Genomic DNA, 57,671 nt, shown 5'->3' on the forward strand with positions numbered 1-57,671 from the left:
GCGCCTATTTTAGAGCTGTGGCAACACATTCTGATGCAAATGAAAAGCCAGCTTAATCTATAAGCTGGCCCATTGAATCAAGATTGATTCAGCTCTCTTAGACTTTGCAGTGGCGGAATGTCACATAAATAACTGAGGCGATAACGCCCAATCAGGGCACAGACCACCATCATTGTGAGTGGTAAAATCAACCAGATTTCAGGATGCCACTGAACTGCAATGTTCATCTTGTAACTGGCAACTGCACTAATCACTTCTGCAAATAAACATGCCACAATCCCAGACAACAAACCCATTAATCCGACTTCAAGCATTAGCAATTGTTTGAGCTTGCTTTTGGCAATACCAAACGAACGTAACACAGCCACTTCCTGACGCCGCTCATCCATTAAAAGATTCAAACACGCAATTAACACCAATAAGCCCGAAATACCGACCAATACGGCAAGTACAGTAATAATTTTCACCAAAACACCGACCAGTCGTTTGACTTCTTCCAAGATCAAGCTGACATCGATAAAGACGGTATTGCTAAATTGCTGAATAAGCCCCACCAGTTTGGCTTTGTCTTGCGGGGGAACATAAAAACTCCCTAAATAACTGCCTGAATTCTCATCAATGGTCGATGGTGAGAAAATAAAGAAGAAATTCGGACTGAAACTTTCCCACTCCACGGTTCTTAGGTTAATCACTCGGGCAGACAACGGACCTTCAGGCAATTGAAAGGTCAGTTTATCGCCAATTTTAATCCCCAGCTCTTCGGCCAGTTTAGCCTCTACCGACACTTGATTGACTTGATTAAAGCGCGTTACCCCTGAAACGATTTTATTATCGTCTGGGAATGTGCGTGATTGAGTTAAATTCAGTTCACGGCGCAGTGCATTGTTTTGTTTGACTTGTTCGGGCGTAAAGGCGCGATCGTTTTTAGCCACCAGTCGACCACGAATATTCGGGTATAGCGGCGTGCTTTTCCAACCGTTATGGGTTAATTGCTGTTGTAGCTGCGGCATGTCGAATGGCGGTAAACCATAGACAAATTGATTAGGCGTCCCTTCAGGCAATTGTTCTTGCCAGCGCTCAAGCAAATCGACCCGTAAGACACTCAGCACCGTAATCAGACTGATTCCTAACGCCAAAGCCGTAATTTGGATTGCACTCTGATGCGGTAAGCGCACATAGGCTGAAAGTCCGTTTTTAAGGCCTTTGATGAACTTAAGTACACTCCAGACCACCCCATACAGCAACAAACTTAAGAGTAAAATTGCAGCAAGCATAAGTGCGCTCAGTTGAAGGTTATCACTCAACACCAGACTGAACACAATTAGACTAATGATACCGGCAAGAAACATCAGCGCCAGTGAGCGCTTAGACCGAACTTCCTGACGAATCACCCGAATTGGCGGCGTATTTAACAGCTCCCACACACTCGGTAAGATAAATCCGAACAAAACCACCACGCTGGTAAAGATGGCCGTTGGTAATGGGCCAATCCAGATATCCCAGACTGAAAAATTCAGTTGTAACTGCGGCATTAACTGGAGCATGAGTTGCAGTAGTCCAAAGCCTAAACCAACACCTATTGCACTGCCCAGTACAATTGAAATGAAGCTCACAATCGCGAGCAACCCCATATAAGCCCATAAAACCTGTGCCTTGCTGGCACCCAAGCATCGAATCAACGCGATGTGGTCTTGGTTTTGCTGTACATAGCGCTGACTGGTCAGGGCAATGGCAATCCCGCAGAGTAAAATGGTTAAAATATTTGCCAGTTGCAAAAAGGTGTCTAGATTTTCAATCGGTTTGACCAAACGAGTATTACCTTGCGTGGCATCACGTAGACGCAAGGTGGTTGCACTTTCAGAATCTGCTTGCTGTGCACTGCTGCTGTCCGTTTGTTGCAGATGCTTAAATTCATCTGCAAAGCGTTTGGTCTGATCTGGGCGGCCTGCAAGGAGCAACCGGTATTCGATCCGACTACCCACCTGAATGGCATTGGTTTTCGCGACATCATTCTGATTGATGATCACAGTCGGAGAAAAACCAGAAAAACCCAGCTCCTGATTGGAATCATGCGCAATGACGCCTGCCACACGGAATTGACCATCGGCAATATAAACCGTGTCGTTCAGCTTCACTTTCAGCAATTCCATAGCCCGTGTGCTCAGCCAGATCTCCCCTATTGCTGGCGTTTTTTGTGCCGGCTGAATACGCAGTTCACCTCGTAATGGAAAGGCCGAATCAATTGCTTTTACATTGACCATCACAAAGTTTTGCTCGGTGCGTGCCATTGAACTAAACAGCGTGACACGCGATTGTTTGAGTCCATCTTGTGTCGCACGCTGTGACCACTGGTTTGATAAAGGGTCTTGATCGGAAAGCACCAGATCGGCCGCCAGCATTTGCGCAGCTTGTAGATTGACGGCTTGTTTGACCTGATTGTTACTAAATTTTAAAGCAGTGGTTGCGCTGATCGCCAACGATAAGGCAATGATCAATAAATAAAGCCCGCCCGTTCGTAAACTTTGCAACAATAACGGTTTTAAAAGTGAACTCATACATGCTCCACCTTTGCCAGTTCTTCATTGATACGTCCATCGACCAGATTAAAATGCCGCTGACATTGACTGGCCAGTTTTTGATCGTGCGTCACCAACACCAATGTAGTCCCGAGCTCCTGATTCAGTTTAAACAATAAATGTTCAATCTCTTTTGCGGTTTGGCCATCTAGATTGCCTGTAGGTTCATCGGCAAATACCAGTTTTGGCTCGGCGATGAGTGCACGTGCAATGGCAACGCGCTGCTGTTCCCCGCCAGAAAGAACTTTAGGTGTTTGCTCAACTTGACGCTCAAGCCCCACGCGTGCAAGCCATTCTCGTGCTTTCATCTCGGCATCTTTAAAGTGAAATGATGCCTGTAAGCGTAGTGGTAGCATCACATTTTCAAGTGCGCTCAAATGCGGCAGAAGCTGAAAAGACTGAAAAACAAAGCCAATATGCTCTAATCTTAAAGTCGCACGCTGCTCTTCCGACATCCCATGTACTGCCTGACCACACACCCATAGCTCACCCGAAGAAGGTCTATCTAGGGTTGCCAGCACTCCCAATAAAGTAGATTTTCCAGAGCCAGAACGACCTGTAATTGCCACCTGTTCCCCAGCAAAAATTTCCAAATTGATCTGATCTAAAATCGTTAACTGATTGTTATTAAATTGCACAGATTGTGTCAGGTGATGGGCAGAAATTATTGGTTGTGGCATGATGGTCAGTATCCCCTCTGGTGAAAGCATCGACGACTTACTATGCAACTGTATAACATGTTTTTAAAAGGAAAATGGACAAAATGGTTAATTATTGGTTCATTTAGCATCATGCCATTTGCGGTTTCAGCTAAAACGATTTTAGTGGTCGGTGATAGTTTGAGTGCAGGTTATGGCATCAATCCTGAACAGGGCTGGGTTGCACTTTTACAAAAGCGTCTCGATCAGGATGATCCTAAACAGCATAAAGTCATTAACGCCAGTGTGAGTGGAGAAACCACCAGCGGCGCACTCGCACGACTACCCAAATTGCTGCAAACCTACAAACCGCAAGTTATGATTGTTGAGCTTGGTGGCAACGATGCACTTCGCGGCCAACCCCCTCAGTTGATTCGTGCGAATCTTGAAAAACTGGTTCAGCAAGGTCAAGCTGCTCAAGCCAAAGTTGTTTTATTTGGAATGAAAATTCCACCGAATTACGGCAGTGCATACAGTCAGGCGTTTGAAAATAATTATAAAGTGGTCAGTCAAAAGTATAAGGTCAAACTTTTGCCATTTTTTCTTGAAGGGGTTGCGGGCAATAAAACGTTAATGCAAAAAGATCAGATTCATCCAAATGCCAAAGCGCAGTCTATTTTACTCAAAACGGCATATCCATACGTAAAAGGCGCCTTATAAGACGCCTTTTGCCCAATCGTCTGCCGACGTATCAGGACTTAGAAATCAAAAAAATTAACTTCACCTGTCTCAAGTGAGTATTCTGCACCCACGACAATCATTTTGCCTTTAGCAATCAAGTTTTCAAGTACGGCAGAACCGTGTCTTAATTGATTGACTGATGCAAATACATTTGAACGAATGGCATGCATACAAAGTTTATTGTGATCGTGTTTTAAATCAGTTTGCAGCAAAATTTCAACTGATGGACGTACACGATTTACAATCGACATCAGGTTGTCAGAAGGTGGATTTTCTGGATTGAGCAAAGTATCTACAGTAGCTTGTATCGCACCGCAATGACTATGACCGAGTACCACAACCACTGCACAATCATATCGTTCAGCAGCAAATTCAACACTTCCTACTTGCGATGGTGCAACAACGTTGCCTGCCACACGAATCACGAACAAATCACCTAAGCCTTGGTCGAAAACCATTTCAGCCGGTACACGTGAATCTGAACAGCCTAAAATAATCGCAAAAGGGTTTTGGCCTTCTGCCATTTCTGCACGCTCTTGATGGCTCACGAGAGTATGATTGGTGGTTTCACCTTTCATAAATCTCTGATTTCCAGCTTTTAGACGATCCAATGCTTCTTGTGCGGTTAACATTTTGTTCTACCATCCAACTAAAAATTTAGATAAGTTTAATCAGCTCCTTATAGAAAGTCACTGACAAAATCTCAACTCTTACAACAAATTTATATATTGTTATTTTGCAATCAATATAGTTCTAAACAAATGAATTTAAATTACTTTTTATATGGTTGATATTTTAATTTGTGTATTTGAAATAGATAAATCATTTGCCATATTCCATAAAAAGGGTCATTTCAAATTGTGCGGATATCTTTTAGTATGAAGGCATTCTTTTCAAATTAAGCTGAACATGCAAAAACACCCAGTGATTGAACAATTGATCGACGCACATCTGGCATTTTTACAACACGAGTTTTCTGCACCCGAGACCATTCAAGCAGAGTTTTCAAGCTTCTATCATTGGTTCAAACAACAGCAGCTTCAGCACATCTGGTCATTTGAACAGATTCAGCAGTTGATTGAAAAACAAATTTTAAATACCCCTGCAACGGCGTTTTTGATTGATCAAATTGCAGAGCATATTCGTTTTGCTCTGATTCACCCGCTCAATGATCAAACGCTGATTCAAGATGTGATTCCAGTGCTCACCATCGATCGTATCGCACAATACATCGCCAGTAAAAGTGACCACCGCAAGGCATTAATCAAACGGGTCACCAACAATCCCGCGTTTTCAGCTATGGTGAGCCAGTTGATTCAACATGCGATACAAGATTACATGGATAATTCACTCATGGCCAAAAAAGTGCCGGGTGTAGGACGGTTCATGAAAATGGGCAAATCGGTACTTGAATCGGTCACTGATTCAAACCTAGATGCAACTGTCTCAAATTACTTGCACAAGAATATTTCCAAGCTGAGCCAGCTCAGTGAAAGTGTGCTCAATCAGCATTTTAGCGATGATAAGCTCTATCATTTTCAGGCCAATTTATGGCACAAGATCAAACTCCAACCGCTGAGTGTTTTACGCCACTATATTGAAGTTGAAGATTTACCCAACACCGTGTCGATGGGGCATGAAATCTGGCAACATCTTCGGCAGACCGATTACTTAAAACAGCAGGTGCATGATGGTATTTACGCGTGGTATGCACGTAATCAGGAACGTACCTTTGATCAATTGCTTCAAGATCTGAACATCCATGAACCGCTGATTGAACATGAGTTAAGTGCGCTCTTAAAACCTATTTTGAGTCAAATGCTCGAAACACAATACTTGGCGACACGAGCACGACATTACTTAGAAAAGTTTTACTACGCAGCTGAAACACAACAACTGTTAAAGCTATAAAAAAAGCCGCTAATGCGGCTTTTTTTATTAAAATTGATATTTCAAGCTGGCGTAGTACGCTCGTCCCGGCTCGTTATAACTTTGACTCACTGAAAGATCGCGAAGTTTTTCCTCATCAAATACATTACTGATCCCCACACGGCCACTGAACTGATCAGTAAATTTATAGCCCATGTTCATTCCGGCGATGCCATAACTTTTGATACTTTCGGTCACTAAACCAGCTGTATTATCAATATTGGTTTCGACATATTGACGGGGTTTCTGACGACCATATTGCGTATAGACAAAGTTAACATCGGCTTTATCGGTGATCTTATAATTAAAAATCGAGTTGATGGTGTAATTTGGAATCACCGACAGCGGATTGCCAGTTTCTTTGTTCACCGAATCCATCATGTAGGTAAAATTATTGGTCCAACTGATATCTCCCCAATCTAGCGTCACACTGCCTTCAAGCCCTTGAACCAATGCTTTAGGAATATTGGTCCACTGCAAAACATTGTACGTGGTAGCTCCAATGACAACCTGCTGTGACACTTCGGTTCCTGAAGAAATTTTATCTTTATAGTCGTTACGGAACCAAGCCAAGCTGGCATTGACGTTATCTTTTTGGAATTGAATGCCAATCTCTTTATTGACGGATGTTTCAGGTTTTAAATCGTCATTACCTTGAAGGACACATTGCGTTAATCCAATCGGACAGCCATTCCCCTTAGTTGCAAGCAAGTAACCTTCTGCATTTTGATACAAGTTTGGTGCTTTATAGGCACGGGCAATACCGCCTTTGAGCGTGAAGTAATCGCCTAAACGCTGTGTGACATTTAAGCTTGGGCTCCAGTTTGAGCCAGATTTATTGTGATCATCAAAGCGCAAGCCCAAAACAAAGTCGGTACTGTCGGTCATTTTAAGGTTATCTTCCACATATGCCGATGCAATACGTGAATTCATTTTACTGCGATCGCCAGTAGTCAATGAATTCGCATACTCACCCGTTCCTTGAGTGGTATTTCCTGGGTCTTTAAATCGATCTTCAACCCATTCTGTACCCACAGTTAAATTTTGAGGCACATAGAAGTCGAGTGGAATATTCACCTCACCATTTAAGCGCAGTGTATCTAATGTCGACGTGGTACGATTATCCAAACTGTTGATTCGACCCTCTGATGCACCCGCAGTCCCTTCCACAAAGCGCTTATTTTTGGTTCGATCAAACTGCGCAATAATACGGCTATCGCCCCAGTCCCACTTGCCTTCATGGGTCATGGCATAGCTGTCTTTCCACATGGTATTGGTTTCTTTACCAATCAGTTGCGAGAGAATTTCATTTGCGATCGGATCCACATTACTATTTTGTGAATCACCAGCAAATAAATTGCCCTGACGACTGGAAGCCAAATCCAATAACAGCGTTTGACGATCGGTTGCCTGCCATGCAAATCGAGCGCTCAGATCTTTATTTTCTACCCCTTCACGACCAGCAGCTCGCGTACCACTTGGGGTAAGTGGATTAATATCCGCTGCATCATTATCCGTTTTATTGAAGTTCCCATAAATACGATAAGACAGCACATCTTGGATAATCGGACCGCTTAAATTAACACTCACACGATTGGTTGCACCTTCTTTACTGTTTTCAGGCTGATTGCTGAACAGTTCGACAGAACCATGCGTTTCATTGGTAATTTTTTTGGTTTTAATATTGACCACGCCTCCCATCGCGCCATTGCCATAGCGTGCTGCGGCTGGCCCTCGAATTACTTCAATCGATTCAATTGCATCGGCAGGTACCCAGTTTGAATCACCGCGTGTATCGCGCTCGCCACGCCATCCATAACGCACTGAATTACGTGAAGTGACTGGTTTACCATCAATTAATATCAAGGTATTTTCAGGCCCCATTCCTCGAATATCGATCTGACGGTTATTGCCACGCTGACCCGTTGAACTATTTCCAGTCAGGTTTACCCCGGGCATTTTACGAATATATTCTGATACATCATTGACCACCGGCATACGTTCCAAATCGTCTGCGGTAATCACAGACACACCCAATGATTGCTTGATCTGCTCTTCTGCCGTTAAAACGATTTTCTCAAGTTTGGTTGCATCTGGGTTAGATTGATCATCTTGCTGCGTATCTTCTGCATAAGCCACTGAGAACATACTACTGAGTATGGCTGCGGATAAAACTGTACGAAATAACGGCTTACACATTGACATCCCCTTTGTTACAAATATTAAATCAAGCTTAAATTGCGTGACAATTCTAGCAAAAAGAAATCAAATTACAAACAATATTGATAATAATTCTCAATATTAAAAACTAAAAAACCCCTGAGCCGAAACTCAGGGGTTTTCATTACAGCGAATTTATCAAAAGTTATTTGAAGTAAGCGCCTTCTGCTTGGGTGTGGTCGGTTTGATCCACAACGCGCTGAAGCTCAGGAATATGCTGGCGTAAAGTCGTCTCGACACCTTGTTTCAAAGTTACATCAATTGCAGAACAACCTTGGCAGCCACCACCAAATTTAAGTACAGCTGTTAAGCCGTGCTCTGCATCGTCTTGTACTTCGACGAGTGCACAGTTACCACCATGACCTGCTAAGCCCGGATTGATCTCAGACTGGAGTACATAGGTAATACGTTCTTCAATCGATGCATCTGGTCCAACGCGTGGCACTTTAGAATTTGGCGCACGGAATGTTAACTGGCCACCAAAACGATCTTTGTTGTAATCAATCACAGCATCAAGCAGGTACGGAATAGATGGTCCGTCTACATATGCTGGAAAATCTGGATATTCTTGTTTGTAATCGGTGGCAACCACTTCATCCGGTGCACTATAGGCCATACAGCATTCTGCACGTGGCGTACCCGGGTTTTCAACAAAGATACGAACGCCAATACCCGGAGTGTTTTGCTTTTCCAATAAATCCTTTAAATACTCTTGTGCAGTCGGTGTAATTAAAAGATTTGGAATTTCATCTGCAACGGCAGTGTTGGTGTTCTCAGTCGACATATCAATCATCCTCAAGCTGAAGTGCTTATCTTAACTGAAGATGCGGGGGATTTAAAAAAAATCAACCAAATTTGTCGGATTTGTTTTACTTTTGGTATTTATTCATGCTCAAAAAATGGCATGATGGACATCAAATAAAACTTTTTTCTCATCTTATGCTGCATTTACCGTTTAATCATACGATTACCCTGATCATCATTACCGTGATCGTTTCACTGTTGGCTTTTTCCAACCAAAATGTCATGAATCGTCTGATTTTTTGGCCACCTGCTATGCAACGCGGTCAGATTGATCGTTTCATCACCCATGGTTTTGTGCATGCCGATGGCACGCATTTGCTTTTTAATATGATTACGCTGTTCTTTTTTGGCAGCATTATCGAAAGCTTCTATAGACAGTATTTCTTTGATTTAGGCTTTGTGTTGTTTTATTTGGGCGGATTAATTATTGCTATTTTGCCCAGCTATCTCAAACATAAAAACGATACGCATTGGGCCAGTTTAGGTGCATCAGGGGCTGTCTCAGCGGTATTGTTTGCCTATATTTTGTTTGAACCGTGGAAACTGATTTTTGTCTTTTTCATCCCGGTTCCAGCGATTATCTTTGCCATATTGTATGTCGCATATAGCATTTGGTCTGGCAAACGTGGCAATACCAACATCAATCACAGTGCACACCTTTGGGGAGCAGCCTATGGTGTGGTCATGACGATTATATTAGAACCACGTCTGATTCAGCACTTTTTAAACAAACTCACCCAACTGCCTTTCTAAACGCAATGTACTGATGAAGGGGTTTAACGCATTATCGCCTCACTATGAGGCGATAACGTAATAAAGCCAAGCGTTTTACAAAGCACGCATAAAGTCCAACTGACTTCACATGATCAAAATTAAATTTAACGATTCATTTCAAATTTGGTAGTTATTGCCACTCTTTGCAGGTATATACGGTAGATAATGGCAAAATGCTATTGATTAAAAATACATCGTGAGACTTTCTGCATGTCCAATTCACTAGACGGATTACAATTTCCCCTGCTCGAAACCACGCAAAAGCCGAGTACATCTCATACAGGCAAAGCGATCATTTCAGAAGCATTATCGATTGTCGATAACAAGCTCTCTCAGCAGGCGCTCAACGAAAAACAATGGCGCAAGCAGTATCCGGTGTATTTTCGAGCGTTGGTCGAGCATGGCATTCGTACCCGACATCAGAGCGTGAACATTGCCCAGCAAGGTTTACACAAAGCGCACCACAGCTTTGTATTTTACCGCGATGGCATTAAATACCTGCTCAAAGATGTCATGAATGTGGCAAACGTGTCTCCACTTCATAGCGTGACCATCAAAGGTGAAAGTCAGGATGATCCTGAATGGTACGTGCCTTATGGCGGTAAAAAGCTGACGGGACAAGCTTTACTTACTCAGATTCAAGATTGGGAAACGCGCGGCATTATTGAACCAAGCCATGCAAAAGCGTTAAGACTGGCCAGCAGCCACCCTGAATGGTTTGATTTATCTGACCGTACCATGGTGCTGTTTGGCGCAGCCTCAGAAGCTGGCCCGCTCACTTGGTTGTCAAAATGGCGAGCCAATATCGTGGCCGTCGATCTGCCCAATCCAAAAGTATGGGAAAAAATTCTGAATACCGTGCGTAAAGGCAATGCCAAGCTGATAGCACCTTGTGTAGAAAATCTGGATGCTGGCGTATCCTCTGCTGATTTAAAACATAAACTTGGCGCAAATCTACTTACCCAGTTACCCGAAGTGGTCACGTGGTTAAATCAATTTAAATCTTCACTCGATTTGGCTGCGATTGCCTATCTAGACGGCGAAAAACATGTGCGGGTGTCTATGGCCATGGACACGATCATGAGCCTAGTGAGTAAACACAAACCAGATAGCTCACTTATGTTTATGTGTACGCCAACCGACATCTATGCTGTTCCTAAAGAAGTGGTCGAAGCAGCACATCAAAAAGCAGAGCAACGCTCAAACTTACAAAAAGTCTTGACGGCAGGTATTAAGACCCTGACCTTGAAACACTTTTTTCAATCGAGTGAACAGGCACTGATTCGCTCTGACAATGGTAAACACTATGGTGTGGCAGACTGTCTAGTACTCGAGCAAGGCCCAAATTATGCACTGGCAAAACGTATTCAACAGTGGCGTGCTATCTGGGCTCACCAAAATGGTCAACGCGTGAGCATCAATATTGCACCCTCAACTACCACACACTCCGTCACCAAAAATCCAATCCTCAAAGCTGCGTTTAATGGTGCTTCATTGTTTGATGTTGAAGCCTTTGCACCTGAAACCACCAATGCCATTATGGCTGCGCTTTGGGTACACGATTTACGCAATGATGAATGTGCAGCGAATCCGCACACTTCCATTGATCATCCACTAGAGCTGATGATGGAAGGCGCTAACCATGGGGGTTTGTGGCGGGTTGCATATCTGGCACGTACTGCGCTACCTTTTGCGGCGCTTTATGGCTTTGCCTCGGATAAACTGCCTCTGCACTGGCTCAAAAAATAAAAAAAAGCCTGTCAAACTGACAGGCTTTTTCTTAGCTATGCATACTCAGGTACTTGGTCATTTCATCGGGAGGGACCATGCCACCGCCAGTGGCCCAGATGAGATGCGTGGCATTTTTCAACTGCGAGTCACTTAACTGTTGTACTCGCTGATAATCCTGATTTTGAAGTACATGTCCAATTCCGAGTAAGCCTGCTATCGCTGAAGGCTCAAGCTGAATATTCTCAGTTTGATTGAGCAATTGAATAAACTGAAATAATTGTGTATCCGAGACCGTCACATAGGCATCGATCAGATCTTGCATGGCACGACCAACAAAGCCAGAGGGGCGCCCTACCGCCAGTCCATCTGCCGCAGTATGATTATCTAGGCCAATATCTTGTACTGAAATTTGGTCATGTAATCCGGTATAAACACCCAAGAGCATACACGGAGAATGCGTCGGTTCTGCAAAAATACAATGCACATGCTCACCAAAAGCATGCTTTAAACCAAAACTGACGCCTCCTGGGCCACCGCCTACGCCGCAAGGCAAATAAACAAATAATGGATGCGCCGCATCGACCTTGATTTGATGATCGTTGAGTTGCTGTTTTAAACGCAAGCCTGCAACAGCGTAGCCCAGAAACAGGGTTTTCGAATTTTCATCATCTATAAAAAAACATAAAGGATCGTTTTCGGCGGCTTTTCGGCCTTGTTCGACCGCCACGCCGTAGTCACTGGCATATTCCACCACATTGACACCCAGCGAACGTAATTTGTCTTTTTTCCACTGCCGAGCATCGGCTGACATATGTACGCTCACACGAAAGCCAAGTTTGGCACTCATGATGCCTATCGATAAACCTAAATTTCCTGTAGATCCTACAGCAATTTGATGCTCCGCAAAAAATTGACGAAAAGGTGCTGAATCAAAGATTGTATAGTCATCATCTGGCTGAAGTAATCCTGCCTCAAGCGCCAACTTTTCAGCATGTGCCAATACCTCATATATCCCACCTCGTGCTTTAATCGAACCTGAAATGGGTAAGTGACTGTCTTTTTTTAACCACCATTGCCCTGTGGTAGGTAAATTGAGCGTAGCACAGGCATGTTTTTGCATGTTAGGGATAGACACCATCTCAGATTCAATCCGTCCATGTGAAGCTTCTAGCTCAGTAAACACTTTAGCCAAATAAGGTGCGAAGCGTGTTAGACGCTGTTCGGCATCTTCAATATCGGCACGGCGAAGACCAACCCCATTTAGACCGTGCTCACACTCCTTGATTTCAGGTGGATACCAAAAGATTTCTTGATAGTGTTTTAATGCATTGATTAACTGATCATGTTGTAGCGCAGATGCAAGAGATGACATCATGACGGCAAAACCCTGTAAAGCTTATTGATTATCTGCTTTAAACTTATACGTGTTTGAGCGGAAAATAGAAATATTGCGACATAAAAAAAGGCCACCCATGTGACCTTTTTTAGAATAACAGTTTAACCAACAAACTGTAAGAACACCCAGTATAAACCACCGGATAAACAGATAGTTGCTGGCAAGGTAAAGATCCATGCCGAAATAATGGTTTTTACTGTTGCAAAGTTCAAACCAGATTTGTTCGCCACCATGGTCCCTGCAACTGCACTGTTCAAGACGTGTGTGGTCGAAACTGGCATACCTAGACCATCTGCTGCTGCAATGGTGCTCATGGCAACGAGTTCAGCAGACATGCCTTGACCATAGGTCATGTGGTTTTTACCAATACGCTCACCCACAGTCACCACAATACGCTTCCAGCCTACCATCGTGCCCAAGCCAAGTGCCAAGGCAACCGCAACCTTCACCCAGTTAGGAATATACTGTAAAAAGCCATCAAGGTTGCTACGATATTCTTTTAAGGTATCTTGTTGCTGAGGAGTCATTGCAGGAAGTGCTTCAGCTTTTTCCAAACGTTTAAACGTTGTGGTGCTCAAGTACATATCATTACGAATTTCGCTGACTGCCTGCTCTGGGATATCTTTTAAATCGCCATACTGTCCTACGCGCTCACCCAAGTGATCTGTAATGCTGGCCAATGCCGGTAAAACTTCAGGGGTTTGCTCTTTGGTCTGGATAAACTTGGTCAGTACAACACGCGCCTTTTCATCTTGCATTTCATTTTGGTTGGCATGCAAGACAATTGCCGTTTCACCTGAAAGTTGCTCAAACGATTTAAGATACTGTGCATCCAAGTTCTTGTTGAGCGAGTACGCCAAAGGAACCAAGCCAATCAGGATCAGCATAATCAAGCCCATACCTTTCTGACCATCGTTTGATCCGTGTGCAAAACTTACACCTGTACAGGTAAAGATCAAAATTGCACGAATCAATGGTGGTGGTGGCTTGTTGCCTTCTGGTGGCTGGAACAATTCAAGCTGACGGCGAAATACTTTTTTCACCAGCAAAAATAAGATCGCAGCAAATGCAAAACCGATTAAAGGAGAAAAGAGTAACGCTTTACCGACCTTGATCACCTGATCCATATCGATACCGCTGGTACCCGTCGATGCATTTAAAATGTGGTTCATGATGCCCACACCTAAAATCGAACCAATCAAGGTATGCGAACTTGATGCTGGGATACCCAAAAACCAAGTGCCTAAGTTCCAGATAATCGCTGCAATTAAGAGCGCGAACACCATGGCAAATCCGGCACCACTGCTGACATTCATAATCAGTTCAACAGGAAGTAACGCAATAATACCGTAGGCAACTGCACCACTGGCCACCATCACGCCAAGAAAGTTACAAAAGCCCGCCCACATCACTGCAACAGGTGCAGGTAAGGCGTTGGTGTAAATGACCGTCGCCACAGCATTGGCTGTGTCATGGAAACCATTTACAAATTCAAATCCCAAGGCAATAAACAATGCCGTTGAAAGGAGAATAATAGAATACAAATTTAAAGGTGGAACATGCGCTAAATCAGCATTGACCTGAAATCCAATATAAATCAGAGTCGCAACGATGACCGTAAGAAACACCGGCATAAAAAACTTCGGTGTCGGTACGTGTACATTCGTCGATTTCGCATGTGAAGGTTCCACAGGCTTTGAATCCGAAACAGGGGGAAGATTTGAATTCATGCAGACGGTTCAAGGGGATCAATAAAATCCCCTTATTCTTAAATTAAATTATGACAATTATATGACAAACGACGCCCTAATGAAGTCAATTTTTACTCAATTAACTTCATTTTTCGCCTAAATTGCGCTATTTTTTTAACGCAAAATAAAATTATGTTTTTATATTTCAAAAACTTAATAGTTTTAATAAGTTTATGACAGGCTTATAATTTAATTTGTCATAATTGCCGAAAAAAATGACACTTAACTTAAATGAAGCGCTAAGCTGCTGCCTGTTTAAGCATTTTGAAAGTTAATTATTTCACTTTGATGAAATTTTCAGCGCTTAAAGTAAAAAATGACTCATCACATTTTTTTGATCGCATCAGTTCTTGATGAAAATGACATCAAATACCATGGCTTCTGTTACAATAATGCGCATTTTTAAATCGTTAGGGGTTCTCCATGTCGACGCTAGCCACCCTCAAAGAGCTGCTTGCCAAGCGCATTCTCATTATTGATGGTGCGATGGGTACCATGATTCAACGCCATAAGCTTGAAGAAGCAGATTATCGTGGTGAGCGTTTTGCAGACTGGGCACATGACCTTAAGGGCAATAACGATCTGCTGGTGTTAACCCAGCCTCAAATTATACAAGGTATTCATGAAGCGTATCTTGAAGCGGGTGCCGATATTATCGAAACCAATAGCTTTAATGGTACTCGCGTGTCGATGTCGGATTACCATATGGAGGAATTGGTTCCCGAGATTAACCGCGAAGCAGCACGTTTGGCAAAAGCCGCGTGTGAGAAATACAGTACCCCAGATAAACCGCGCTTTGTTGCAGGGGTATTGGGTCCGACATCACGTACCTGTTCCATTTCTCCCGATGTCAATAATCCTGCATTTCGTAACGTCACCTTCGATGAACTTAAAAACAACTATATTGAAGCCACACATGCCTTGATTGAAGGTGGCTCGGATATCATTCTCATCGAGACCGTTTTCGATACCTTAAACTGTAAAGCGGCAATTTTTGCGGTTAAGGAAGTCTTTAAGCAGATCGGTCGTGAACTGCCCCTCATGATCTCAGGCACCATTACCGATGCATCGGGGCGTACTCTCACTGGTCAGACGGCTGAGGCATTTTGGAACTCTGTACGCCACGGCGATTTACTTTCGATTGGCTTTAACTGTGCACTCGGTGCAGATGCCATGCGTCCGCATGTTAAAACCATTTCCGATGTCGCCGATACTTTTGTTTCAGCGCACCCAAATGCCGGATTGCCGAATGCATTTGGTGAATACGATGAAACACCGGAACAAACGGCGGCTTTCTTAAAAGAGTTTGCCGAAAGCGGTTTGATTAATATTACCGGTGGTTGCTGTGGTACAACGCCAGATCACATCCGTGCAATCTACAACGCGGTAAAAGATATTCAGCCACGTTCAGTGCCTGAAACAGTTCCTGCTTGTCGTTTAAGTGGTTTAGAGCCATTTAATATCTATGACGATTCATTGTTTGTGAATGTCGGTGAACGTACCAATGTCACGGGTTCGAAAAAGTTTTTGCGTTTAATCCGTGAAGAACAATTTGCCGAGGCATTGGAAGTTGCACAGCAACAAGTTGAAGCAGGCGCTCAAATCATCGACATCAATATGGATGAAGGCTTGCTCGACTCTCAAAATGCCATGGTGCATTTTTTGAATCTGGTGGCCTCTGAGCCTGAAATCTCTCGTGTGCCCATCATGATTGACTCATCGAAGTGGGAAATTATTGAAGCGGGCTTAAAATGTGTTCAGGGTAAGCCTGTCGTCAACTCCATTTCGCTTAAAGAAGGCTATGATGAGTTTGTCGAAAAAGCGCGTCTGTGCCGTCAATATGGCGCGGCTGTCATTGTGATGGCGTTTGACGAAGTCGGTCAGGCCGATACCGCTGAACGTAAGCGCGAAATCTGTAAACGCTCCTATGATATTTTGGTAAATGAAGTCGGCTATCCGGCTGAAGATATCATTTTTGATCCAAACGTGTTTGCGGTCGCAACCGGTATTGAAGAACACAATAATTATGCGGTTGACTTTATTGAAGCAACTGGCTGGATCAAACAGAATTTACCTCATGCCATGATTTCTGGCGGCGTATCTAACGTCTCCTTCTCTTTTCGTGGCAATGAACCCGTCCGTGAAGCCATTCACTCGGTATTTTTATATCATGCTATCAAGCAAGGCATGACCATGGGGATTGTCAATGCGGGCCAAATGGCCATTTATGACGATATTCCAAAAGAATTAAAAGATGCTGTTGAAGATGTGATCCTGAATCAAAATCAGGGTGAATCTGGTCAAAATGCTACCGAAAAATTGCTTGAAGTGGCTGAGAAATTTCGTAGCCAAGGCGGCAAGGTCAAAGAAGCCGAAAACCTTGAATGGCGAAATCAACCAGTCGAAAAACGTCTGGAATATGCCTTGGTTAAAGGTATTACCACCTTTATTGATCAAGATACCGAAGAAGCACGCCTGAAATCTAAACGTCCGCTAGATGTCATTGAAGGCCCGCTGATGGATGGTATGAACGTGGTGGGTGATCTGTTTGGTTCTGGAAAAATGTTTTTGCCGCAGGTGGTTAAATCGGCCCGTGTAATGAAGCAGGCGGTGGCATGGCTGAATCCGTACATCGAAGCGGAAAAAGCAGAGGGACAAACCAAAGGCAAAGTACTCATGGCCACGGTAAAAGGTGACGTACATGATATTGGCAAGAATATTGTGGGCGTGGTGTTGGGGTGTAATGGTTACGATATTGTCGATTTGGGCGTGATGGTACCCGCCGAGAAAATTTTGCAAACTGCGATCGATGAAAAGTGTGACATTATTGGCCTATCTGGACTGATTACACCGAGCCTAGACGAGATGGTATTTGTGGCCAAAGAAATGCAGCGTAAAGGCTTTAGCATTCCCCTTCTTATCGGTGGAGCAACCACCTCAAAAGCGCATACCGCAGTCAAAATTGAACCACAGTATCAAAATGATGCCGTGATTTATGTCGCAGACGCCTCACGTGCTGTGGGTGTCGCCACCACACTGCTTTCCAAAGAAATGCGCGGTACATTTATTGAAGAACAACGTGCCGAATACGCCAAAATTCGTGAGCGTCTCGCCAACAAGCAGCCAAAAGCCGCCAAGCTTAGCTATTTAGAAGCAGTAAAAAATGGCTTTAATATTGACTGGAATGCCTACGTACCACCTAAACCAAATCTGCTTGGCGAAAAGGTCATTACCCAGTATCCGCTTGAAAAACTGGTGCCATATTTCGATTGGACTCCGTTTTTTATCTCGTGGAGCTTGACCGGAAAATTTCCAAAAATTCTAACCGATGATGTGGTAGGAGAAGCCGCGACTGATTTATATAATCAAGCTCAGGCGATGCTTCAAGATATTATTGAAAATAAGCGCTTTGATGCCCGAGCTGTATTTGCGTTATACCCTGCCAAACGAACGGGAGATGACACGGTCTCTGTTTATGATATGCAAGGTAACGCCACACATCGCTTTGAGCATTTGCGTCAGCAGTCCGATAAAGTGACAGGTAAACCAAACTTGTCACTTGCAGATTTTATTAGCCCAGCCGAGCAACATACCGATTACCTAGGTGGATTTACCGTCTCGATTTTTGGTGCAGAAGAACTCGCAAATGAATATAAAGCCAAAGGAGATGACTATTCTGCAATTCTGGTTCAATCCTTGGGAGATCGTTTTGCCGAAGCCTTTGCCGAACATTTGCACGAACGGATTCGTAAAGAATATTGGGGCTATCAACCAGATGAAAATCTCGACAACGATGCCTTAATTAAGGAAAAGTATGTCGGAATTCGACCTGCACCCGGTTACCCTGCATGCCCAGAGCATTCAGAAAAAGCAGTGTTGTTTGACTGGTTAGGTTCAACAGATAAGATTGGAACCTATTTGACCAGCAGTTTTGCCATGTGGCCACCTTCAAGTGTCAGCGGCTTTTATTATAGCTTGCCGCAATCTGAATACTTTAATGTCGGTAAGATTTCTCAGGATCAGCTTGAAGACTACGCCAAACGTAAAGACTGGACACTGGATGAAGCGAAACGTTGGTTAGCGCCAAATTTAGATGATTCGATCAACTAAAGTTAAAAAATCCCTCGTTGAAGAGGGATTTTTTTTAAATCATTTATTTTTAAAATTTGAGAGTAAAGCCGACGTAATCGTCGTGTTATTTTCCACTGCACGTGATTTTTTGGCTTTTGCAGACTGATCGACCACACGCTGAATTTTAACTGCTTTAAACTTACCGTTATTTTCAACCACCATAAATTTCACACGTTCATTGCGCTTAGGCTCACCGTCTTCAAGTGGAAAGTCTGAAATATGAAAAAAGACATCTTGCTCTAGGCCGCCAATAAAACCATAGCCTTTAGTGGCGTCGTATTGCTTGATTTTGCCCTGATAAACTTCAGATTTCATAAATTATGCCCGTAGCGTTACTCAATCCCCCATTATACCTCAAACTTGAATCAGCGCGACAATCAAGCACGAGCGTTCTTTGCAGATATACTGATTGCTCTATATGGATTAAAAAAAAGCGCAGCCTGAATGCTGCGCCTGATGACAAATGCGGGATTGAGTTAAAACTGATACTTTAATCCGACCTGCAACAAACGTGTTTGACCTGGATATACATAAGCATTAAAGGCACTATCATCATATTTTTTATCGAAAATATTTTTCACGCTTGCATTTAAGCGCAGTGCTTTTGATACGTTGTAGTAAGCGATTAAATCTGTCACAGCATATGCTTTCATATTATAAGTTGTGTTCGATGTCTGACCTTTACGATCTGAAATAAAGCGCTGATTCATTCCTAGCCCCAAACCGTTCAATGTACCCGAGTCAAACTCATACACACTCAATAAATTGAAGGTATTCTTTGGAATATTCGCCAGACGCGTTCCTTTCAATAAAATATTGTCTTTCACCACTTCAGTATCTGAATAAGTATAATTGGCAATCGCTTTCCATTGTGGTGTGATATGACCACTCAGATTGAGCTCAAAACCTTGACTTTGTACCTCGCCCGCTGCCACTGACTTATTGATATTCACTGGATCTGGTGTCAGCACATTTTTCTTTTTAACAAAGAAAATAGCACTATCGAATGCTAAGCGATCATCTAATAATTGTAACTTCGAACCAATTTCATAAGACATACCTTTCTCTGGATCAAAACCTTGTCCGAAACGGTCTGAACCAGTATTCGGTTTGAATGACTGACTGATATTGCCATATACATTCCATTGATCTGTCAATGAATATACCAATCCGATACGTGGCACCAGTGCATTAAAATCTTTGGACCACTGGCTTTGATTTAAGTGATTTGTATATTCATGTTGATAATGCTCGTATCTCATACCAATCAATGTTTTAAGTCTGTCATTCAAATCAATCTGATCTTGTACAAAATAGGCAAGGCTACGTAATTTCTCGCGATCATCAAGTGCTGGGCTGTCTAAAGCAGGCAACGATGCGCCATAAATTGGATTTGTAATATCAAGATCAAAATTATTGCCCGATGAGCGAATGATATAAGATTTATAGTCGTACTGTTCAGCCTCAACGCCAGTGACCAGCGTATGCTGCATGTTAAATAAATTAAATTTTCCTTGCACATTTGCCTGAATATTTTTATCAATCCAGTCTAATCTTCTCCAGTTATAGTTACGCTTGATCACCTGACCATCGGTATTTGCTTTGAGCCCGCTGGCTTCAACCGCATAGCCATATAACTCACCATTTAGATATTGTCCGCCTACATTTAACGTCCAGTCATCATTGAGTTGATGCTCCAGTCTGAGTTGTAACATATCATTATTGTTGTAAAGTAAATTACGTTGCTTGCCAGATTCCCACCAATATTCTTTGGAATCAAAATACGTGGTTTGCTGATTTGGATATCGGGTAAAGCCACGATCTAGCGGATGACGGTTACGTAATATGTCGGCTTCAAATGTGAGCTTGGTATAGTCAGATGGTGTCCACTGAAGTACTGGTGCAATACTAAAACGCTTGGATTTTACATGATCACGATACGTCTCACCGTTTTCACCTGCAATATTTAAACGATAGGTCAGCGTCTTATCTGTATTCATTGCGCCAGTCGTATCAAGTGTAGCCTGATACAAACCTTCACTGTCTAAACCCGCACCTAGAATTGTTGTGTGTTCTGTATTAGGTGTTTTACTCGTTATATTAAATGTTCCCCCGGGGTCAGTTCGTCCATACAAACTGGATGCAGGACCTCTGAGCACATCAATTCGCTCTACGTTATATTGGTTAGGCGCGTTTGGATAGCCGCGATTAATTGGAAAACCATTACGAAAATATTCACCACTGGTAAAACCGCGTACGGTGTAGGTGGTCAGTCCTTGTCCTCCAAAATTATTGCCACGCCCTACGCCGACCACATCAAGCGCCTCTGTGAGTCGTGATGGCGCCAAATCTTTTAATATAGCAGGACTAATGACACTGACCGACTGAGGTGTATCCTTGAGTGGAGTATCGGTTCGAGTTGCAGAATCAGATGTTTTTACATGATATGTATGTGCTTGATCACTTTGTGACTGCAACATAATGACAGGCAATTGATTAATTTGATCTTGAGCATGGGTATAGCTATACATGCCGACAGATAGGAGACAAAGATACTGAAAACTGACTTTAAACAAGAGGATTCTTCCTTGAAATAAGAACCGATTATATTAATAATACAAAAATTAACAATAACCATTATCAATTATTTATTTAACAATTGACTCAGATGAGAGTTATTATTGGCATTCATGACAAAACGACAGGAAATTATTAGAAATTTGAATGCTAAAATCGCGTTTCAACATATATTGATCAGTTTTTATATTGATACAGGATTGATCCAATAAGAATATCTTACAAAACCCATGGCTATTATTGACACCTAAAATTGATTTAAAAAATATATCTAAAAGAGGAACATCGAGTGATTTTTAAAGAATTAGCTTATTTGAATCTGTTCAGTCTGTTGTTTGCTTCAACGACCTTTGCAGCCACATTAACACAGCAGCCCTATGGTAAGACAAAAGATGGACAAGCTGTCCAATTATATACCATGCAGAATGATCGAGGTACATCGGTATCGTTTATCAGCTTTGGTGGCGTTATTACTCACATCATGACACCCGATGCCCAAGGCAAAAAAGACAATATTGTGTTAGGGTTTGATAACTTACATGGTTATGAAGTGGTTGATACTGAACAAGGCATTCATTTTGGTTCGTTAATTGGACGTTATGCCAACCGTATTGGGCATGGTTCGTTTACCTTAGATGGCAAAACGTATCATTTAGAAAAGAATAATGGTCCCAATACTCTACATAGTGCAGGCTTAGGCTACGATAAACGTGTATGGCAGGTTCAACCGCTTATTTCTAAAGGCAAAGAAGTCAAAGCTTCGTTAAAACTGACCAGTCCAGATGGAGATCAGGGATTTCCGGGGAAGCTTGATGTAGAAGTTATTTATAGTTTATCGGATGACAACGCCTTTACAATTGAATATAAAGCGAAAACAGATAAACCGACCGTGATTAACTTAACCAATCACAGTTATTTTAATCTGTCGGGCGCGCAAAATAGCCCTTATGGTGTGATGAATCACATCGTACAACTCAATGCCGATCGCATTTTACAAACCGACAAAAACTCTTTACCCACTGGCGAAATTAAAAGTGTAGCAGGTACTCCTTTCGATTTCAGACAACCCAAAGCCATTGTGAAAGATATTCGACAAAATAACCAGCAATTGGCGTTTGGTTATGGCTATGATCAAACATGGATCATCAATTCAGGTCAAGATAAGTTACAACGTGCAGCATTTGTCTTCGACCCTCAATCTAAACGGACTTTAGAAATTCTAACGACCGAACCCAGTATTCAGATGTACACTGCCAATCACTTGTTAGGTCAAATTGCAGGCGCGAACGGCGTCCTGTACCGACAAGGAGATGCTGTTGCACTCGAAACACAGCATTATCCGGATAGTCCGAATCAAGCACATTTTCCTTCGACGCGTCTAGATCCGGATCAAAGCTTTCAAAGCAAAACCGTCTTTAAATTTGGTCTGAAAAATTAAGCTTTTATCGTGGCACCCTTTATTGTTCAAAACAATAAAGGGTGCTCAGCAAATCAAGTCTTATCTGGTTTTAGGCAAGAAAAATGCTGCTAGCCCCAATAGCGGCATAAATGAGCACAGTTTAAATACCCATTCAATCCCGTTGATATCGGCTAAATATCCTAGCCCTGCGGCTGCAATTCCGCTCACACCAAACATCAAACCAAACATTAAACCTGAAATCATGCCAACACGCCCCGGAACTGCCTCTTGTGCATAGACCACCATGGCGGCAAAAGCAGATGAGAGTATGAGCCCTGCAAGAATTGAAAGTATAGTAGTCCAGAATAAATCGGCATAAGGCATGATCAATGCAAAAGGTGCCATTCCCACAAAAGACACCCAAATGACAGCATTACGGCCAATTTTGTCTCCAATCGGACCGCCGGCGAAAGTTCCCACTGCCACAGCAGCCAGAAAAGCAAACAAATGGAGCTGCGCAGTTGGTAAACTGATTTGAAATTTATGAATAAGATAAAAAGTAAAATAATTACTAATACTGGCAATATACGTAAACTTGGCAAACATCAGTACGCACACCGTACCAATCGCCATAAAAAGCTGACGCCCATGTAATTTGTGAAGAGTACTATTGGTTTTGGTCGCCACTTTAGATTTGGCATGCTCGATAGACCAGCGACTCACCCGAGATAAAATACAAATCGACAAGATACTTAAAGCCACTAGCCATGCCAGTGCATGCTGACCAAAAGGCACAATAATTAAAGCTGCCAAAACTGGCCCGATTGCCGTTCCTGAATTTCCGCCCACCTGAAAAGTCGATTGTGCTGTACCAAATCTACCACCCGATGCAAGACGAGCCACACGCGATGCTTCAGGATGAAAAGTTGCAGAGCCCACGCCAATCAATGCAGCAGCAAGTAGTAACACCATAAAATTTGGTGAAAATGCCAACAATAATACACCACCTAAGGTCACGCCAGCCCCGATCGGGAGTAAGTAGGGTTTAGGATGTTTATCGGTGTACAGTCCAACCCAAGGTTGCAGCAACGAACCCGTAATTTGATAAACAAACGAAATCAGCCCAACTTGTGCAAAACTCAGGGCAAAATTGGCCTTGAGCATTGGATAGATTGCAGGTAAAACAGCTTGAATCAAGTCGTTGAGCAAATGGGCAATCGCCACGGCACCCACAATGTGAATGATCATTTTTTGTGGTTGTATCGGTGCGGTATTTAAATTGGGTGTGTCTTTCAACTGTACAGAAGACGTCATCCTTAAAAACTCCAAAAACAGAAGCAGAACAACTATTGTAATTTGTCATTTAGACGTTTATCTTCCAATAATTGTTGTCTAAGTGACATCTTAAACATTAAGTATGAAATCTAATAAACTGGTGATTGGCTTATATGCCGAGCGCTCTTATAAAGAAGTGTCGTATCCGCACATGCACTTACGTGCGCAGCTCCTGTATGCTTCACACGGCACCATTCAGGTATTGTGTAATGATCAGGTGTGGATCGTACCGCCCAAATGCGCTGTCTGGATTCCAGCACGTGTAGAACACAGTATGGTTTGTTTGAGTCAGGTTAAACTCAATACCGCTCTCATTGATGCACAAGCTGCGGCAGTAATGGGGAATTCATGTTTTTTAATCCGAGTCAGCGATTTGCTCCACGAATTATTGATTCGGTTAAATCTGTTGGAAGCTGAATCTGCAGCCAAACAAACTCATGCAGAAGCTTTATTAAATGCACTGGAAATTTTGATTTTCGATGAGATTCAAACTGCAAACTCGCTCCCTATTCAAATTCCATGGCCCAAAGATAAACGTTTAAGCCGTATATGTGAGCTGATGATGCAATCTCCCCAGCATACGAAAGATTTAAACACTTGGGCAGACGAAATGGGAACTAGCTCGCGCACACTTATGCGTCTATTCAAAAAACAAACAGGGTTATCATATCGTGGCTGGATACAGCAAATGCATATTGCACTGGCATTGAGTAAAATCGCAGATGGTCAATCTATGTCAAGTATTGCCGAAGCGCTGGGTTATAGTAGCCCGAGTGCATTTAGTGCCATGTTTAAACGCCATTTGGGTATTACCCCACAACAATTCAAAAGTTATGAAATGATGGAAGATCAGAATTTAATCACTGCTCGTAACACGATCGACAAATAAAATTCCATCCAGATGATCAATCTCATGCTGAACGATGCGCGCAATAAAACCTGTATACGTCGCCTCTATAAGCTGGCCTTGTAAAGTAAAATAACGAAGTTGAATCTGCTCTGCACGGGCAACTTGTGCACGTTGATCGGGTACGCTTAAGCAGCCCTCTTCACCCAGACAAAGGTGTTCAGATTGTGCATAAATCTCAGGGTTGATCATGACCACGGGCTGCATTTCAGGTGCATCGGGATAGCGCGGATTAGGGCGAGAAGCCACAATAATGACGCGCTTCGACACATAAACCTGAGGTGCAGCAATGCCGACGCCGTTTCTGGCCAGCATAGTCGCTTGCAGTGCTTCTGCCAAATGCAGTAGCCATGAAGAATTAAACTCAGACTCTGCAACTGCTGCTGCTTTGAGTTTAAGTATCGCTTCTCCCCGCTGCGCTACTGGCAAAATTGGCTGCATTAAGACATCGCCTCGGGTTCACAAAAAAGATCTTCAGAAAACCCTTTCGATTGCAGCACCAGATCAATAACATCGAGCACGCCTTCTTCTTCGTTGCTTCGAGCATGAAATTTGGCTACTTTTTTTAGCGCAGGAATTGCATTTTGCATGGCAAAGCCGTACCCCGCTTTTTGAACCATCTCGATGTCGTTGTTGTTATCGCCAATGGTCAGCATGGCATCATCAGCAATGCCCCATTTTTTTTGCAAAAATGATAGACCAAATGCTTTGTGCTTGTTTGGGATAATCAAGTCAATAAATCCAAAACCGCTTGAGACTGCTTTGGTCAGCTGATTTTGCACATAATCTTGCTGGTTTAAATACTGCTCCATGCTCTCAAAATCGTGCTCAACAGTGGTCAGCGTGACTTTACCAATTGGCTCCTTAACATCGAGGAGACTATCGACCTGCTGAATACTTTTGAAGTAGATATTTAATTTATCCAGTATTTTTTGCGATACATCCGAGCGAACATACGCGCAAGATTTAGCACATAAAATCACGCTACTGCCGTACTCAGATTCTAAATCACGCACCATGCGCTCTAAAGTGTCAGGTGCGTATGCACTATAATGAATTTCTTGATTTTGATCGGTCACATACACGCCATTTTCAGCAACAAAAGCGATTTCATGTGCGATTTCGGGAAAGTAAGCTTGAAGGGTATAGAGCGGGTTGCCACTGGCAGCAACGAACTTGATTCCGCGTTGTTTGAGCTGCACGTATTGCTTTAAAAAGCGCGCTTTGTTGTATTTCTTCTCTGAATTTAAAAACGTTCCATCCATATCGACTGCGATAAGTTTGACTGGCATTTATACCTCATGGTTGAGTGTGATGTTTATTTGTTGTTTCGCTATTATCTTAACAGTACATCACAGTTTTATGAAATCAATCACAAATTTATTTGGTATAAATTTGTTTGCAGATTATTTAACCGATTGAAGTAGTTTCTGGCGTGAAATTTAGCAACTCCGCGTATTCACAAGCTTTTTGCTAGTTTCTTGTACCCACAGAAGTTATATTTTTATTACATTAAATATGAATAAAATGCTCTGCCAATTATCTTCTAGATCAAATCTTTTTTTAGATAATCTACATGATAGCGATCGTGATCAATGCTGATATTGATCTTTTTCTGCTTATATTCAATGACAGCATAAAAACACTCAGCGCCATCATCTAAGCCTGTCGCTGAAAAAGTAGTCCCCTGCGGGAAATCGTTGAGCCACACAGCCTTATAAAAATCTGCAACCGAATCAAAATCCAAATAATACCCAGGATTTTTAATGATTTTTTCGGCCATGTGTTCAAATTGCTGCATCTTGTATGCTTCTAAATCCAAAATTGTCATGCAGATCTGGCCACATCTTGTTTACTTTTTACGCGCTCCCATTGCCACCAACCAAAAGCAGCGAGTCCCACAAAAGCAGCATAAAGCACCGCAGTAAGAAACAGCGCTTTATAAATAAACATCCCCACATAAACAATATCAACCACCACCCACAACATCCAGGTGGCAATATGTTTACGGCTGGTCCAGTAGGTGGCCAGCAAACTAAATGCAGCCAACTGAGCGTCTAACATCGGCACTGCAGCATCGGTAAAATGTTTTAATATTAGACCAAAACTTAAGCCAGCTACTGCTGCTATCAACATTTGAAATAATGCTGTTTGCGGCGCAAGTGGTTCGATGCGAATATCGTGATCGGTCTGCTTACCTTTAAGCCAATAGTAGAAGCCATAAAAATTGACCACCACAAAGAACGCTTGAAGAATCGTTTCACCATACAGCTTATAGGTATAAAACAAATAACCATAAAGCAAAAATGCAATAAAGTTGAACCACCAGCACCACATGTTACGTAAAACAGTCAGTGTCACGCCAATCACACTGATCAAGACAGCAACAATTTCAAGAGTAGACATTATCGTCACCCACACCCATAAAGAAAAAAACAGCCACTAACTTGCACATTCGAATGGCTTGTCGTTAAGCGCCTGCCCAATATTGCGCTAGTTTATTACTGATAAAAATTGCAAAACGATCTACCACGCGACTGTATATATCAGAGCAAATCAGTATCGCAACCAAAAAAACCAAAGACGCCACCATGAATGCACTGTCGTAATTAAAACCATGTTGTACACAGTAATTAAAGACAGGTAAACAAACGATATAGAGTAACATCAGATGTAATAAATATACCGAAAATGATAATTTGCCTAAATAAACAAAAACTGGCCGATCCAGCATACGAGACAATAGCGGACTCATTAAAATGCTGTACACAATCAGACTTCCCGAAAGAAAATTACAGTAATCGTAGGTTTTATCGCCTAAAAATTGATAAATTCCCTGATAAGCCAAGCTGGAGTTATGCGCCCCGGCAAGGTACAACCCTAAAGCCAGAAGTAGCGCTGCCCATGCATTTGAAGCAATACGGCGCCCATAGAAAAAAATAAGCGATCCTAAAAGAAAGCTGATTAATCCCAAGTACAAATCCATATTTTTAAATAGTGCAAAGCTTAGGGGAAACATCAGTACAAGGGTCAAAAACAACCCTGAGCTATATTGTTTAAGGTACAACAAGGCAAACAAAACCACAGACCCAATCAACTCAACTTGCATGGTCCAAAGTACCCAATTGACACTTGATTCAGCAAATAAAAACGAACCGATCGTGCCTTCGTATATAGCCTGCCCAAAACTTGAGTTTTGCTGAGCCAGTACTTGTAGCCAGTACTGTACTTGCGAGCTATCAATATCACTAAAATACAGCGCAGCCCAGAGTAAAATACATGAAATGAGTGCCGGAATGGCCAGTCGTGGATAACGCTTGATGAGCATTGATTTAATTTTTTGCTTCGGTGCGCGGCTATTGCCAATCACATAAGATAAGATAAATCCGCTCAGCACGAAAAAAACATAAACCGCCGCAGTTCCCGAATACCAAAACGTAAACGGTGAATGATGAATCCAATAGACCAGCGCATTTGTGGCCTGATCATGGTCGTCAAAATGATGTAAATACGGATAAAAACTCAAGCTTAAGTGCGAAAATACCACGGCCAGACAGGCTAAACCGCGAATACTTTCCACAGCATTTAATTTGCTTGAGTGTTGCATAAGGTGGGTCTCTTTTCCGATTCGTCTGTCAGCACAATGCCGCATTGATGAACGTTAGCGATACTGTTGCACACATGCAGGATGATTTTGATATGCCAAGAACATGAATGCCAGCTCACGGGGGTAAACTGGCATAATGATATGAATAATTCTACTGAACAGCTCGGCTCAGATCACTCGATATGTGTGATCCGTCCAGTTTCATCATGATGAATCACCGCTACCTTTTGAGCTCTACCTTGCTGAATTTCATGCTGGGTCAACTCAAAATAACGCGCATAATCGTCAATTTCTTTCTGTTTGGTCTTTTTTACACTTTTTGCTGGAATAAAATTACTCCACAGTAACAGCGCTATACAGCATACAATCAATGATGTAATGCCGTGCTCAACCCCAACACTCATTGCACTAAAGACACGGTGCACCAAATGAGTTTTTTGTAACTCGACCAACAACCAAACCAACAAAAACGGACGCCACAACAACAACCAACCTGCCCACATCATGGCAGTCGTAGTCGTTGAAACATAACGTTTATGCCAAGGCAGTTGGCGACGCAAATCGATAATCAAATTATTTGATTTCATGAACATCTACTCAGCAATATGCTTAATCTTGTATACGAATACCACGGTCAGGGCTAACCCATCGCGCACGTTTTTCACTTCCACGACGCAGGACTTTTGGAAAGGCCACGATTGTAGCGGTAATGGTTATCAACCAAAATACAAACGGGTACCAAATCATCCAGTAATAATTTCTGCCTAAGTTTGGCTCATAGCGGCTGTCCATCCATTTGCTCAGCGCAAATTGAATCAGACAGGTTGCCCCAAGCAAAATTCCACTTCCATACGGCAAGAATGGAGAGCTGATTCCTGATAGCTGACCTAGCGGGAACACAAAATGCACCACCCACAAGATCGCCAACAGCAACATCAAGTACGACCAGACCAATGTCAGGCAAAGCTCAAACATCAGCGGCCATAAAAAATTGAGTTTAGGTTTAAAGAATACATCCAGATTTTTAAGCAAAACCTGTGCACCGCCCATGGCCCAGCGTAAACGCTGCTTCCAAAGCCCGGTAAAGGTTTCTGGCATTAAAATCCATACCAGTGCATTCGGTTCAAAACGTATATCCCAACCTGCACGCTGCAATTTCCAAGTGATATCGATGTCTTCGGTCAGCATGTTGGGTGACCAGTAATTCACTTCATGTACCGCAGATTTACGAAATGCCGTGATCACGCCAGATACCGTAAATAAGCGCCCGAAGCTACGCTGCGCACGTTTGATCATGCCCACAATCGAAGAAAACTCTCCCACCTGAATACGGCCAAGCAAGGTCGAGCGTGTTCGAATACGTGGATTTCCCGTGACTGCGGCTACGGTTGGGTCTTGCTGGAAATGACGCACCATCCAGCTTGCCGCGTGTGAGTCCAGTAAGGCATCACCGTCGATTCCAATTAGAATTTCGGCTTCCGTCAGCAAGCTACCCGCTTGTAAGGCCATAGCCTTGCCTTGGTTTTGAGCCAAATGAACCACACGCAGTTTTTCATGTTGTTCAGCCAGACGATTCAGTACCTCGGCAGTATTGTCCGAGCTACCATCATTAATGGCAATTACCTCAAAATTTGGATAATCTAGTCCAAGTGCATGGGTAATGGTTTCCTCAGCATTATCGCCCTCGTTAAAACAAGGCACAAGCACAGCCACCATTGGATACGATTCCAATGCTTTTGGCTGTTGATATGGAGGATCTTTGCGCTCTTTCCAATAAAATATGAGCGCACCCATCATCCATAAATAGGACATAAACAGCGGATAATAGAATACAAAATTCAGCGCTGTCTGCCACAAATGATGTAAAGTCGTTGACATGGTCAATTCCTGTTACGGGACTAACTTGGACGGTTTAGTCGCAAATACGTCGTGCATGGTTTTGGTGTCAGGATGATCTTTAAACGGATCATCTGGGTAATACCCCACGTGCAGGGCACCCTGCTGGTAAAGCGAGCGAATGGTATCTGCCATTTCCTGTGAAGGAACAGGCTGATTGGTTCGCCAGTTGGTTGCTTGTAATTCAAACACCGTTTTCTTGATACCATTTGGGTACTGTTTGACACGTTTTACAATGTCTTGATAAAACTTGGTCGGATCTTCAGCCTGCTCCATATAAGGCATGGCCATAATCGCAGTAAAATCGTAACGCTTGAGTGACTGCTCCAACGACTGTGAATACCAGTTTTCGGCATAAGGAGACAGAGCAACTTGCGCATACAAGTTACGGGCAGTCATCAAGAAAGGTTGATAGTAACGAACGTCTGAAACCAGTTTCATCGCAAAATTATCGATGGTTTTGATTTTAAAATCAGTCCATTTCGATAATAGCGCGTCGTTGTTGCGGATCTTTTCAAGATCAGTCGGCAAACCCGCTTTGGCATAGGCCTTTAACGCGTCTGGACTGGCATCTTCGTAATCCGATAGCGTTGTATCGTCGTGGAACAGTATACCATCAAACGTAGATGACTTGGCTAAATCTGTGTAAATGCCTTCAATCACTTTACGCGCTTCAGGCGAATACGGACTTAAACGGATATAACCCATGTTTAAATGATCGGAGCTTTTTGGCTGCTGTGTAACCACCAGCTTTTTGGAAACCGGATTCGATTTTGGCAATTCCCACGCCATTAATGGCATCCATGCATAGACACGATTCACACTGGTACGTGTCGAAATTTGCCAAGCGACGCGGTTGAACAAATCAGCTCGCATTGGAAGATAGCGGTTTGGAAAGTACACCATGTCGGCAGAGCCATTGGCATCTGGGTCTGAAAAGGCCTGTAAGTAAACCGTATTAACTCCCATTTCTCGAATTCGATCGAGCAAATGACCTAAGTTACGCTCAACTTGTTCTGGATTTTTATCATAAATATAGTCCAGATCGACATGCATGATTTTTTGCGGACGATTGTTATCGGTCAAATTCATTTGACGGTTAATAATGTCTTGTGCCAGATCGTCTGTACTTTCGCCTTTCATCACTAAAATTCGGTTTAAATGCCCGAGCGATTTGGTCACATGATCTGGACCATCATCTAGAGTAATGGTAATTGGCATGCCCAGTTTTTTGGCAATACGCACCGTTTCCAGATTATAGCGTCCATACGGCCAGACCATTACACGTGGCGCACGAATACCATTCTCTTTAAACGTTTCAATATTTTTCTTTAAATCATTGGTGATACGTTTTTCATAAGCACTGTCTGATTCATACGTTTTGGTTTTAGGATCGTAAATACGAGTAGTTGCCGCAGGTTCCGAGTTGCCTTGTGGATTACCCATCACCCCATGGTGCAAGTCAAAGCTATGGCTGCCAATTTCGACAATGCCACTGTCTTGCATTTCCTTGATTTCAGCCCAAGTTAATAACTTGTTTCGCGCAAGCTTGTCGTCACCAAACTGTACCATTTGATTTGGCTTGACGTTCAGCCATTTACCTACAACGGCAAGTACGGCTGGAATTTTACGTGCCTTTAAAATCGGGTACGCATAGTCATAAAATGATTGATAGCCATCATCGATGGTCAGTAAAACCGGTTTTGGCGGTAATTTTAATTTGCCTTCATTGGCTTTAATTAATTGATCAACACTAATAAAGTGATAACCATTTTTGACCAGCCAATCCAAGTGCATTTCAAAGCGCTGTGGTGTTACGGCGTAATCTGGAATAATCGCTTCTTTAGAGGTAATTTCATGATAACCAATGATGGTCAGCGTAGACACATCAATTTTAGGTGCTTCTTCAGCTTCTTCACCAGTATGCGGATTGGTCACAAGCGGAATCTCCTTCACCACAGGATTTTCAGTGTTTGAAGCTAGATTCTCAGCATGTGCAATTGCGACTGTCGTACTTAAGACAATGGATACACTGAATGCGAGTTGTTTCAGAAGAAAGCGAGTAAGCATATATACCATCTTTTCAAAAAAATATTTTCTGAATACCTTTTACAATCAATTTAAAGCATTTAAAAATACTTTTATTTGATGATTAACTAAAGCGATCAGACGATTAGATAGTTTATCTTATACCGCAACAAACTGAAAAAATTCTTAAAAATTTTGGAAGTTAATTAAATATTTATGATGAACATATTCGACTAATTCACTATGTTTATTTAAATTTAACTGCTTGACATTTTAATAAAAAATTAATCTTAAATTAATAAAACAGAAACATAGCAAATTTATAATAACAAAATATCATATTATAAGAATTTTACATATTATTATAATCGAATATTAAAATCATATTCATTCAATAAACAAATAAAAAGCCCGAAACGGGCTTTTTATTTGTTTAGTCTCGTGTTTTGACATCAAATAGTTCAATTTCAAAAATCAAATTGGAGTTAGCAGGAATGATGTTACCCATTTTGCGCTCACCATAAGCTAAATGTGCAGGCACGTTCAGCTTGCGCTTACCGCCAACTTTCATGCCGATAATCCCTTGATCCCATCCCTTGATCACACGACCAGTACCAATGACACATTCAAAGTAATTACCACGATCAATCGATGAATCAAACTTGGTACCATCTTCAAGCCAACCCGTGTAATGGGTCGTAATCAAAGCACCTTTCACAGCCTCTTTGCCTTCGCCCACTTTTAAATCAATAATTTCTAATTCGTTCATTTCGATACCTATTTATACTTTAAACCATCTTTCAGACAGCAGCCTTGGTGCATTATTGCAATTTTGTCCACGAAATCTCAACCTGTTCATGGTCGTTCAGTAAAGTCCATTCACCATCCATGACATTGAGTTGCAGTTGCATGGTGCGTTCACATAAGTTTTGAATTTGGGCCGTTGTTTCGGGTGCCAATTGCCAAACCTCGACATTACTCAATGTTTTCACTTTACTGTTACGTTTCCACCACTCGTCGACCTGCTGACCATAAGTTACGACCGCAACCCGCTTACAACGCGCACTGGCTTTTTTTAACTTATCTTCAGAGGGCTGCCCCAATTCGATCCACTGTTCAAGTTGCCCAGTCAAATCTTTTTGCCATAGCGCCGGTTCGTCAGTTTCAAATAGATCTTTGGTAAATTGCAACTGTTCATCTGCAAAACGAGCAAAAGCTAAAATACGCACCATCAAACGCTCAATCGTCTCAGACGGATGCATAGCCAAGGTGAGTTGATAGTCTGCATAATGGTGGCTATCCATATCTGCAATATTTAAATCTGCTTTATAAATAGTAGCTTTAAGCGCCATAAAAAACCGTCCTCCAGAATGGCGCCTAGCATACTCGATTTTTGATGACTGACCTATATATAGGCTGATATTTCTATCCTCCCCTTACGCAGCTCAACTCCAGAAAGGATGAGCACCCCAAAAAATTTCAGGCAAATATCAAAGTTGGCGAGTTTCTTGCACTGGTCTGACCAGTCTTATTGGATTGATGAACAGAAAATGTGGCAAAAACTGAAGTCTAACTTGTTCCTGCAAGTCATCATCGCGCTGGTGTTAGGTATTTTAATTGGTGTCAGCTTTCATGATTTTTCTTTAAATTTAAAGCCCTTAGGTGATGGCTTTATTTCACTGATTAAAATGTTAATTGCACCGATTGTTTTTTGTGTGGTGGTGCTTGGCATTTATGGTGCAAATGACATTAAAAAAATGGGTAAAGTTGGTGCAAAAACGATCCTGTATTTTGAAATTGTCACCACAATTGCACTAATTTTAGGCATTGCGATTGCTTATATCTTTAAACCTGGCGCAGGAATGAATATTGATCTGTCCAAACTCGACGGCAAAGATTTAACGGTTTATACCGAACGTGCCCATGAAATGAGTTCAGGTTCAGACTTCATTTTACACATCATTCCTAAAACCCTTTTTGGTGCTTTTGCAAACGGCGATATTTTACAAGTCCTCCTGATTGCAATTTTATTTGGCGTCGGGATGTTACTGGTTCCGCGCCATCTGGCAGAAATTGTTCGGCAGGCACTGGAAGCATTTTCAGAAATTTTCTTTAAAATGATGGGACTGATTATCCGATTGGCGCCACTTGGGGTATTGGGTTCTGTGGCCTACACCACGGCCAAGTTTGGTATCGACTCTTTGGTTCAACTGGGCTACTTGGTGCTTTTATTCTATGCCACATGTATTGCATTTGTGGTGATTATTCTCGGTGGAATTTTAAAATTCACTGGCCTTAATATTTTCAAATTTTTGAACTATTTTAAAGCAGAACTTTCGATTGTACTCGGTACAGCCTCCTCAGATTCGGTACTTCCGCAAATCATGAAAAAGCTGAAACAATTAGGGATTAAAGACTCTACGGTCGGTTTAGTTATTCCAACCGGATATTCATTTAATCTGGATGGTTTCTCTATTTATCTGACCTTAGGTGTTATTTTTATTGCGCAGGCCTGTAATATTGATCTGTCTATGCATGATCTGATTATGATTTTGCTGGTGTCACTGGTTACGTCAAAAGGTGCACACGGCATTCCTGGATCAGCATTGGTGATTTTAGCCGCCACCCTTTCCGTTATTCCAAGTTTACCTGCCATTGGTCTGGTGCTGTTGTTATCGGTTGACTGGTTTATTGGGATTGTTCGTGCATGCACCAACCTGATTGGTAACTGTGTTGCAACTGTTGTCATTGCGCATTGGGAAAAAGACATCGATCATGCTCAAGCCAAGGCCATGCTTGAGCAAAAGCACTAACAAGAAGTTTTCTAACTGAACTCATGATCAGAAATAGCACAGATCTGCGTTATTCCTGATCATCTTCATTACAGCGGCAAGCCAGCAAGGCTTGTTCAAAGGCGAGCCAGTCTTGTGACAATGGAGTAATGATCTCAATACGATTGTCTGTATTGGCCTGCCCTGTTTTGTAATTGAGCTGTGCTGGATTGAAATTTAAGGTGATCCAGCCTTGGTTGGTATGAAAAATCGCTTTGATTCTTAACCAGCCCTCTAGGCTACTCAGCAAATCAAATAAATCATCAAAATCAAATTGCCAGTGACGTGAAAACTTCCAGCCAGCCACGCTATATTCTCCATTACTTTCAACATAATGATACGGCAATTGTTTAATCTGTTGTGGCGCCTGCTTGATCTCGATATTACGCTGCTGTTGCACCAGAAGTGGTTGCATGCGTTTTACCGTAGCCAGTGAGGGCCGATCAATTGCAGCCAAAGCCAGTATTCCATTGGATACCTCAAACCATGTTTGGGCATAAGGTGCGTACTCTTGCTGAAACTGCTCTAATGCTTGCTCATCGGCATGGGTCATCTGATCATGATGTGACACCACCACCAATTGTGCAGCTTTGAGTTGATCTTGATATAAATGTTGCTCAACCCAAGCTTGATTGTGTAATCGACTGCCATCAACTACTGTGATCAATGCACGCATTTGAATACTGCTGTGCCAATGCGGTTCTGAAAGCTGTTCAAGTAACTGAGCAGGATGTCCAAGTCCTGTCGGTTCAATAAACAATCGATCAGGTTTGGTTTCGCTGAGCAACCGGGCCAGTGCGATGTGTAAGGGCAGCTGACTACTACAACACATGCAACCACCGAGCAATTCTTTCACTTCATAGCCAGATTCATTGGGAAGTATTTGCTGATCGATACCAATCTGCCCAAATTCATTCATCAATACCGCCCACACTTCATGCTTGGGTTTTTGTAGCAAAAGCTGCTGAAGCAAGGTCGTTTTTCCAGCACCGAGAAAACCAGAAATAATATGTGTCGGAACCGCTTGAGGAATGACCAGTTTCACGTCGAATACGCACTCACTAAAAGTTATAGTCTAACGTATTTCATATATTGCTGCTGTCTTCGAAAGAATAGAAATGATCATAATTTGAATCAGCGTAAAAGTTGCTATAGCCTTACCAAATGGCAAGATCTATGCGACTTTCATCACTTATTTAAATGGATAAAAAGATTAAGATAATTATATCTAATGGGAAAAACAATTTTGACTGTAGGCTCAGCCCACAGTGACATGTTTTGCTTTGGTAAATATCCGGATTAAAAAATAACCAAAAAGAAATATCTTCAAACAGTTTTTGGCGATTTTTTTCTATTTTTTTTACATGAAACATACACAGGATTTATATGTGTGAACGCTGTGTAATCCAGTCTGTTTCACTTTGTTGGATTGATTGTCATATCCAGATTTGGCTTTTAGCATGATCAACAAGTCGACAGCCAAACTTAAACTATAGGCTGCGATGGTCATAGTGTATTTTAAATTACCAAAGGATGCCTCCTATGAAACTTGTAAAAACTTTACTTGCAACAACATTTGCTCTGACTGCTGCAACTACTACGTTTGCTGCTTCAGCTCACGATAAACATCAAACTAAAGCAGATGAAAAAGTTGTAGTGTCAACTCAAGAATTACCTGATGCAACCTCTTCGAAAACCTCGGCTGCAACACAACAACCAGCTGCGGCACAACCTAGCACTGAAAATGCGGCTGAATCAGGTAATGCCCCAATCCAACCGGCTCAGCCTGCTCAATAATAATCAGCTAAACAATCAAGCCTCTCATTCAATTGAGTTGATTAGCATATCTTGATTGCAACAAAAAAGAGCTAACCTCTTGCTGCGGTTTAGCTCTTTTTTATGTGATCTAACAACCAGACCACTACTCAGCCATAGCGCTTTATGCCTGCTGACTCGTTTTAAATAGGCTGCAAGACGGGCCAGAATTGTCTTGTAAACGGCGTTGTTTCCGCTGCTCTGCTGCCTCAAAACGACAGCGTTTCCACTCGGTATCGAGCTTTAAGGCTGGCACGGCTTTCGGTTTACCATTTTCATCGACTGCCACCATGGTGAAATAGCAGCTATTGGTATGGCGTACTGTACGCTTTTGAATATGTTGTGCTTCTACACGAATCCCGATTTCCATCGAGGTTTTACCCACATGGTTCACACTGGCCAGAAAAGTCACCAGTTCACCCACATAAATTGGCTCTTTAAAGGTGACTTTATCGACCGACAGCGTAACCACATAGCTACCCGAGTAGCGGCTTGCACAGGCGTAAGCCACCTGATCGAGCAATTTTAAGATGGTTCCCCCATGGACATTTCCTGAAAAGTTGGCCATATCTGGGGTCATCAAGACCGACATAGTCAATTCAGATTGTTCTTCAGAAGTTTGTGTAATTTGATCTAATGGAGACATAGTGTTCTTTCGCTCTACACGGGAAAACGTTATGGCGTTCATTATGAAACAATTTACTCGAGATAACCATGTCCGTTTCGGCAAAAGCTTATCTGTGTATGAATTTCAGATATGTACATCTCACCTCTATCTACAGCGCTTGTATAAAACAGACTATGGCGTCAATCTGAAATACATCCTGATCAATAAAAAACGGGAGCATATCGCTCCCGTTTTCTATTTGCTTAAAGTCAGTTAACCCAGCGGTATGTCTTTGACTACCCCCGTGATTCCGGTAATCATCATATCAATCGCGATGGTACCAATCAGTAACGCAGATAAACGCCCGACAATATCCACATAACGATCGATATATTTGGCATGTTTATAGCGTAGATGATCATGTGCAAATTTCATTAAAATGAGCAAACTACAGGTCACGGTCAGTGTTAAAGCAATAATCAGCGCCGCACCACCAATAGGAAGTCCGATTCCGGTCACTACAGCCGCACTGATCGTACCCGGGCCAATCATAAACGGCATTGCAATGGTGCCAGCCAAATGTTCAGGCGCACCACGCATTTCACCAATGGTATCTGCACCCTGAAACACATAGCGATAACCAATCACCAAAAAGATAAGCCCACCAAAAATCTGGAATGCTTCAAAACGTACATTCAAATATTTGCTAAAGATGGTTTCGCCACCCCAAGCAAATAAAACAAAGACAATAAATGCAATCATACAACCTTGTATCAATGCTCTATTAAAGACCTTTGCTTCAGAATTTCGGATCATACCGATCATGTAAATGCTCATCAAAAATGGATTGAGCAACGAAAAAAACAAGGCAAAGGAATGAATATACGGCGTCAACATTCAACGGCTCCCCTTAGGCTTTAGGGTCTGGAAATAGTGGTCGGTTCCCCGGACTGATACGATTGATATGCAAGAATGTCATATGGCGCTCGTAACGATCCAGAATGTCATTAATCACCTGTTCCTTGGTATAACCTACAAGGTCGTTTCCTTGAGATCCTTCATATAGATAGGTCTCTAAACGATAATAGAACTGTTTGCCACGTTTACCGCGTTCACTAAAGTTGGGCGCAATATAACGGACAGGCCAGATCTGGTAAATAAAGTTTTGTTCCTCTTCAAGGTGAATCGTGATATCCAAATGATAAAGCTCTGGATCTTCTTCAAGTTCAACCTCCTGCACATCGACAGTGACTGCACGCTTCTCAAGCTCATCGGCAACTGCCTGAACCGCAGGTTTACAGATTTCGTTCAGCATACGCTTGGTTTCTGAAGTTCCCGGATGATGCATCACGCGTGACAAACGCTTTTTCCAGTTCAAAATGTCCACGTTCCCCACCACTGGGGCTGCATTGAGACTCGCACTGGCCTGCCGGTAATCTTCTAGCCGCAGCGACTTGTACAAACCTGCCATCACCAAGAACATCACAAAACTAAAAGGCAAGCCCATAATAATGGTGGCGTTTTGTAGTGCGGTAATCCCGTTGGTCATGAGCATTGCAAGCGTGAGCAAACCAATCGCCACCGCCCAAAAAACACTGAGCCAGCGCGGCGCATCATGATCGATGTTGGTAAATTGAGTGGTAAAGTTCCCCAAAACCAGTGCACCTGAATCTGCCGACGTGACATAAAAGAGCAAGCCGGTAATGGTAGCGACACCCGCAATAAAAGGAAACCAAGGATATTGTGCAAGCAAGTCGTAAAAGCCATGCGCAGGATTGACTAAAACGGTTTGCGCCAGTGCAATATTGCCATCGAAAATGACATTATGGAGTGCGCTGTTTCCGAAAATAGACAGCCAAGTCAGGGTAAATAATAATGGAATAATTAAAGTCCCACTGACAAACTCGCGAATGGTTCGTCCACGTGAAATACGTGCCAAAAATAGCCCCACAAAAGGAGACCATGCCACCCACCACGCCCAGAAAAACAGCGTCCAGTTGTTCATCCATTCTTTCGGTTGAGTAAATGCAAAGGTTTCCAGTGCCAAGGTAGGAAAACGACTTAAATAGTCCCCCACATTTTGTACCAGTGCATTTAATAAGAACTCAGTATTGCCTAAAAACAAGATAAACAGCATCAGGCCAACAGACACATAAATATTGACTTCCGATAAAATCCGTAAGCCCTTATTGACACCAGACGTTACCGAAATAATGGTGATAATGACTGCCACCAAAATTAATGCGGTTTGAACCCATAAGTTTTCAGGTAAATCAAACAACACATGCAAGCCATAATTGAGCTGCACCACCCCAATACCACAGGTGGTGGCAATCCCGAAAATGGTCCCGATTACGGCCGCAGTATCGACACTATGGCCAATGGGTCCATTAATTTTTTTCCCAAAAATAGGATATAACGCTGAACGAATCGTAAGTGGCAAATTATAACGATAACTAAAATAACCTAGAGCCATTCCGACCAGTGCATACATACACCAGCCAGTGAGTCCATAGTGAAACAGTGTCCAGACCATCGCCTGACGTGCTGCTTCATAGGTCTGGCCCTGCCCTACAGGTGGGTTCATATAATGAGACAATGGCTCTGCCACCGAGAAAAACATCAAATCGATGCCGATCCCTGCCGAGAACAGCATGGCTGACCAGCTTAATAGACTAAACTCTGGTTTGGAGTGTTTGGGCCCTAACTTGATATTGCCGTAGCGCGAACAGGCAATAAATATCACAAACACCATATACAGCGTTGCAGCAAGCAGGTAGTACCAACTAAAAGTGGCACTCACCCAGCCAAGCACAGCACTCAGGATGTGATTGGCAAACTCATTGAATAAAATCGTCGTTAAAGAAAATATTAAAATAATAAGCGCAGAAACGTAAAAGACCACACGATTTAAACGATCTTTCGGATGAGTCGTTTGATCATCAACTGCTCTTGGATTATCTGTTGCCATACAATCCTCAAGAAAATAAAAGAAAAAGAAAAGTACAAAAGCCAATCCTTCAGCACCTGCATGAGCTGCTCAAGGATTGACTAAACTACACTGTTGTTTTTGCCTGAACCGGTCAGGAATAAAACATTGCCATCTACAATTACACGGAGCTGGTTTCTTTGGCTGGTTGTGCAGATGCTCGCGTTTGGGTCATCTGTGCCTCAGCGTGCGGTTTGTGTGTTTCTTCTTGCTTTAATGCTTTCGCAAGCCCAAACATATAAAGCAGTAAAATCACGGAAAATGGTAAACCACATAACACTACCGCACTTTGCATGGCACTAAAGCTGCCCGCGAGTAATAGTCCGATACTCACGATGGTGATCGTGACGGACCAAAAAATGCGTAACCAAACCGGTGAATCACTATCGCTTGTGCCACCTTGAGATGACAAGTTGGCTATCATAAGTGTACCAGAGCCCACTGGGGTTAAAAATAAAACGAAACAAATCACCACAACAATTCCAGCCACATATGGATGAAAAGGCAGATATTCAAGTAACTTAAACAAAGACATGGCTGGATCTTTGAGTACCAAAGTTCCCAAAATACCCTGACCTTGATTTAAAATTAAATCAATTGCCGTGTTGCCAAAAATTGAAATCCACGCCAGTGTAAAACCTAACGGAATGAGGCATACACCCAAAACCACTTCCCGAATGGTACGCCCCTTTGAAATACGGGCAATAAACATGCCCACAAACGGCGCCCAAGCAATCCACCATGCCCAGTAAAAAATCGTCCACGATGCCAGCCAGCCTGTGGCTTTTTTATCATACAAATACAGATCAAAACTTTTTTGCACGAAGTGACTTAAGTAATCTCCAGTATTTTGCACCAGCCCATTTAACAAATGATTGGTTGGTCCGGTAAAAAACACAAAAGCCAAAAGCAGATAAAGCAAGCGCAGATTCACTCGTGACAACCACGCTAAACCTTTTTCAATACCAACCACGGTGGTCATGGTGGCCACCACCATCATTAAAACAACTGTGGTAATGAGCGTTAGGCTGGAGTTTGGAATCGTCGGAAACAAGTAGCAAATTCCTGACACTAAAACCAGCGCACCAATCCCCAGATTGGTCACCAAAGAAATGATCGTGGCCAAAATACCAAAACCATCGACCATATGACCAATCAAGCCATGAATTCGTTCGCCAAAAATAGGATACAGTGCCGAACGTAATGCCAGAGGCAAATCACGCCTGAAGGCAAAATAACCCAGTGTGACACCCACCAACGCATACAGCACCCAGCCATGTATGCCCCAGTGCAAGAAGCTATACATCATGGCGTTTTGGGCGGCTTCAACGGTGCCGCCTTGCCCTTCAGGAGGTCGCAAAAAATGATCGACGGGCTCAGCCACGCCGTAATACAGTAATGCGATTCCGATTCCGGCAGAAAAAAGCATGGATGTCCATGCCAGATAGCCAAATTCAGGACGGTCATGTGCTTTACCTAAAGGAATTTGCCCGACTTTGGAAAAAGCCAGCCAAGCAACAAAACCTAAAGAAAGTACCACCACCAGCATGTAATACCAGCCAAACAACTGGTTTACCTGCTGTTGAATCCACGTCAGTCCATTTTGGCTGGCACTAGGAAATAGCACAAACAACAAGCCGAAAAGACTGATACTGATTGCCGAACTCCAAAAAACGAAAGGATTCAGGCGAATCGGTAAGATGACGTTTTGTGTGTTACGTTTTGACCACATAACATTGCTCCTTGCACGGATGTGATTCGTCATTATTGATACTGCTGGCGCGCATCTCTCATGAAATTCCATCCCACGAGTTTGCTAAATGCTGGCGACTTTTAAATTTCCGTACATTCATAGAAATAACGGAAATTTGCATAATGATACTTTTAATTGATTGAACGTTCAATCAATTAAAAGTATCATAAAAAGGTGCTATCATGTTCTGTAGATCATTTATTGAAGCAAAACCTTATATTTTTAAGGACATACATGAACAAACGCAGAGTAAAACCCGAGCACGTGCGTCGTGAAGAAATTGTAAACGCCGCATATGACGTGATTTTTGAAGTGGGGTTATCCAACACCACCATGGCTCAAATTGCGAAAAAAGCCCAACTCTCGGTGGGTATCGTCAGTCATTACTTTGGCGACAAACAGGGTCTCATTAACGCTTGTATGCTAGAGATGCTCAATGTACTACGTCGTAAAACGGCGCAGTACAAAGCTGAAGTAAATGAGTTACAACCCGAGAATATGATTAAAGCAATTATTGATTCAAACTTTGATATTAGTCAGGTCAATCAAAGAGCAATGCGTATCTGGCTTGATTTCTGGTCTGCAAGTATGCACATGCCGGAACTCAGCCGATTACAGCGCATCAATGACCAGCGGCTCTACTCCAATCTGAAGTTTCACTTTCTGGAGTTAATGCCCAAGGATCAGGCCAGCATTGCAGCACGCGGTTTGGCCGCATTGATTGACGGACTCTGGTTACGTGGCAGTTTAAGTGGAGACACTGAATTTGACAGTGCACTTGCTCGAACCATTGCATATGACTATGTCGAGACTCAGCTACGGCTGGTAAAGCAAATTAGGCAGGAGAGACAAAATGAGTGATGTTCAACTTCATCGTTTATACATTCATGGACAATATGTTGATGCAACCAGCGGCAAAACCTTTGACAGTATCAACCCTGCAACAGGTGAAGTGATTGCCACGATTCAGCAAGCCTCAAAAGAAGATATCGATGCCGCTGTGAAAAGTGCACAGCAAGGCCAAAAAGAATGGGCTGCTAAGACTGCCATGGAACGCTCTCGTATTTTACGTCGCGCAGTCGATATTTTACGTGAACGCAATGACGAGCTTGCTGCACTTGAAACATTAGATACCGGTAAAGCCTTGAGCGAAACACGCAGCGTCGATATTGTCACAGGTGCCGATGTCCTTGAATATTACGCTGGATTGGCCACTGCCATTCAAGGTGAACAGGTTCCTTTACGTGAAAGCAGCTTTTTTTATACCCGCCGTGAGCCATTGGGCGTAGTGGCTGGAATTGGTGCGTGGAACTATCCAATCCAGATTTCTTTATGGAAATCTGCCCCTGCCTTGGCCGCAGGCAATGCCATGATTTTTAAACCAAGTGAAGTCACACCACTTACTGCATTTAAACTTGCAGAAATTTATACCGAAGCTGGTTTACCTGCTGGTGTTTTTAACGTCGTACAAGGCTCAGGACGCGATATCGGCCCTTACCTGACCGAGCATCCTGTGATTGAAAAGATTTCATTTACCGGTGGCGTGGAAACTGGCAAAAAAGTTATGGCCAGTGCCGCAGGCTCAACCCTCAAAGACGTGACTATGGAACTCGGTGGAAAATCACCGCTGATTATTTGTGATGATGCCCAGCTTGATCGCGCTGCTGATATTGCCGTTATGGCCAACTTTTTCAGCTCAGGCCAAGTTTGTACCAACGGTACGCGTGTTTTTGTTCCTGAACAGCTTAAATCAGCCTTTGAAGCCGCTGTGGTTGAGCGTGTAAAACGCATTCGAATGGGTGATCCGCAGCACGATGATACGAATTTTGGTCCAATGGTGAGTTTTGCACATATGGACAAGGTGTTGTCTTATATTGCTTCCGGTAAGGAACAAGGTGCAAAAGTACTCATTGGCGGGCAGCGCGCCACGCAAGCAGCGCTTAAAGACGGCGCTTTTGTAGAGCCAACTGTATTTACCGACTGTACAGATGATATGAAAATCGTACAAGAAGAAATATTTGGGCCCGTCATGAGTATCTTGACTTATGCGACAATTGAAGAAGCCGTTCAACGCGCCAACAGTACTGTTTTTGGTTTGGCAGCAGGTGTGGTCGCTCAGGATATTTCCTTGGCACATCGCATTATTCACCAACTGGAAGCCGGTATTTGCTGGATTAATACGTGGGGAGAATCCCCAGCCGAAATGCCAGTCGGTGGTTATAAAGAATCGGGCGTAGGACGTGAAAATGGTATCTCGACGCTCAACCACTATACCCGAACAAAATCGATTCAAGTCGAAATGGGCGATTACCAAAGCGTGTTCTAAAACACGCGACGCCCTTTTTAAAGTTTCCTCATAAATCTGATGTCACTGCTGCTATCACAGCGTGACGCATACAATATTAAGGAATAGCAATGACGACTCAATCTTACGATTATATTATTATTGGCGCAGGCTCTGCAGGTAATGTACTGGCCGCGCGTTTAACTGAAGATGCCAATACATCGGTATTACTTTTAGAGGCAGGCGGTCCCGATTACCGTCTAGATTTTCGTACGCAAATGCCAGCGGCTCTCGCCTTTCCGCTTCAAGGCCGACGCTACAACTGGGCTTACCTCACCGAGCCTGAACCTCATATGAATAACCGCCGTATGGAGTGCGGTCGTGGTAAAGGACTTGGTGGCTCATCACTGATTAACGGCATGTGTTACATTCGCGGTAATGCAATGGATCTCGATGGCTGGGCCAAGCTTAAGGGTTTAGAAAACTGGACCTACGCCGACTGTCTACCTTATTACAAAAAAGCAGAAACGCGCGATATCGGTGGTAACGATTATCATGGCGATAGCGGACCGGTTAGTGTTGCAACGCCTAAAGCAGACAACAATGTCTTGTTTCATGCCATGATTGAGGCTGGTGTTCAGGCTGGTTATCCACGCACAGACGATTTAAACGGCTATCAGCAAGAAGGCTTCGGCCCGATGGATCGTACCGTCACCAAAAACGGTCGCCGCTCGAGTACGGCACGTGGCTATCTGGATATGGCCAAAGGCCGACCGAATCTGACCATTGTTACGCATGCCATGACCAATAAGATCTTGTTTAATGGCAAACAGGCCATTGGTGTGGAATATATTCAAGGCGCCAACAAAAACGATCTGAAAAAAGTCCTTGCCAATAAAGAAGTGCTGTTATGTGCTGGTGCGATTGCTTCACCGCAAATTTTGCAGCGCTCAGGCGTGGGTCAAAGCACCTTTTTAAAATCGATGGACATTGATGTGGTTCATGATTTGCCAGGTGTAGGTGAAAATTTACAAGATCACTTGGAAATGTATTTACAGTACAAGTGCAAACAACCTGTGTCACTTTACCCTGCACTGCAATGGTATAACCAGCCAGCAATCGGTGCAGAATGGCTATTTTTAGGCAAAGGCATTGGTGCCAGCAATCAGTTTGAAGCAGGTGGCTTTATTCGTTCGTCTGACGAGTTTGAATGGCCAAACATTCAGTATCACTTCTTGCCTGTTGCGATTAACTACAACGGTAGTAATGCAGTAAAAGAGCATGGTTTTCAAGCACATGTCGGTTCGATGCGATCTCCATCACGTGGGCATATCAAACTCAAATCGAAAGATCCGTTTGAGCATCCAAGCATTTTGTTTAACTACATGTCGACTGAGCAGGACTGGCAAGAGTTCCGCGCTGCCATTCGTATTACCCGTGAAATCATGCATCAGCCTGCGCTAGATCCTTATCGTGGTGAAGAAATTAGTCCTGGTAATCAGCTTTCGACAGATGCACAACTCGACGATTTTGTTCGTAATCATGGTGAAACGGCTTATCATCCATCGTGCAGCTGTAAGATGGGTGAAGATGAAATGGCTGTGGTGGACCATCAGGGACGCGTGCACGGCATGCAAGGTTTGCGTGTTGTAGATGCCTCAATCATGCCGCTGATTATTACAGGCAATCTGAATGCCACCACCATTATGATGGCAGAAAAAATTGCCGATCAAATCCGTGGTCATGCCCCACTCCCGCGTTCTACTGCTCCGTATTATCGCGCATCGTAACGCTAATTTTTTCAAGTTGTTTTCGAACACGATGCATTTTGTATCGTGTTCGAATATCGTCATATTTGACTATCTAGCGTACATTTTTTTCTTTTAAGGTATTTTTGAGGTCTCTATTTGATTATTTACAATTCACTTTATATGTGATGCGATGCATTTTTTATCTGTTTTTGAATAAATTTAAGCATTTTACCAAATGTTAAAAAAATTATAAGCAATTGAATTGATATCATTTATTTAACAATATAACTAATATTTATTAAACTAATTTCAACATTTCAAATAAAAATTATATTGTCAATACACAATTCATCTACAATACGCCTCCGATGGAAATGTATGGTCAAATTTAAAAAGTGAATTGATTCATTTGCTGTATGGATTAAGACATTTTACTCCCTCTCTCTGAACTTAAATTTGCCATCATTTCCAGAGTCGATTTCTCTCTTGATTTAGTATTTTTCTTTATTTCGCCTTTACGCGATGCTAATCACCTACCCCAAGGTCCTTTATCGCATGAAAAAGTTTCTACGATACCTTTTGGTATTGATTGTTGTTCTTTTAATTGCAGCGATCGCCTTCCTTTTTAGGCCAATTGCTTCCAAAAAAATTCAAACCGCTGCTAGTGAGCCTGTTGTAGATGTGGTTCTGGTAGGTGGTGGTATCATGAGTGCCACGCTTGGAACCTATTTGACTGAGCTTGAACCGAACTGGCAAGTTCGTATGTACGAACGCCTAGACAAAGTTGCTCAGGAAAGTTCAAACGGATTCAACAACGCGGGTACAGGCCACTCTGGCTTCATGGAAATGAACTATACCGAAGAAAAAGACGGTAAGATGGACATTTCTAAAGCTGTAAAAGTTGCAGAACAATTTGAAATTTCAAAACAGTTCTGGGCCTATCAAGTGAAACAAAACGTACTTGGCAAGCCATCTACTTTTATCAATCCAGTTCCGCACCATGCTTTTGTATGGGGTGACAACGTTGCGTTCCTTGAAAAGCGTTATGCAGCAATGATTAAAAATCCATTGTTCTACGGTATGCAGATGACTGAAGATGCAAACCAGATCAAACAATGGGCACCGCTCACCATGGAAGGCCGTGATCCTGCACAAAAAGTGGCAGCAACACGTATGGAAATTGGTTCTGATGTAAACTATGGTGCGATCACCACGCAACTGGTAGATAACCTCAACAAGCATCAAAACTTCAAGCTTTCTACATCTACCGAAGTGACTGGCATCAGCCAAAATGACGACAAAACCTGGACTGTTTCATTTAAAAATATGAAAACTGGCCAAGCCGATCATGTAAAAACACGTTTTGTCTTTATCGGTGCGGGTGGTGCAAGCGTTAAATTGCTGCAAATGACTGGTTTACCAGAATCGAAGCAATATGCTGGCTTTCCTGTAGGTGGCGTATTCTTAATGACGGACAATCCTAAAATTGCCGCAGAACATACAGCAAAATTGTATGGTCGTGCTGATCTAGGTGCGCCGCCAATGTCTGTTCCACATATTGATACACGTTATATCGACGGTAAAAAATATGTGTTATTCGGACCATTTGCGACTTACTCGAATAAATTCTTGAAAGAAGGTTCTCAGTTTGATTTATTGGCATCGACCAATAAAAACAACGTATTGCCAATGACTGCTGTTGGTATGGAAAATCTTGATTTGGTGAAATACTTGGTGAGCCAAGTCATGATGACCGATGAAGACCGTTTTAACGAATTGAAAAAGTACTATCCAAATGCAAAACGCGAAGACTGGCGCTTGAACCAAGGTGGTCAACGTGTTCAGGTCATCAAAAAAGAAGAAGGCAAACCAGCCAAGCTTCAATTTGGTACTGAAGTGTTTGTATCTAAAGATCGTTCGGTCACTGCATTGATGGGTGCGTCTCCGGGGGCTTCAACTTCTCCTTACATCATGTTGAGTTTGCTTGAAAAAGCCTTCCCACAACAAGTTGAAGGTGAGTGGAATCCAAAACTGCACGAGATGGTAAAATCGTACAAACAGAAGTTAAGCGAAGATCCAGTATTGCTTGACCAAGTACGTCAGTACACCAGCCAGACTTTAGGTTTGCACTATACACCGCTGACACCAGCAGACTTTGCTAAGCTTGCTGCATCACAATCGAAGTAATTTTTAAAGATTCAAAAAAAGGATGAGCAATGGCTCATCCTTTTTTATCTCCTCTCCTTCATTGATTAATGTGCTGTATTTATCATGTCATCATCTTCTGATTTTTTTGCTGCACTGCGCTACAGAGATTTTTCGCTGCTCAGCCTGAATCAGTTGTGTCTAACCTTAGCCATTTTAATTCAAGAAGTCGTTGTCGCTTATTCGCTCTATCAAATCACGAAAAACCCGCTCATGCTTGGTCTGATCGGTCTAGTCGAACTCGTTCCTTTTATTGTCTTGTCGTTGTGGGGCGGTTATATCGCCGATTATTTCAACCGGCAGACCATTTTAAAATGGGGCTTTGCCCTGACCTGTCCTATTCCGGCATGTTTGGCACTGCTATTTTTTCTACACGCCCAACAGAGTATAGAGCTTCCTCTTTTTTTACTTGGCGTTTATGGCTGTATTTTTGTTTTAGGGCTGTTAAGAGGCATTTATAGCCCCTCATTTAACTCTTTACGACCTTTTTTGGTTCCTGAGAAAATTTACAGTAATGCCAATACATGGACAGCATTGATTTGGCAAATTGGCGCCATGCTTGGGCCGCTTCTTGCGGGCGTGATGATGGGACAGTTTGGCATTTACATTGCACTGAGCATAGCCTTACTGTTGCTGTGTGTTGGTAGCGGTGCTGTGGCCATGATTGGTCCACGATGCTTTCCAGCTGTGGCACGACAGCCCATGATTCAAAGTATGCAGCAAGCGATTCAATTTATGCTGAACAATCGCATGATTTTTTGGTCCATGCTGCTTGATTTAAGTACGGTACTATTTGGTGCTTTACTCACATTACTGCCTATTTTTGCTGAGGAAATTTTAAAAAGTGGCGCTTCTGGTCTGGGGCTGTTACGTGCTGCGCCTGCTATTGGCACATTGTGTATGACCTTTGCGCTGATGCGCTATGATCTGACACAACATGCATGGCGTAATATGCTGGTTGCAACGCTCGGCTTTGGTCTGTGTGCTGTGACTTTTGCCTGCTCACGCTCATTGGTGTTGTCCTTTGTGCTTTTAATTGGACTGGGTGCATTTGATAGCATGAGCATGATTATCCGCCAGACATTGTTGCAGTTACTTCCGTGTAAATCACTCCTTGGGCGTGTCGCTGCCTTGAATGGAATTGTCGTCACATCAGGTAATCAGATCGGTGCCTTTCAGGCCAGTCTCTTTGCACGATTATGGACGGTTGTACCCGCTACATTAGTGAGTGGTGGCGCCTGCCTTATGATTTCACTCGCAATTGGCTTATCACAACGAGATTTACTCAAATCAAAAATAAAGCAGCATAAACATACATTTCTTACATCTCATAAGTAGATATGAGCTGTCAAAATTCGTATGCTAAATTCACGTTTACATGTAATGGAGAATTCTTTTTTTATGGCCAATACAAGAGAAACGTCACATAAAATTTACTCGACTTTATATGTGCTCGTACTGGTCGTGATCGGCATGTATTGTGTGCTCAATGCCACTTATACGGCTATTATTGGTGGAACGACCTTTTACTTTTTTACGAGTGTAATTTTATTTGTGCAGTCAGTGATGGCTCTGCGCCCCTCTGAGCATACGCGTAATCTGGCTGGCTTTGGCCTGATCGTGCTGGTTGCGGTGTTACTTTATACTCATGGTTTAGGTTTTTTGAGTCATTTAAAAGCAGTCGCGCTATTGCCTGCCATTGCGTTAACGCTTTTTGGACTACCCGCTTTATCAAATGAACCAAAAAAACTGAATGCCTTAAAAACCATTTTATTGATGTCTTTTATTATATTGGCTGCAGTTCAATACTATGAATTGGACTACTTAAAGGGTTATTACGATTCACTGCATAATGGCGAAACGTGGCAAAAATATGGTGCCCTATAAGTTCACTTATTAAGTGGTAAACAAGGGCACACGCCTACTCAGTTAAAAATACTTTAGCCAAGTGATTTGTTTGTTTTGATGTTTAAATGCCGAGAACCACGCTACAACAGGATAGAGCATCACGGTCAGTAATGCAGTAATCCCCCAAACACTACGCATGGAATCTACCGCAAAATAATTGCCATCTGTATAACCGAATATACTCACGCACACCACGTAAAATAGTTTAAGTACATACAAATGAATCAGGTAAAAAAACATTGGTACTGAACCCAGTACTACTAAAGGTTTAAGACCTTTCCAGTGATTCAGACGCTCAAATATCGCCAATATCATCAGCCCTATTCCAGCATTGAACAGAATAAAAAATAAAGAAGGCGGATACTTGGTCAGATTCATAAAGCTCATGAACGTCATGAGAGATGAATCATAATCAACCCAAGGCTGATCACCATACACATTGATCAAGCGCAACAGCACAAATAAGGTAATACTACCTAAGCCAAGGCCGAGTAAATAACGTTGACGCTGAGCTGGACTAAAGCGTTGTTCAAAGAAGTAGCCCAACGCATAGCCGACAAAAATCACGCCAAACCATGGTAAAACCGGGTAAGAGGTCCGAATTTTAATAGCGCCGAACTCTATCCAGCTACGCTCATGTAACACATACCAGAGCTGCTCTAAACCCCAAATGCCTCTAAAAGTCATTGTGTCTAGTAGATTATGTCCAAAAATGATCAATAATCCGGTTGCAAGTAGAACTTTTCTAGGCAGACCCACGCATAAGGCCAACACCACCATGCTGATACCAATCGCCCAAATCACTTGTAAATAAATGACATCGGGTGGGAATTTGGCAGTCCATGCAAAATTGACCAAGGTGAGCTCTAACACGATCAAAAACAAGCCACGTTTAAGTAAAAAACTACGGGTACTGGCTACCGTGTTTTTCATTTGATAAAGATAAGCTGAAAGCCCCGTAAGTAACACAAAAACGGGGGCACAAATGTGCGCCAAAGCACGACTTCCAAATAATGCCGGCTCGGTTTCCAAAATGTTCATCGGATCAGTGACTTGTTTATTTAGATAAAATGTTTCCCGAACATGGTCGAGTAACATGATCACCATGACAAGCCCTCGTAGGGCATCGATAGATTGTAATCGAGAGAATGTTTTAAGGTGAGACATAATGACTGTAAAACTTAAATCCGTAATGTTATAGTATTACAAATATTAAATTTTGTCTCTACGATTGAGCCGTTTTTATGCAACGCACATCTTATTTAATTTCGTCTGTTTTGGGGCTTTCTTTTTTTCCAGGATTAGTTTGGGCCGACGATAAATCGAGTAACGTTCTCTCCACCATTACTTTGCAAGCTGCTACCGAACAGGAAACCGAAAAGAAAACCTCGGCAACAACTAAATTTGCGCATGATATTGTAGATGTGCCGTTTAGTCGTAGTTTCTTATCTGAGGAAATTTTGAAGCAACAAGATGTCCAGCGCATCGATGAAGCGATTCAGCTGGTGACTGGGGTTTATGCGCAAAACAATTACGGCGGTGGATTTTGGGATAATTATTCCATTCGTGGTTTCACCACCGACCCAAACGTGAGCGCCACTATTATTCGAAATGGCTTAAGTGTGAACCGTGGTTTGAGCGCGCCGCGCGATCTGGTCAATATTGCCTCCATCGATATTTTAAAAGGCCCTGCTGCTGCGCTGTATGGTCGCGGCGAAATGGGAGGATTAATCAATATCACTACCAAAAAACCGCAGTGGCAGCCACAAGGTGAAATTAACCTGAGAGCCAATACAGAAGAAAAATATCGCGGCAGTTTTGAATATACGGCACCGATTAATGATCAGGTCGCTTATCGGTTGGCCGTTGCACATGAAGATAATCAAAGCTTTCGTGATTATGTCAACAGTGAACGCTGGTTCTTTTCACCTCAATTAAGCTGGAAAATTTCCGATCAAACCCAGCTCAATTTTGATAGTGAAATCACGCGCCAAAAAGGCATATTTGATCGTGGTATTAGTGCTTATAAAGGTCAGATTTTAATGGATCGTAAAACCTTTACAGGTGAACCTTCAGCAGATGAAAATAAGGTCAGCGATCAGTTTTATCAGTTACATCTCGCGCATAGCTTCAATGATGACTGGACACTCAACAGTGCCATCAGTTACAAGCAAGGTAAGATTGCTGGAAGCTCTAACGAGCCGCGCAGTTTTGAAGCGGATGCCCAAACATTAAATCGTCAGCGCCGCCAGCGTTATACCTACACCGCCGACCGCTTGGCCCAAACTGAACTACTTGGAAAAATTGACAGTTCATGGGCAAAACACGAAGTTTTATTTGGCGCAGAGCTTGGCACACTGGTATTCAATCAAAGTCAGCTTCGTTGCGACAATGGTCGTCCGGGGCGTGTTAATGGTGGATACAGTAATCCAAAACGCTATTGTGTGAATCAAATTAATGCCTACAACCCTCAATACGGTAACTACCCGAAAGAAATGGGATTATTTACCAATACTCACGAAGTGCAAGACTATGCATCATTGAATTTACAAGATCAAATGTTCTTCAATGATCACTGGAGTGTGCTATTGGGCGGTCGTGTTGATCGCATTAAACAAAGCCTCGATAACTATGTGGGCGGCATTTACTCCTCAAAAACATTTAATGAGGTATCACCGCGTTTTGGCTTAAATTATAAATTTAATGATCATTTGTCGTTTTATAGCAACTATGGTCGTTCATTTGCACTGAATACGGGTACTGATGTCAGCGGCAACGTATTTGCACCAGAGAAAGGTGAAGGCTATGAAGTGGGAACTAAATTTCAACCCAACGATATAAGCCTCTTGAGTGCTGCGCTGTTTCATATGAACAAGCGTAATGCCTTAACCATCGACCCGAATGATCCGAGCTATCAATATGCAGCTGGTGAAGCACGTAGCCAAGGTATGGAATTAACGGCGCAAACACAATTGTGGTCAAAGCTCAATGTTCTAGCCAATTATACCTATACGGATGCCATTATTACTAAAGACACCAATATTGCCAAAGGTACGCGTTTAAATAGTATTCCAAAACACAATGCCAATCTGAGTCTGGACTATTTATTGGTTGATGATGGTCAGCGTAAAGCTGGTATAGGTGGCAATATCGTCTATGTGGGGCAACGAAACGGTACCCAAAATGATCAAGGCAATCTAAAGTTACCGGCGTATACCATCATGAATTTGAATGCCTACTACGCACCAAATGATCAATTCCGTTATCAGTTCAATTTAAATAACGTATTTGACAAAACATACTATGTCGAGAGCTACAGTGAAATGTGGATTCAACCGGGCGATCCAATTAACGCTTCACTTTCTATGCAGTGGAAGTTTTAAGCCTTATTGATGACTAGAGTGGCCCAATTGGGTCACTTTTTTTATGTTTGAATATTTTTATTTCGATTAGGTATTCGGCAATGTTATGGGTAAAATGCAAGAAATTAAGGTCTGTGTTGCTAAACGGATCTTTAATTCATTTAGAAAAAATCTGAGTTTGAGCTGATTCATGACTTCCTCACTTACCCCACGCTTGCTAGATCAAGACAACCTACAAGCAGCACAAGCTTTTGCCATTCGAACCCGACAGTTATTGTTTCCTGAGGTTTATCAAACCAGTTTACCACATGATCTCACCCATTTTGATGAAACTTATGTGGTAAGCCCGATGGGTGCCTGCTTCATCATAAAAGACGGCGAGTCCATCGTGGCAATGGTGGCTTATCGAAGCTATGATGCCCGATTTGATCTTGAGTTACCCAGCCCATGTGTAGAAGTGGTCAAACTATTTGTTGAACCTCACTATCGTCGACAAGGATTGGCAAGCAGATTATGTCAGGCGCTTTTTGAATATGCCCGCACCCAAAATATCAGACATTTTTATCTGCATACCCATCCATTTTTACCAGCAGCCGAATACTTTTGGCAGCAACAGGGCTTTCATTTAATTCGGCGCGAATGGATACAGGATTACGACACCCTGCATATGCTCAAATCAATTTAAAGACGTTGCCGGCGCAGCAGAATCAGCACAAGCGCGACCAGAATACTCAGTCCAAAAATAGGCAAACACAAACCGGTTACTCCCAAAAGGAGTACCAAGCCAATGCGCTGACTCATACTACCCTTTTGCCAAATCGTGAGGCTGTGTTGGGAAAACATAATCGTGCTTTGCTTAAAGTTTGATGTTTTCCACCATGCGCGATAGGCCATCAAAATCGCAGCACATAAACCCACTGCAAAGAGCACCAAGAGCAATTGATTGGGCCAGCCAAACAACACCCCCATGTGGGCATCTACTCCCCATCGGGTTAATTTGGCCACCAGCGGAAACCGCTCGAAGTCAACATGATCAATTACACGCTGCTGCTGTAAATCAATCGCTACGCTATCGACCTGAGTTGGCCAGCCACGATCAATTTCTTCCACTATCCATGCTTGATTAGGCGCCGCAGGTGGACGAATTTGAATTTTATTTGCGCTAATCCCTTCGTTTCGTGCCAATTTTAATGCGAGCTCAAAATCATGCGCACTGATCATACTGTGCATTTGCATGACCATACCTTGGTGGTGTTCATGATGTGCCGCATGTGCATCGGTAGCTGTTTGCCCTGACAATGCTGTATTTAAGCTAGGCGTTTGCCAGCCCAAAGCCTGACGCAAGCTTAAAATATTAGAGCCTGCCCAGTTTGACCACGTCAGACCAGTAATCGAAAAAAATAGCAGCAATGGCAATAAAATTAGTCCAATCCAGCGGTGCCATTTAAGTAATTGAGCACGTGTACCAGAAACAGCACCTGAAGTATTTTTACGACGAATCATCCAGTGATAAAGGCCCGACAAGGCCAAAAGCCCCATCCAGCTCGCGGCCAACTCACTATAAATACGTCCCCACTCGCCAAGCAAAAGATCTCGATGCAAACGGTCAAGCTGTGTACGCAATGGTAAAATCCCACTGGTGCCATACACGCCTAGCTCACCTTTTACGGCTAAAGTATTCGGATCGACAAAGACGGCCAGATTATTGATCTGGCGAGTTTGATCGCTGTACATTACGCGAGTGGTATTATGAGGTGTCGGCGCAGGACGTACTGCAACGATTTGTGCGGTGGGTGGCAGTTGCGCCTGAGCCACCTGAATTTGCTGGGTGAGCGTGCCGGCACGGTGGCCGTCGGGTTGGCTATACAGTACATCTCGATAGACATACTGCTCTAGCTGCGGTGTGAGTACGTAAAGCAGCCCTGTTAGGGCAGCAATAAATATAAACGGCGCAATAAAAAGCCCGGCGTAACGATGCAATAAAACAAAAAAATCACGCCAAAAACGAGGAGAAGAATGATGGACAGCCATAACGCGACATAAAGAAAATTACTTCGTTAGTATAGTTGATTTTATATACAACAGCCTAACTTCAACGATAAAAAAACCACAAACCCGGGCTTAATGGTTTTGTGGCTATAAACTTTAGATCAGATTTTCTATTTAAAAATTGAATCCGAAATTTAAGTTGATCCGGTACAACCATTTGTCACTATTTTGTGAGCTTGCAGAAGTATAGCCAGTGCTATTGGTCGATCCACCAATAAAATTGGCATTTTTGCCCCATGTATAATCCACCCAAACCAGAAACGGTGATGCAATCAGCATCATGCCCGTGGTGTTGAGCTGAGAGGCAGACCAGTCACTGCGTTCTTTATCGAAATAACTATAATCGTTGTAAAATTTAATTGCCTTGAGTTTCCATAGATCTTGAACGGGTAAGGTATAAGCCACATTAAAGCTCGATACAGTCCCTTCAGAGGCAATAAAATAAGATGGTGTCAGGCCGTTCGTTCCCATTAAAGTCACGTCATTACTGACGCCATCCGGATTTTTTGCATCGTATTTATAGTGAATCACAGATCCTTGCACATTCCAGCGATTCATATTGGTATTGGCATGTAGCCCTAATGCATAGTATTTGCCATCATCATCGGTCACTTTATTATGAAGTTGAGAAACCGCGCCTGAAAGCCCTACTTCTTGCTTGCCTACTGAGGTGTCAAACTTTTTAACGAATCGCGCATTCACCTGATTACGTTTTTCGTTTTGATAGGCACGCTGATTTGGAAAGGTATTTTTCAAGTCATCATAAGTGCCACTTTCCGGCGAGTAACGCATATTGGTCTTCAGCATTTCCGGGTAATAGCCGAGTTTGATGTCCCAGTCTTTATCGGTATAGTTCCAGTTGAGGCCCGGCGCAATATTATTGCCATAGCCTAAAAAGAAAGGAATATGATACGTCCAGCCGTTTTGCGGGTACGGATAAATCGCGAAGGGTTTATAGACCAATCCTGCCTCTACGCTATTGTTGCTATTAAATTTATAGCCAATATAGGCTTTTTCGATTGATGTAAATTCTTGATCTTGCAGTAGAAAGCTCGAATTTAAATAAAAGTTATCGTAGGTTCCCTTTAAATCTAGGCGAAATACATCAAAATCTGCTTTACCAAAACCTCGATTTTGACTTTCTTTCCAGCTTTCATAGCGTTGCTGAACACGAATCACGCCGCCCACCTTAAATGAAGCAGTACCATCATCGCTTTTCCACTCCAATGGAGAATCCGCTGCCCATGTGGCTGTGTGTCCCCCAAGACAACATACTGCTAAACTTAACATGCGAATCATATTTTTTTTCATCACCAAAATCCTTATTACTGATGCTGTGTCGAGCACAGGCACATTTTGTTTTACATACAAAACATTGTTTAATTTAATTTTTAACTAAAAAAAATTTGTGCCTTTTATTATGGGGACGTGTCTTTCCTTAACACCCTCCCCATGACCCATTATCATTTTTTAGTTAAGATCACTTTGCTGCCTGAGCAGCAAAATGACCAATCAGTTATCAGGTTGTAAAAATGTCTTAGTAAAGTTTTTTCTGCGGCGGGCCTGCAAAATTGAGTGGACCAATTGCGTGCATATCGAGCTCAATTACGGCTGGTCCTTTAAACTCAATGGCTTGTTTGATTGCAACTTTAAATTCATCGGCACTGGAAACTTTCC

General features: G+C 42.7%; 47 protein-coding genes (2 of these 47 running past the window's edge). 18 read left to right on the top strand and 29 right to left on the bottom strand.

The window, feature by feature from the left end; genetic code table 11:
• A protein-coding gene (locus tag Aso01_RS05275; RefSeq protein ID WP_004936049.1) for a rhomboid family intramembrane serine protease crosses the window boundary here: on the top strand, positions 1-63 show its end. It extends 750 nt beyond the left edge of the window; the window shows 63 of its 813 coding nt (coding positions 751-813); its start codon lies off the left edge, out of view; the stop codon is at positions 61-63.
• A gap of 14 nt (positions 64-77) precedes the next feature.
• On the opposite strand, the gene Aso01_RS05280 is transcribed toward Aso01_RS05275, so the two are convergent.
• Positions 78-2,555 carry an ABC transporter permease gene (locus Aso01_RS05280; protein ID WP_004936044.1) on the bottom strand — a complete coding sequence of 826 codons (2,478 nt, stop codon included), beginning with the start codon at positions 2,553-2,555 and terminating at the stop codon, positions 78-80.
• Complete coding sequence (locus Aso01_RS05285; RefSeq protein ID WP_004936041.1) at positions 2,552-3,256, bottom strand: ABC transporter ATP-binding protein; 705 nt, start codon at positions 3,254-3,256, stop codon at positions 2,552-2,554. Before Aso01_RS05285 ends, Aso01_RS05280 begins: the two co-directional genes overlap by 4 nt.
• A 48-nt stretch (positions 3,257-3,304) precedes the next feature.
• On the opposite strand from Aso01_RS05285, the gene Aso01_RS05290 reads away from it, so the two are divergent.
• The gene (locus Aso01_RS05290) at positions 3,305-3,934 is read left to right on the top strand and encodes an arylesterase (protein WP_171063745.1); all 630 of its coding nucleotides are present in this window, start codon (positions 3,305-3,307) and stop codon (positions 3,932-3,934) included.
• A 38-nt stretch (positions 3,935-3,972) separates the two neighbouring features.
• On the opposite strand, the gene Aso01_RS05295 is transcribed toward Aso01_RS05290, so the two are convergent.
• Positions 3,973-4,587: a carbonic anhydrase gene (locus Aso01_RS05295; protein ID WP_004936033.1), complete on the bottom strand. Its 615-nt coding sequence runs from the start codon at positions 4,585-4,587 to the stop codon at positions 3,973-3,975.
• Between the two features lie 277 nt (positions 4,588-4,864).
• Between Aso01_RS05295 and Aso01_RS05300 the strand changes: the two genes are divergently transcribed.
• Positions 4,865-5,866, top strand: a complete 1,002-nt coding sequence (locus Aso01_RS05300; protein ID WP_004936031.1) for a hypothetical protein — start codon at positions 4,865-4,867, stop codon at positions 5,864-5,866.
• A gap of 27 nt (positions 5,867-5,893) precedes the next feature.
• On the opposite strand, the gene Aso01_RS05305 is transcribed toward Aso01_RS05300, so the two are convergent.
• Positions 5,894-8,083 (bottom strand): TonB-dependent siderophore receptor, encoded by a 2,190-nt coding sequence (locus Aso01_RS05305; protein WP_004936029.1) that lies wholly within the window; start codon positions 8,081-8,083, stop codon positions 5,894-5,896.
• A gap of 166 nt (positions 8,084-8,249) precedes the next feature.
• Positions 8,250-8,888, bottom strand: a complete 639-nt coding sequence (gene nfuA / locus Aso01_RS05310; RefSeq protein WP_004936028.1) for a Fe-S biogenesis protein NfuA — start codon at positions 8,886-8,888, stop codon at positions 8,250-8,252.
• Positions 8,889-9,043: 155 nt separating this feature from the next.
• Here nfuA and Aso01_RS05315 point away from each other — a divergent pair, with 155 nt between their 5' ends.
• Both Aso01_RS05315 and Aso01_RS05320 read left to right on the top strand, forming a co-directional pair.
• Positions 9,044-9,661 carry a rhomboid family intramembrane serine protease gene (locus tag Aso01_RS05315; protein ID WP_039910033.1) on the top strand — a complete coding sequence of 206 codons (618 nt, stop codon included), beginning with the start codon at positions 9,044-9,046 and terminating at the stop codon, positions 9,659-9,661.
• Between the two features lie 231 nt (positions 9,662-9,892).
• Entirely contained in the window at positions 9,893-11,431 is a 1,539-nt protein-coding gene (locus Aso01_RS05320) for a hypothetical protein (RefSeq protein WP_004936023.1), read from the top strand.
• A gap of 31 nt (positions 11,432-11,462) precedes the next feature.
• On the opposite strand, the gene dsdA is transcribed toward Aso01_RS05320, so the two are convergent.
• Together dsdA and Aso01_RS05330 are read right to left on the bottom strand one after the other, a co-directional pair.
• Positions 11,463-12,788, bottom strand: a complete 1,326-nt coding sequence (gene dsdA, locus Aso01_RS05325; RefSeq protein WP_004936021.1) for a D-serine ammonia-lyase — start codon at positions 12,786-12,788, stop codon at positions 11,463-11,465.
• A 122-nt stretch (positions 12,789-12,910) separates the two neighbouring features.
• A complete protein-coding gene (locus tag Aso01_RS05330; RefSeq protein WP_004936016.1) occupies positions 12,911-14,539 on the bottom strand; it encodes an inorganic phosphate transporter in 1,629 nt (542 codons plus the stop codon).
• A gap of 444 nt (positions 14,540-14,983) precedes the next feature.
• Between Aso01_RS05330 and metH the strand changes: the two genes are divergently transcribed.
• Positions 14,984-18,670 (top strand): methionine synthase, encoded by a 3,687-nt coding sequence (metH, locus tag Aso01_RS05335; protein WP_004936011.1) that lies wholly within the window; start codon positions 14,984-14,986, stop codon positions 18,668-18,670.
• Positions 18,671-18,709: 39 nt separating this feature from the next.
• Here the strand turns inward: metH and Aso01_RS05340 are convergent, their stop codons facing one another.
• Positions 18,710-19,006, bottom strand: a complete 297-nt coding sequence (locus Aso01_RS05340; protein WP_004936009.1) for a cold shock domain-containing protein — start codon at positions 19,004-19,006, stop codon at positions 18,710-18,712.
• Positions 19,007-19,167: 161 nt separating this feature from the next.
• The gene (locus tag Aso01_RS05345; protein WP_039910031.1) at positions 19,168-21,222 is read right to left on the bottom strand and encodes a TonB-dependent siderophore receptor; all 2,055 of its coding nucleotides are present in this window, start codon (positions 21,220-21,222) and stop codon (positions 19,168-19,170) included.
• A 359-nt stretch (positions 21,223-21,581) separates the two neighbouring features.
• Between Aso01_RS05345 and Aso01_RS05350 the strand changes: the two genes are divergently transcribed.
• Entirely contained in the window at positions 21,582-22,706 is a 1,125-nt protein-coding gene (locus tag Aso01_RS05350) for an aldose epimerase family protein (RefSeq protein WP_111812057.1), read from the top strand.
• Positions 22,707-22,766: 60 nt separating this feature from the next.
• On the opposite strand, the gene Aso01_RS05355 is transcribed toward Aso01_RS05350, so the two are convergent.
• The gene (locus tag Aso01_RS05355) at positions 22,767-23,981 is read right to left on the bottom strand and encodes an MFS transporter (protein WP_004936001.1); all 1,215 of its coding nucleotides are present in this window, start codon (positions 23,979-23,981) and stop codon (positions 22,767-22,769) included.
• A gap of 103 nt (positions 23,982-24,084) precedes the next feature.
• On the opposite strand from Aso01_RS05355, the gene Aso01_RS05360 reads away from it, so the two are divergent.
• Entirely contained in the window at positions 24,085-24,891 is an 807-nt protein-coding gene (locus Aso01_RS05360; RefSeq protein ID WP_004935996.1) for an AraC family transcriptional regulator, read from the top strand.
• On the opposite strand, the gene def is transcribed toward Aso01_RS05360, so the two are convergent.
• The 10 genes from def to Aso01_RS05410 form a co-directional block, all read right to left on the bottom strand.
• The gene (gene def, locus Aso01_RS05365) at positions 24,859-25,350 is read right to left on the bottom strand and encodes a peptide deformylase (RefSeq protein ID WP_004935993.1); all 492 of its coding nucleotides are present in this window, start codon (positions 25,348-25,350) and stop codon (positions 24,859-24,861) included. The genes Aso01_RS05360 and def overlap by 33 nt on opposite strands.
• The gene (locus tag Aso01_RS05370; RefSeq protein ID WP_004935991.1) at positions 25,350-26,201 is read right to left on the bottom strand and encodes a Cof-type HAD-IIB family hydrolase; all 852 of its coding nucleotides are present in this window, start codon (positions 26,199-26,201) and stop codon (positions 25,350-25,352) included. The genes def and Aso01_RS05370 overlap by 1 nt, the downstream gene beginning before the upstream one ends.
• A 254-nt stretch (positions 26,202-26,455) precedes the next feature.
• Positions 26,456-26,740 (bottom strand): hypothetical protein, encoded by a 285-nt coding sequence (locus Aso01_RS05375; RefSeq protein WP_004935989.1) that lies wholly within the window; start codon positions 26,738-26,740, stop codon positions 26,456-26,458.
• Complete coding sequence (pnuC, locus tag Aso01_RS05380) at positions 26,737-27,315, bottom strand: nicotinamide riboside transporter PnuC (RefSeq protein WP_004935986.1); 579 nt, start codon at positions 27,313-27,315, stop codon at positions 26,737-26,739. The genes Aso01_RS05375 and pnuC overlap by 4 nt, the downstream gene beginning before the upstream one ends.
• A gap of 64 nt (positions 27,316-27,379) precedes the next feature.
• Complete coding sequence (locus Aso01_RS05385; RefSeq protein WP_004935981.1) at positions 27,380-28,516, bottom strand: acyltransferase family protein; 1,137 nt, start codon at positions 28,514-28,516, stop codon at positions 27,380-27,382.
• Positions 28,517-28,689: 173 nt separating this feature from the next.
• A complete protein-coding gene (gene pgaD / locus Aso01_RS05390) occupies positions 28,690-29,103 on the bottom strand; it encodes a poly-beta-1,6-N-acetyl-D-glucosamine biosynthesis protein PgaD (protein ID WP_004935979.1) in 414 nt (137 codons plus the stop codon).
• Between the two features lie 22 nt (positions 29,104-29,125).
• Positions 29,126-30,394, bottom strand: a complete 1,269-nt coding sequence (pgaC, locus tag Aso01_RS05395) for a poly-beta-1,6-N-acetyl-D-glucosamine synthase (RefSeq protein ID WP_004935977.1) — start codon at positions 30,392-30,394, stop codon at positions 29,126-29,128.
• Positions 30,395-30,406: 12 nt separating this feature from the next.
• Entirely contained in the window at positions 30,407-32,482 is a 2,076-nt protein-coding gene (gene pgaB, locus Aso01_RS05400) for a poly-beta-1,6-N-acetyl-D-glucosamine N-deacetylase PgaB (RefSeq protein WP_039909872.1), read from the bottom strand.
• 391 nt (positions 32,483-32,873) lie between these two features.
• Entirely contained in the window at positions 32,874-33,209 is a 336-nt protein-coding gene (locus tag Aso01_RS05405; protein ID WP_004935971.1) for an FKBP-type peptidyl-prolyl cis-trans isomerase, read from the bottom strand.
• 52 nt (positions 33,210-33,261) lie between these two features.
• Positions 33,262-33,792 carry a YaeQ family protein gene (locus Aso01_RS05410; RefSeq protein WP_004935969.1) on the bottom strand — a complete coding sequence of 177 codons (531 nt, stop codon included), beginning with the start codon at positions 33,790-33,792 and terminating at the stop codon, positions 33,262-33,264.
• A 198-nt stretch (positions 33,793-33,990) separates the two neighbouring features.
• On the opposite strand from Aso01_RS05410, the gene dctA reads away from it, so the two are divergent.
• A complete protein-coding gene (dctA, locus tag Aso01_RS05415) occupies positions 33,991-35,253 on the top strand; it encodes a C4-dicarboxylate transporter DctA (protein ID WP_039909870.1) in 1,263 nt (420 codons plus the stop codon).
• A 49-nt stretch (positions 35,254-35,302) separates the two neighbouring features.
• Here the strand turns inward: dctA and Aso01_RS05420 are convergent, their stop codons facing one another.
• Positions 35,303-36,316, bottom strand: a complete 1,014-nt coding sequence (locus Aso01_RS05420) for a CobW family GTP-binding protein (protein ID WP_004935965.1) — start codon at positions 36,314-36,316, stop codon at positions 35,303-35,305.
• A 497-nt stretch (positions 36,317-36,813) separates the two neighbouring features.
• Between Aso01_RS05420 and Aso01_RS05425 the strand changes: the two genes are divergently transcribed.
• The gene (locus Aso01_RS05425; RefSeq protein ID WP_004935962.1) at positions 36,814-37,068 is read left to right on the top strand and encodes a hypothetical protein; all 255 of its coding nucleotides are present in this window, start codon (positions 36,814-36,816) and stop codon (positions 37,066-37,068) included.
• A 142-nt stretch (positions 37,069-37,210) separates the two neighbouring features.
• Here the strand turns inward: Aso01_RS05425 and Aso01_RS05430 are convergent, their stop codons facing one another.
• The 4 genes from Aso01_RS05430 to Aso01_RS05450 all read right to left on the bottom strand — a co-directional run bounded on the left by Aso01_RS05430 (position 37,211) and on the right by Aso01_RS05450 (position 42,414).
• A complete protein-coding gene (locus Aso01_RS05430) occupies positions 37,211-37,732 on the bottom strand; it encodes an acyl-CoA thioesterase (RefSeq protein ID WP_004935959.1) in 522 nt (173 codons plus the stop codon).
• A 234-nt stretch (positions 37,733-37,966) separates the two neighbouring features.
• On the bottom strand, positions 37,967-38,590 hold the full coding sequence (locus Aso01_RS05440; protein WP_004935953.1) for a MarC family protein: 624 nt from the start codon (positions 38,588-38,590) through the stop codon (positions 37,967-37,969).
• Between the two features lie 13 nt (positions 38,591-38,603).
• Positions 38,604-40,664, bottom strand: coding sequence for a choline transporter (locus Aso01_RS05445; RefSeq protein WP_004935950.1), 2,061 nt, complete (start codon positions 40,662-40,664; stop codon positions 38,604-38,606).
• 139 nt (positions 40,665-40,803) lie between these two features.
• Entirely contained in the window at positions 40,804-42,414 is a 1,611-nt protein-coding gene (locus Aso01_RS05450; protein ID WP_004935946.1) for a BCCT family transporter, read from the bottom strand.
• A gap of 255 nt (positions 42,415-42,669) precedes the next feature.
• Here Aso01_RS05450 and betI point away from each other — a divergent pair, with 255 nt between their 5' ends.
• The 6 genes from betI to Aso01_RS05480 all read left to right on the top strand — a co-directional run bounded on the left by betI (position 42,670) and on the right by Aso01_RS05480 (position 50,562).
• Entirely contained in the window at positions 42,670-43,296 is a 627-nt protein-coding gene (betI, locus tag Aso01_RS05455) for a transcriptional regulator BetI (protein WP_004935942.1), read from the top strand.
• On the top strand, positions 43,289-44,761 hold the full coding sequence (betB, locus tag Aso01_RS05460; protein WP_004935939.1) for a betaine-aldehyde dehydrogenase: 1,473 nt from the start codon (positions 43,289-43,291) through the stop codon (positions 44,759-44,761). The genes betI and betB overlap by 8 nt, the downstream gene beginning before the upstream one ends.
• A gap of 89 nt (positions 44,762-44,850) precedes the next feature.
• Positions 44,851-46,509 carry a choline dehydrogenase gene (gene betA, locus Aso01_RS05465; protein ID WP_004935937.1) on the top strand — a complete coding sequence of 553 codons (1,659 nt, stop codon included), beginning with the start codon at positions 44,851-44,853 and terminating at the stop codon, positions 46,507-46,509.
• 516 nt (positions 46,510-47,025) lie between these two features.
• Positions 47,026-48,657 carry a malate dehydrogenase (quinone) gene (gene mqo / locus Aso01_RS05470; protein WP_004935935.1) on the top strand — a complete coding sequence of 544 codons (1,632 nt, stop codon included), beginning with the start codon at positions 47,026-47,028 and terminating at the stop codon, positions 48,655-48,657.
• 84 nt (positions 48,658-48,741) lie between these two features.
• Positions 48,742-50,013 carry an MFS transporter gene (locus tag Aso01_RS05475; protein ID WP_004935933.1) on the top strand — a complete coding sequence of 424 codons (1,272 nt, stop codon included), beginning with the start codon at positions 48,742-48,744 and terminating at the stop codon, positions 50,011-50,013.
• A 63-nt stretch (positions 50,014-50,076) separates the two neighbouring features.
• Entirely contained in the window at positions 50,077-50,562 is a 486-nt protein-coding gene (locus tag Aso01_RS05480) for a hypothetical protein (protein ID WP_004935931.1), read from the top strand.
• A 42-nt stretch (positions 50,563-50,604) separates the two neighbouring features.
• Here Aso01_RS05480 and Aso01_RS05485 read toward each other — a convergent pair whose 3' ends face one another.
• Positions 50,605-51,750 (bottom strand): acetyltransferase domain-containing protein, encoded by a 1,146-nt coding sequence (locus Aso01_RS05485; RefSeq protein WP_039909868.1) that lies wholly within the window; start codon positions 51,748-51,750, stop codon positions 50,605-50,607.
• Positions 51,751-51,827: 77 nt separating this feature from the next.
• On the opposite strand from Aso01_RS05485, the gene Aso01_RS05490 reads away from it, so the two are divergent.
• Both Aso01_RS05490 and Aso01_RS05495 read left to right on the top strand, forming a co-directional pair.
• Positions 51,828-53,966, top strand: coding sequence for a TonB-dependent siderophore receptor (locus Aso01_RS05490; protein ID WP_004935925.1), 2,139 nt, complete (start codon positions 51,828-51,830; stop codon positions 53,964-53,966).
• 169 nt (positions 53,967-54,135) lie between these two features.
• On the top strand, positions 54,136-54,630 hold the full coding sequence (locus Aso01_RS05495; RefSeq protein WP_004935922.1) for a GNAT family N-acetyltransferase: 495 nt from the start codon (positions 54,136-54,138) through the stop codon (positions 54,628-54,630).
• Here Aso01_RS05495 and Aso01_RS05500 read toward each other — a convergent pair.
• The 3 genes from Aso01_RS05500 to Aso01_RS05510 all read right to left on the bottom strand — a co-directional run.
• Positions 54,627-55,976: a PepSY-associated TM helix domain-containing protein gene (locus Aso01_RS05500; RefSeq protein ID WP_004935917.1), complete on the bottom strand. Its 1,350-nt coding sequence runs from the start codon at positions 55,974-55,976 to the stop codon at positions 54,627-54,629. The two genes, Aso01_RS05495 and Aso01_RS05500, sit on opposite strands and share 4 nt — an antisense overlap.
• Positions 55,977-56,108: 132 nt before the next feature.
• Positions 56,109-57,305 (bottom strand): putative porin, encoded by a 1,197-nt coding sequence (locus Aso01_RS05505; protein WP_004935914.1) that lies wholly within the window; start codon positions 57,303-57,305, stop codon positions 56,109-56,111.
• A gap of 226 nt (positions 57,306-57,531) precedes the next feature.
• On the bottom strand, positions 57,532-57,671 hold the 3' portion of the coding sequence (locus Aso01_RS05510; RefSeq protein WP_004935910.1) for a thiamine pyrophosphate-binding protein. 1,501 nt of this gene lie beyond the right edge of the window; 140 of the gene's 1,641 nt are visible here — the last part of the coding sequence; its start codon lies off the right edge, out of view — the gene reads right to left on this strand; its stop codon occupies positions 57,532-57,534.

The sequence above is a fragment of the Acinetobacter soli genome, assembly GCF_000760595.1.
GTDB classification, from domain to species: domain Bacteria; phylum Pseudomonadota; class Gammaproteobacteria; order Pseudomonadales; family Moraxellaceae; genus Acinetobacter; species Acinetobacter soli.

Excerpts from the sequence above, each read along its gene's own strand:
- Aso01_RS05430 (WP_004935959.1), bottom strand. The coding sequence starts at position 37,732 with ATGTCTCCATTAGATCAAATTACACAAACTTCTGAAGAACAATCTGAA.
- Aso01_RS05425 (WP_004935962.1), top strand. The coding sequence starts at position 36,814 with ATGAAACTTGTAAAAACTTTACTTGCAACAACATTTGCTCTGACTGCT.
- Aso01_RS05410 (WP_004935969.1), bottom strand. The coding sequence starts at position 33,792 with ATGGCGCTTAAAGCTACTATTTATAAAGCAGATTTAAATATTGCAGAT.
- Aso01_RS05355 (WP_004936001.1), bottom strand. The coding sequence starts at position 23,981 with ATGACGTCTTCTGTACAGTTGAAAGACACACCCAATTTAAATACCGCA.
- Aso01_RS05505 (WP_004935914.1), bottom strand. The coding sequence starts at position 57,305 with ATGAAAAAAAATATGATTCGCATGTTAAGTTTAGCAGTATGTTGTCTT.
- Aso01_RS05360 (WP_004935996.1), top strand. The coding sequence starts at position 24,085 with ATGAAATCTAATAAACTGGTGATTGGCTTATATGCCGAGCGCTCTTAT.
- Aso01_RS05445 (WP_004935950.1), bottom strand. The coding sequence starts at position 40,664 with ATGGCAACAGATAATCCAAGAGCAGTTGATGATCAAACGACTCATCCG.
- Aso01_RS05495 (WP_004935922.1), top strand. The coding sequence starts at position 54,136 with ATGACTTCCTCACTTACCCCACGCTTGCTAGATCAAGACAACCTACAA.
- metH (WP_004936011.1), top strand. The coding sequence starts at position 14,984 with ATGTCGACGCTAGCCACCCTCAAAGAGCTGCTTGCCAAGCGCATTCTC.
- mqo (WP_004935935.1), top strand. The coding sequence starts at position 47,026 with ATGAAAAAGTTTCTACGATACCTTTTGGTATTGATTGTTGTTCTTTTA.
- Aso01_RS05305 (WP_004936029.1), bottom strand. The coding sequence starts at position 8,083 with ATGTGTAAGCCGTTATTTCGTACAGTTTTATCCGCAGCCATACTCAGT.
- def (WP_004935993.1), bottom strand. The coding sequence starts at position 25,350 with ATGCAGCCAATTTTGCCAGTAGCGCAGCGGGGAGAAGCGATACTTAAA.
- Aso01_RS05330 (WP_004936016.1), bottom strand. The coding sequence starts at position 14,539 with ATGAATTCAAATCTTCCCCCTGTTTCGGATTCAAAGCCTGTGGAACCT.
- Aso01_RS05345 (WP_039910031.1), bottom strand. The coding sequence starts at position 21,222 with ATGTATAGCTATACCCATGCTCAAGATCAAATTAATCAATTGCCTGTC.
- Aso01_RS05475 (WP_004935933.1), top strand. The coding sequence starts at position 48,742 with ATGTCATCATCTTCTGATTTTTTTGCTGCACTGCGCTACAGAGATTTT.
- Aso01_RS05300 (WP_004936031.1), top strand. The coding sequence starts at position 4,865 with ATGCAAAAACACCCAGTGATTGAACAATTGATCGACGCACATCTGGCA.
- Aso01_RS05315 (WP_039910033.1), top strand. The coding sequence starts at position 9,044 with ATGCTGCATTTACCGTTTAATCATACGATTACCCTGATCATCATTACC.
- Aso01_RS05485 (WP_039909868.1), bottom strand. The coding sequence starts at position 51,750 with ATGTCTCACCTTAAAACATTCTCTCGATTACAATCTATCGATGCCCTA.
- Aso01_RS05500 (WP_004935917.1), bottom strand. The coding sequence starts at position 55,976 with ATGGCTGTCCATCATTCTTCTCCTCGTTTTTGGCGTGATTTTTTTGTT.
- pgaC (WP_004935977.1), bottom strand. The coding sequence starts at position 30,394 with ATGTCAACGACTTTACATCATTTGTGGCAGACAGCGCTGAATTTTGTA.
- Aso01_RS05340 (WP_004936009.1), bottom strand. The coding sequence starts at position 19,006 with ATGAAATCTGAAGTTTATCAGGGCAAAATCAAGCAATACGACGCCACT.
- Aso01_RS05440 (WP_004935953.1), bottom strand. The coding sequence starts at position 38,590 with ATGTTGACGCCGTATATTCATTCCTTTGCCTTGTTTTTTTCGTTGCTC.
- Aso01_RS05450 (WP_004935946.1), bottom strand. The coding sequence starts at position 42,414 with ATGTGGTCAAAACGTAACACACAAAACGTCATCTTACCGATTCGCCTG.
- pgaD (WP_004935979.1), bottom strand. The coding sequence starts at position 29,103 with ATGAAATCAAATAATTTGATTATCGATTTGCGTCGCCAACTGCCTTGG.
- Aso01_RS05295 (WP_004936033.1), bottom strand. The coding sequence starts at position 4,587 with ATGTTAACCGCACAAGAAGCATTGGATCGTCTAAAAGCTGGAAATCAG.
- dsdA (WP_004936021.1), bottom strand. The coding sequence starts at position 12,788 with ATGATGTCATCTCTTGCATCTGCGCTACAACATGATCAGTTAATCAAT.
- Aso01_RS05490 (WP_004935925.1), top strand. The coding sequence starts at position 51,828 with ATGCAACGCACATCTTATTTAATTTCGTCTGTTTTGGGGCTTTCTTTT.
- Aso01_RS05280 (WP_004936044.1), bottom strand. The coding sequence starts at position 2,555 with ATGAGTTCACTTTTAAAACCGTTATTGTTGCAAAGTTTACGAACGGGC.
- pgaB (WP_039909872.1), bottom strand. The coding sequence starts at position 32,482 with ATGCTTACTCGCTTTCTTCTGAAACAACTCGCATTCAGTGTATCCATT.
- betB (WP_004935939.1), top strand. The coding sequence starts at position 43,289 with ATGAGTGATGTTCAACTTCATCGTTTATACATTCATGGACAATATGTT.
- betA (WP_004935937.1), top strand. The coding sequence starts at position 44,851 with ATGACGACTCAATCTTACGATTATATTATTATTGGCGCAGGCTCTGCA.
- Aso01_RS05320 (WP_004936023.1), top strand. The coding sequence starts at position 9,893 with ATGTCCAATTCACTAGACGGATTACAATTTCCCCTGCTCGAAACCACG.
- Aso01_RS05375 (WP_004935989.1), bottom strand. The coding sequence starts at position 26,740 with ATGACAATTTTGGATTTAGAAGCATACAAGATGCAGCAATTTGAACAC.
- pnuC (WP_004935986.1), bottom strand. The coding sequence starts at position 27,315 with ATGTCTACTCTTGAAATTGTTGCTGTCTTGATCAGTGTGATTGGCGTG.
- betI (WP_004935942.1), top strand. The coding sequence starts at position 42,670 with ATGAACAAACGCAGAGTAAAACCCGAGCACGTGCGTCGTGAAGAAATT.
- Aso01_RS05480 (WP_004935931.1), top strand. The coding sequence starts at position 50,077 with ATGGCCAATACAAGAGAAACGTCACATAAAATTTACTCGACTTTATAT.
- Aso01_RS05405 (WP_004935971.1), bottom strand. The coding sequence starts at position 33,209 with ATGAACGAATTAGAAATTATTGATTTAAAAGTGGGCGAAGGCAAAGAG.
- Aso01_RS05385 (WP_004935981.1), bottom strand. The coding sequence starts at position 28,516 with ATGCAACACTCAAGCAAATTAAATGCTGTGGAAAGTATTCGCGGTTTA.
- nfuA (WP_004936028.1), bottom strand. The coding sequence starts at position 8,888 with ATGTCGACTGAGAACACCAACACTGCCGTTGCAGATGAAATTCCAAAT.
- dctA (WP_039909870.1), top strand. The coding sequence starts at position 33,991 with ATGTGGCAAAAACTGAAGTCTAACTTGTTCCTGCAAGTCATCATCGCG.
- Aso01_RS05285 (WP_004936041.1), bottom strand. The coding sequence starts at position 3,256 with ATGCCACAACCAATAATTTCTGCCCATCACCTGACACAATCTGTGCAA.
- Aso01_RS05370 (WP_004935991.1), bottom strand. The coding sequence starts at position 26,201 with ATGCCAGTCAAACTTATCGCAGTCGATATGGATGGAACGTTTTTAAAT.